Annotated in this window: 41 protein-coding genes and 1 pseudogene; 30 read left to right on the forward strand and 12 right to left on the reverse strand. The window is 67.3% G+C overall.

All coding sequences use genetic code 11. From position 1 onward, the window contains the following. Positions 1-49: 49 nt before the first annotated feature. From MHA02_RS13910 to MHA02_RS13920, 3 genes are all read left to right on the forward strand, one after another. On the forward strand, positions 50-349 hold the full coding sequence (locus MHA02_RS13910) for a hypothetical protein (RefSeq protein ID WP_238180167.1): 300 nt from the start codon (positions 50-52) through the stop codon (positions 347-349). 312 nt (positions 350-661) lie between these two features. Continuing rightward, a complete protein-coding gene (locus MHA02_RS13915) occupies positions 662-916 on the forward strand; it encodes a hypothetical protein (protein ID WP_147079629.1) in 255 nt (84 codons plus the stop codon). Between the two features lie 382 nt (positions 917-1,298). Then, positions 1,299-2,231 (forward strand): ABC transporter substrate-binding protein, encoded by a 933-nt coding sequence (locus tag MHA02_RS13920; protein ID WP_174804675.1) that lies wholly within the window; start codon positions 1,299-1,301, stop codon positions 2,229-2,231. A 19-nt stretch (positions 2,232-2,250) separates the two neighbouring features. Here MHA02_RS13920 and MHA02_RS13925 read toward each other — a convergent pair whose 3' ends face one another. Beyond that, positions 2,251-3,993 carry a cache domain-containing protein gene (locus MHA02_RS13925; RefSeq protein WP_147079633.1) on the reverse strand — a complete coding sequence of 581 codons (1,743 nt, stop codon included), beginning with the start codon at positions 3,991-3,993 and terminating at the stop codon, positions 2,251-2,253. Positions 3,994-4,381: 388 nt separating this feature from the next. On the opposite strand from MHA02_RS13925, the gene MHA02_RS13930 reads away from it, so the two are divergent. After that, positions 4,382-5,068, forward strand: a complete 687-nt coding sequence (locus MHA02_RS13930) for a Crp/Fnr family transcriptional regulator (protein WP_368736855.1) — start codon at positions 4,382-4,384, stop codon at positions 5,066-5,068. A 118-nt stretch (positions 5,069-5,186) separates the two neighbouring features. Here the strand turns inward: MHA02_RS13930 and MHA02_RS13935 are convergent, their stop codons facing one another. Continuing rightward, the gene (locus MHA02_RS13935) at positions 5,187-5,501 is read right to left on the reverse strand and encodes a hypothetical protein (RefSeq protein WP_147079637.1); all 315 of its coding nucleotides are present in this window, start codon (positions 5,499-5,501) and stop codon (positions 5,187-5,189) included. Positions 5,502-5,851: 350 nt separating this feature from the next. Between MHA02_RS13935 and MHA02_RS13940 the strand changes: the two genes are divergently transcribed. From MHA02_RS13940 to mddA, 5 genes are all read left to right on the forward strand, one after another. Then, positions 5,852-6,805: a metallophosphoesterase family protein gene (locus MHA02_RS13940; protein WP_147079639.1), complete on the forward strand. Its 954-nt coding sequence runs from the start codon at positions 5,852-5,854 to the stop codon at positions 6,803-6,805. Positions 6,806-6,838: 33 nt separating this feature from the next. Next, positions 6,839-7,207, forward strand: coding sequence for a cupredoxin domain-containing protein (locus MHA02_RS13945; protein WP_147079640.1), 369 nt, complete (start codon positions 6,839-6,841; stop codon positions 7,205-7,207). A gap of 47 nt (positions 7,208-7,254) precedes the next feature. Continuing rightward, on the forward strand, positions 7,255-8,010 hold the full coding sequence (locus tag MHA02_RS13950; RefSeq protein WP_244612422.1) for a sigma-70 family RNA polymerase sigma factor: 756 nt from the start codon (positions 7,255-7,257) through the stop codon (positions 8,008-8,010). After that, a complete protein-coding gene (locus MHA02_RS13955; RefSeq protein WP_147079642.1) occupies positions 8,007-8,807 on the forward strand; it encodes an anti-sigma factor family protein in 801 nt (266 codons plus the stop codon). Before MHA02_RS13950 ends, MHA02_RS13955 begins: the two co-directional genes overlap by 4 nt. Before the next feature lie 536 nt (positions 8,808-9,343). Further along, the gene (gene mddA / locus MHA02_RS13960) at positions 9,344-10,105 is read left to right on the forward strand and encodes a methanethiol S-methyltransferase (protein ID WP_147079644.1); all 762 of its coding nucleotides are present in this window, start codon (positions 9,344-9,346) and stop codon (positions 10,103-10,105) included. Positions 10,106-10,175: 70 nt separating this feature from the next. Here mddA and MHA02_RS13965 read toward each other — a convergent pair. Continuing rightward, a pseudogene (locus MHA02_RS13965) lies at positions 10,176-10,519 on the reverse strand (tyrosine-type recombinase/integrase); the annotation flags it as partial. A gap of 140 nt (positions 10,520-10,659) precedes the next feature. On the opposite strand from MHA02_RS13965, the gene MHA02_RS13970 reads away from it, so the two are divergent. From MHA02_RS13970 to MHA02_RS14020, 11 genes are all read left to right on the forward strand, one after another. Then, a complete protein-coding gene (locus tag MHA02_RS13970; protein WP_373318333.1) occupies positions 10,660-11,607 on the forward strand; it encodes a GlxA family transcriptional regulator in 948 nt (315 codons plus the stop codon). 103 nt (positions 11,608-11,710) lie between these two features. Then, positions 11,711-12,157, forward strand: a complete 447-nt coding sequence (locus tag MHA02_RS13975; protein WP_147079646.1) for a (2Fe-2S)-binding protein — start codon at positions 11,711-11,713, stop codon at positions 12,155-12,157. Between the two features lie 14 nt (positions 12,158-12,171). Then, on the forward strand, positions 12,172-14,421 hold the full coding sequence (locus MHA02_RS13980) for a xanthine dehydrogenase family protein molybdopterin-binding subunit (protein ID WP_147079648.1): 2,250 nt from the start codon (positions 12,172-12,174) through the stop codon (positions 14,419-14,421). A gap of 51 nt (positions 14,422-14,472) precedes the next feature. Then, a complete protein-coding gene (locus MHA02_RS13985; RefSeq protein ID WP_147079703.1) occupies positions 14,473-15,477 on the forward strand; it encodes an SLAC1 anion channel family protein in 1,005 nt (334 codons plus the stop codon). A gap of 151 nt (positions 15,478-15,628) precedes the next feature. Then, positions 15,629-17,245 (forward strand): FAD-dependent oxidoreductase, encoded by a 1,617-nt coding sequence (locus tag MHA02_RS13990; RefSeq protein ID WP_147079650.1) that lies wholly within the window; start codon positions 15,629-15,631, stop codon positions 17,243-17,245. Between the two features lie 130 nt (positions 17,246-17,375). Beyond that, positions 17,376-17,735, forward strand: a complete 360-nt coding sequence (locus MHA02_RS13995) for an ArsR/SmtB family transcription factor (RefSeq protein WP_147079705.1) — start codon at positions 17,376-17,378, stop codon at positions 17,733-17,735. Beyond that, positions 17,716-18,168 (forward strand): SRPBCC family protein, encoded by a 453-nt coding sequence (locus tag MHA02_RS14000; protein WP_147079651.1) that lies wholly within the window; start codon positions 17,716-17,718, stop codon positions 18,166-18,168. Before MHA02_RS13995 ends, MHA02_RS14000 begins: the two co-directional genes overlap by 20 nt. 24 nt (positions 18,169-18,192) lie before the next feature. Further along, entirely contained in the window at positions 18,193-18,429 is a 237-nt protein-coding gene (locus MHA02_RS14005) for a hypothetical protein (RefSeq protein ID WP_147079653.1), read from the forward strand. Continuing rightward, on the forward strand, positions 18,426-19,940 hold the full coding sequence (locus MHA02_RS14010; protein ID WP_147079655.1) for a sodium:solute symporter family protein: 1,515 nt from the start codon (positions 18,426-18,428) through the stop codon (positions 19,938-19,940). The genes MHA02_RS14005 and MHA02_RS14010 overlap by 4 nt, the downstream gene beginning before the upstream one ends. A 289-nt stretch (positions 19,941-20,229) precedes the next feature. Next, positions 20,230-21,531 carry an HlyC/CorC family transporter gene (locus MHA02_RS14015; protein ID WP_147079657.1) on the forward strand — a complete coding sequence of 434 codons (1,302 nt, stop codon included), beginning with the start codon at positions 20,230-20,232 and terminating at the stop codon, positions 21,529-21,531. 345 nt (positions 21,532-21,876) lie between these two features. Further along, positions 21,877-22,359, forward strand: a complete 483-nt coding sequence (locus tag MHA02_RS14020; protein ID WP_147079659.1) for a MarR family winged helix-turn-helix transcriptional regulator — start codon at positions 21,877-21,879, stop codon at positions 22,357-22,359. A gap of 126 nt (positions 22,360-22,485) precedes the next feature. Here the strand turns inward: MHA02_RS14020 and MHA02_RS14025 are convergent, their stop codons facing one another. Continuing rightward, entirely contained in the window at positions 22,486-22,845 is a 360-nt protein-coding gene (locus MHA02_RS14025; RefSeq protein WP_147079661.1) for a c-type cytochrome, read from the reverse strand. Between the two features lie 308 nt (positions 22,846-23,153). Here MHA02_RS14025 and MHA02_RS14030 point away from each other — a divergent pair, with 308 nt between their 5' ends. Both MHA02_RS14030 and MHA02_RS14035 read left to right on the forward strand, forming a co-directional pair. Next, a complete protein-coding gene (locus MHA02_RS14030) occupies positions 23,154-24,587 on the forward strand; it encodes an FAD-linked oxidase C-terminal domain-containing protein (protein ID WP_147079663.1) in 1,434 nt (477 codons plus the stop codon). Between the two features lie 12 nt (positions 24,588-24,599). Beyond that, positions 24,600-24,830, forward strand: coding sequence for a hypothetical protein (locus MHA02_RS14035; protein ID WP_147079665.1), 231 nt, complete (start codon positions 24,600-24,602; stop codon positions 24,828-24,830). A gap of 119 nt (positions 24,831-24,949) precedes the next feature. On the opposite strand, the gene MHA02_RS14040 is transcribed toward MHA02_RS14035, so the two are convergent. From MHA02_RS14040 to MHA02_RS14060, 5 genes are all read right to left on the reverse strand, one after another. Next, a complete protein-coding gene (locus tag MHA02_RS14040) occupies positions 24,950-25,753 on the reverse strand; it encodes a 23S rRNA (adenine(2030)-N(6))-methyltransferase RlmJ (protein ID WP_147079667.1) in 804 nt (267 codons plus the stop codon). Positions 25,754-25,826: 73 nt separating this feature from the next. Further along, positions 25,827-26,261, reverse strand: coding sequence for a cupin domain-containing protein (locus tag MHA02_RS14045; RefSeq protein ID WP_147079668.1), 435 nt, complete (start codon positions 26,259-26,261; stop codon positions 25,827-25,829). Between the two features lie 94 nt (positions 26,262-26,355). Beyond that, entirely contained in the window at positions 26,356-27,039 is a 684-nt protein-coding gene (locus tag MHA02_RS14050; protein ID WP_147079671.1) for a ribonuclease T2 family protein, read from the reverse strand. Beyond that, a complete protein-coding gene (locus MHA02_RS14055) occupies positions 27,039-27,521 on the reverse strand; it encodes a hypothetical protein (protein WP_147079673.1) in 483 nt (160 codons plus the stop codon). Before MHA02_RS14055 ends, MHA02_RS14050 begins: the two co-directional genes overlap by 1 nt. A 147-nt stretch (positions 27,522-27,668) precedes the next feature. Then, positions 27,669-28,619, reverse strand: a complete 951-nt coding sequence (locus MHA02_RS14060; protein ID WP_147079675.1) for an extensin-like domain-containing protein — start codon at positions 28,617-28,619, stop codon at positions 27,669-27,671. A 113-nt stretch (positions 28,620-28,732) separates the two neighbouring features. On the opposite strand from MHA02_RS14060, the gene MHA02_RS14065 reads away from it, so the two are divergent. After that, positions 28,733-29,971, forward strand: a complete 1,239-nt coding sequence (locus MHA02_RS14065) for an amidase (RefSeq protein WP_147079677.1) — start codon at positions 28,733-28,735, stop codon at positions 29,969-29,971. Between the two features lie 191 nt (positions 29,972-30,162). Then, complete coding sequence (locus tag MHA02_RS14070) at positions 30,163-30,600, forward strand: DMT family transporter (protein WP_373318332.1); 438 nt, start codon at positions 30,163-30,165, stop codon at positions 30,598-30,600. Positions 30,601-30,606: 6 nt separating this feature from the next. Here MHA02_RS14070 and MHA02_RS14075 read toward each other — a convergent pair whose 3' ends face one another. Next, on the reverse strand, positions 30,607-31,899 hold the full coding sequence (locus MHA02_RS14075) for a lipopolysaccharide biosynthesis protein (RefSeq protein ID WP_238180165.1): 1,293 nt from the start codon (positions 31,897-31,899) through the stop codon (positions 30,607-30,609). A 126-nt stretch (positions 31,900-32,025) separates the two neighbouring features. Between MHA02_RS14075 and MHA02_RS14080 the strand changes: the two genes are divergently transcribed. Then, entirely contained in the window at positions 32,026-33,240 is a 1,215-nt protein-coding gene (locus MHA02_RS14080) for an FAD-dependent monooxygenase (protein WP_170249231.1), read from the forward strand. A 209-nt stretch (positions 33,241-33,449) separates the two neighbouring features. On the opposite strand, the gene MHA02_RS14085 is transcribed toward MHA02_RS14080, so the two are convergent. Then, a complete protein-coding gene (locus tag MHA02_RS14085) occupies positions 33,450-34,709 on the reverse strand; it encodes an SfnB family sulfur acquisition oxidoreductase (RefSeq protein ID WP_147079683.1) in 1,260 nt (419 codons plus the stop codon). 216 nt (positions 34,710-34,925) lie between these two features. After that, entirely contained in the window at positions 34,926-36,032 is a 1,107-nt protein-coding gene (sfnG, locus tag MHA02_RS14090; RefSeq protein WP_147079685.1) for a dimethylsulfone monooxygenase SfnG, read from the reverse strand. A gap of 446 nt (positions 36,033-36,478) precedes the next feature. Here sfnG and MHA02_RS14095 point away from each other — a divergent pair, with 446 nt between their 5' ends. The 5 genes from MHA02_RS14095 to MHA02_RS14115 all read left to right on the forward strand — a co-directional run. Continuing rightward, entirely contained in the window at positions 36,479-37,273 is a 795-nt protein-coding gene (locus MHA02_RS14095) for an EAL domain-containing protein (RefSeq protein ID WP_147079687.1), read from the forward strand. Between the two features lie 24 nt (positions 37,274-37,297). Beyond that, positions 37,298-37,783, forward strand: a complete 486-nt coding sequence (gene ybeY, locus MHA02_RS14100) for an rRNA maturation RNase YbeY (protein ID WP_147079689.1) — start codon at positions 37,298-37,300, stop codon at positions 37,781-37,783. A 45-nt stretch (positions 37,784-37,828) separates the two neighbouring features. Beyond that, entirely contained in the window at positions 37,829-38,959 is a 1,131-nt protein-coding gene (locus tag MHA02_RS14105) for a hemolysin family protein (protein ID WP_147079691.1), read from the forward strand. Between the two features lie 306 nt (positions 38,960-39,265). Then, the gene (lnt, locus tag MHA02_RS14110; protein ID WP_147079693.1) at positions 39,266-40,939 is read left to right on the forward strand and encodes an apolipoprotein N-acyltransferase; all 1,674 of its coding nucleotides are present in this window, start codon (positions 39,266-39,268) and stop codon (positions 40,937-40,939) included. A gap of 8 nt (positions 40,940-40,947) precedes the next feature. Then, the coding region (locus MHA02_RS14115; protein WP_147079695.1) for an MFS transporter at positions 40,948-41,566 on the forward strand (619 nt) is incomplete at its 3' end.

A 41,566-nucleotide genomic window follows, 5' to 3' on the forward strand; every position in this document is an offset into this window, starting at 1 on the left:
AACTTGTTCGCTTGCAACGCAACGGTTGCAGAGATTGGAGGCCGTTCGCATGATCCGCTCGATCGGTCTCGTCGCACTACTCCTGGCGACCTTGGCCTCTCCCGCTGTCTCGCGGCCCTCGACGACCGACATGACCTGCGCCCAGGCGCGGACCATCGTCCTGGGGGCGGGCGGTATCGTGCTCGGCACCGGCGGGCAGACCTACGATCGCTTCGTGCGCGACCGGAGTTATTGCGAGCCGACAGAGGTCGGAAAGCGCGCCTTCGTGCCGGCCCGCGACACGCCGCAATGCTTCGTCGGGTACACCTGCTACGAGCCCGGCCGCGGCGACCGATTTGGCGACTTCTGATTCGTATTCGGGCGTCTCAGCGACAAACGATCGGCGCCCTTGCTCAGGTCGGGACAGCGGTCATCGGGCAGCTTGCTTCGCCGAAGAACCGCTGCGTTCAGCTGGAATGCGCAAGGGCGCATAGACCGATGGGCCTGGCCGATCGGATCACGCGCTGACCTGTTCCAACGTGCCAGAGCCAAATGCCGTCGGCGCGCATGCGAGAAGCACCCACTTCCGCAAGTGTGATCCGGATCATAGAGGCAAACCTCAATGTCTGAGAAATCAGGTTGTCCGCGGCCATCCTGCCGCACAACCTGAAAGGCTCATGTCATGACCAATATTTATTCCGTCTCATTCGTCGCCGCTGCACTGGCGATGAGCGCCGCTCCTTCGCAGGCCCGGCCTACCGAAAAGGCAATTGCCGAAAGTCGTGTCAGACTTGTACCGAAGATCACCGATAGCCAATACATGCGTCTCGACCCGCCGACGATGAATGCATGTTTGGCTGTTGTCGATGGCGGAGAAAACAGGTACGACCGGATGTATAACAGCATCGGCACTTCGAGCTGCTATAGTCGGCGCTGAGACTTCAGTCAAAAAATCGTGAACAATCACAAAGCAAACCAAATTATCTCATATCCTCGCCCGCAGATTGTACGTTATGCGGACGAGGTTCAGTAAAATATGCCTTGAGCGGCACATCCACCCTGGTTTTTGCTTCACCTGTGGATCTTATTGATACGCGACGTCTCGATGCGCGCATGAATGTGGGGCGACCGGTTTTGTAGATTTTTCATCGCAATATCCAAAAACAGTATAATATAGAATTTGAATTCGGCTCTCGGACTCGTCCGCGATGACGACGCAATGGCCGCTCACTCAGCAGCCGACCGAGGTTCTGCGCGTCTCTGTGGATCACGCGAGACGGCGGGACGTGCTTGGCTGGCTCGGAGCCACGGTTGCCGGGATGCCCTCGGCCCTCGCACAACAATCCGCCCCGCCGGTCGTCGGCTATCTCGGCCTCGAGTCGCCTGGGCTTTTCGCCACCCGCCTGGCCGCCTTTCGCAACGGTTTGGCTGAAGCGGGCTACCGTGAAGGCCGGAACGTGGTGCTCGAATTTCGCTGGGCCGAGGGGCACTACGGCAGGCTGCCGGGGCTTGCGAAAGACCTCGTCGAGCGGCGGGTCACGGTGCTCGCAGCACCGGGCGGAGCCCCTGTCGCGCTCGCGGCGAAGTCGGCGACAGCGACGATTCCGATCATCTTCGAAATGGGAGGAGATCCCGTTGCCCTTGGCATCGTGGACAATCTGGCGCGGCCGGACGGCAACGTCACGGGTGTCTCCAGCCTGAGCGTCGACGTCTCGAGAAAGCGACTGGAATTTCTGCGGGAAGTGGTTCCGAATGCGACGGAATTCACTGTGGTCGTCAACCCGACCAGTCCGACCGCGCACTCGCAGCTGCAGTCCCTCGATGAAGCGGCCAGCGCACTCGGTATCCGGCTTCACGTCTCACCCGTCAGCCGCCAGGAGGATTTCGAGCCGATCTTCTCGAGACTTGCCGATGGCCGGAAGAGCGGTCTGGTTTTCACCTCCGATCCTTACTTTGCCAACCGCAGTCGGTACCTCGCCGAGCTGTCTCTCCGTTACGCCCTGCCGGCTGTGACGCAGTCGCGGGACTTCGTTCTCTCCGGCGGTCTCATGAGCTACGGCGGCGACTTCACGCAGTCGCATCTCCAGGCCGGACTCTACGTCGGTGAAATACTGAAAGGCGCGCGCGCCTCCGATCTGCCGGTGCAGCTCGTCACGAAAGTCGAGCTTTTCATCAATGCGAGAACCGCCGGCAGACTGGGCCTGACGGTCCCATCGTCCCTCTTGAGCGGCGCCGACACGGTGATCGAATGAGCGGGGCGGACGTCCGTGATCAGGATCCGCGCGAGAGATGGTCGGAGACGGCGTAGATGGGCACTTCGCCGCTCAGCCCCTTCAAGGGCCGTGATCCGAGCGAGGTCACGGCCGCGCGCCCGCAGACGGCTTCGGCCAGGACGACGTCGATCAGGATCTGCGCGTCGGCTGCGGACGCGCAGAGGCGGGCCGCCAGGTTCACGACAGGACCGATCGCGGTGTAGTCGTAGCGTTCCTCGTATCCGATCCGCCCGACCGTTGCCGTTCCCATGGCGGCGCCGACACCGAAACCGATCCGGTATCCCTTTCGGCGCCATGTCGCGATGAGTGTCTGAACCGCGGTCTGCATGTCGATCGCGAGACACGTCGCGGCAAAGGCGGGATCCGGCGAACGGACGGGGGCATTCAGAATGGCCATGAGGCCGTCGCCGGTGAAGGAGATCAGCGTGGCGCTATGAGCCGTGACCGCTCGGCCGAGCGCCTCGAAGTACGCGTTGAGCACCTCCATGACCGCCTCGGGTGCGGAGGCTGCGGAAAAAGCCGTGAAGCCGCGCAGGTCGCAAAAAATCACGGCGACGTCGACACGCTGGCCGTCGAGGACGTTGTCGTCGCCGGCGCGGTCGACGAGCTCGGCGATCTGGGGCGCGAGGAAGTGCTTCAGACGCGCGATGCGTTCTTGACGCTCCTGCGAGAGAGCCAATTCGCCCGCCATGGCGTTGAAGCGCGCTGCGAGCCGGCCCAGTTCGTCGGCCGAGGTGATCGCGATCCGGTGCTCGAAGTGCCCCGCGCCGATCTGCTCGGTGCCGTATTCGAGGCGTTGAATCGGCCCGGTCATGCGCCGTGCGAGCCAATAGGCGAGGCCGGCTGCGAAAAGCGCGCCGAGGATAAGCAACGCCCCCGTACGGAGGAGCGCTTTCGAGATTGGCCCGAACGCTTCTGCTACCGGCAGCATGACGATCACCGTCCAGTCGACGGCCGCGATGGCGGCCATCGAGGCGATGACGCGTTGCCCCGCGGCATCCCGCCCCGTCGCGGAACCGCTGGACGTGCGGATGACGTCGCGCAGCTTGACCAGGGGACGCGTTGCCGGATCGTCCGCCCCCCGCAACACGAAGTTGATGTCGGGATGCGCGATCAGCCGCCCCGGGCCGTCCAGGACGAAAGCTTGCCCGGTCTCGCCCACCCGGATGCCGGAGACGACTTCCTGGATGAGTTTGAGATTGATCTCTGCGACGGCGACACCGACCGAGGCCCGATTGCCAGCGACCGCGACCAGCACGAACGGCTCGGAGCCGCGATGGTAGGTCACGGGCCCGTACCAAACCCGGTTCGCCCGAGCGCCCGCAACGGCCGGGTCTGCCGAGAGGTCGGAGCGGCTATCCACACGGTTCAGATCGACGCGCGAGACGTGCAGCCGCTCTCTGCCGTCGCCGTCGACGAGCGCAAGGGTCATGATGGCAGGCACTTGTCGCAACAGCCGCGAAGCATCGACCCTGTGGCGGTCCTCGGGTGCCGCCGTCCAGGAGAGCTGAACCATCCAACCGAGCTGTTCGCGGATATTGTCGATGAAGGTCCGGATGCGAAAGGCCGCAGCACGCGCCTCCAAGCCGAGCTGCTCGTGCAGCTGCTCGCGGCGATCCCGGTAGCCGAACCAGGCTTCCAAGCCAGCGTTCGCAAAGAGAGGGAGTGCCAAGGTGGCGAACAGTACGACGAAGTACTTTGCGAACAAGGACCGGTGTAGGGGTGCCCATGTTCGGATCATGGCGTGCACAACCGCTCTGGGTCTCGTACGAACGCCATTCGCCCGTACACGCATCGACGAGGCGGAACGGCATCGGCTTCATGCTTGCCGAAGGCTTGACCGATCGCGGCCGCCATCGGGGCCGAGCCGGTCTTTGCCGCCAAGTCGAGTCGGATCGATGGCATATATCGTCCGCTTATCAGTGGCGAAACAAGCGAATGCTGTATATGCATGACTCGCTGTCGGCGGCCTGCTTATTCCGGTCCCAGATTGCGGAACACTAACAAAACTTTTGGTTCGGGCAGATATTTTCATCAAGCATTCGCCTATGACCGCGAATGCTCGCGTCATGAATGTTGCACATGCCGCCCGTTCTGGTAAATCTATAAGGCCTCGTAGGGCGATGGCCATGCCTGAAACCGTCCAGCTTGTACGGCTCCTATCTGCGAATTCTTTCTTTGTCGGGCTCAGGAACGAATCGCTGCAGAGTGTGGCGCGCCTTTGCGTGAATCGCGAATTGGCGGCCCGCGAGACGCTGTTCCGAAAGGACGACCCGGGCGAGGCCCTCTACGCCGTGCGTCGTGGAGAGGTCAGAATCGCCACGCGAACCGCCGAGGGGCGCGAACTCACGCTCAATCTTCTCGGTCCGGGCGACATCTTCGGCGAGATCGCTCTCCTCGACGGCCGACCCCGCACCGCCGAAGCCGTTGCCACCGAGGCCACCACCCTCTCCGTCATCCATCGTAGCGACTTCCTCGCATTGCTCGCGCGGGACTCCGATATCGCGCTCCGCATCATCGAGCTTCTGTGCGAGCGCGTCCGTTGGATGAGCGATCGCATGGAGGAGACGAACTTCCTAACCCCCGCCGCCCGCATCGGGCGCCGCCTTGCGGCCTTGGCCGACGATTACGGTGACGATGTACGGGTTACCCAGGACGAGTTGGCCGTGTTCGCCAACACAACCCGAGAGACGGTCAACCGGCACCTGCAGGCGTGGAAGCGGCGCGGCTGGGTCAAACTCGGCCGCGGGCGGTGCCGCATCCTCAGTCGCGACGGACTGAAAACCGCCGCGGCAGGGGGAGATGCCTCCTCATAGGTCAGTTCAAGCCGGAAGGTGTTTCGGGCTGATGCGCTCGGTGCTTTTCACGAAACGCCCGCTGCGCCCTGCCGGGTCGCGCGAGAACTCTCGGTGAACGGGAGTTCTGTAAGCGACATTAGTTCGAGCCGCCGCCCGAGGTCATGCCGAGGTTCTGCGCTATCGGGTCGCGCTCCGGAAACTCCGCATTGCCGAGCGTGCTGCTGCGCAAAGAGCGCCCGGGGAGGCCGAAGTCGCCAATCGAACGGTTGCTGCCGGGACGACTTGGATCGGCCAGGTCGAAACTGTCGTAGCGCGTCGGAACGTCGCCGATGCGCGGCGCGTGCCGATGGGCTGCGAAGGCCGGCGATGCCGCGACCGGCAGCAGAAGCAGGATGGCGGCGGCAGTCCGGAAGGGGGCTCGGGCGCTGCGGGTGAGGCGATGGATCGTCATGTCGGTCTCCTTGGGGGGCAGCCAGCCGGGGTCTGTGACGCGGGCGGCCCGAGATCCGGCACGATGCCGAACTCGTCCTCCTGCCATCTGAACACTGTTCGAGATCTTGGCTGTGCTGACTTCGAACGAGGGGCTCTCGGCCTCTCACGGTAACCAGACTACGCACCGGGCTGCTTTATTCCCGGGCTCGAAATAGAAATTCATCGAGAGTCGAGCAACGACCCGGCACGCGCGCATACCATCGAGAATGGCGCACCGGTTTATTTTGCAGTGCCGGGAATAACCCTGGCCATCGGACGGTCTGGATCCGCAAGGGACGCCCACGTCCCCGAACGACACGGAGCCGGACCATGCACGATCCCACGGATTCGAACGACGATCCGGCGCGACCGAGCCGCCGCGGCGCGCTCGAGTGCATGGTCTGGGCCGGCACCGGCCTCGTCTGGACGCTGGGAGGGGGCCTTCCGCGAGCGATGGGGCTGGAGCGGGCGCTGGCGGCCGAGGCGTCGCCGATGCCCTTCAGTTTCCTCCAGATCAGCGACAGCCATGTCGGCTTCAACAAGCCGGCGAACCCGGATGCCCTCGGCACCCTGCGCGAGGCAGTCGAGAAGATCCGCACGCTGCCGCAGAAGCCGTCCTTCATCATCCACACCGGTGACATCAGCCACCTGTCGAAAGATCGGGAGTTCGACGATGCCGACCAGATCCTGCGCGAGACCGGCGTGCCCCTGTTCTTCGTGCCCGGCGAGCACGACCTGCTCGACGACGAGCAGGGCCGCGCCTATCTCAGCCGTTACGGCAAGGGAGCACGCGGCGCCGGCTGGTACAGCTTCGACCAAAGCGGCGTGCATTTCATCGGGCTCGTCAACGTCGTCGACCTGAAGGCCGGTGGCCTCGGGAATCTCGGCGCAGAGCAACTCGACTGGCTGGAGCGGGACGTCGCGGGACTGTCCACGAGCACCCCGGTCGTCGTCTTCGCCCATATCCCGCTCTGGACGGTCTATCCCGAATGGGGCTGGGGCACCCAGGACGGTGCCCGCGCCCTCGCGCTGCTCAAGCGGTTCGGCTCGGTGACCGTGCTGAACGGGCACATCCATCAGATCATTCAGAAGGTCGAGGGCAACGTCGCCTTCCACACCGCGCGCTCGACGGCCTTCCCGCAGCCCGCGCCCGGCAGCGCCCCCTCACCGGGGCCGATGAAGGTGCCGGCCGGCGATTTGAGGCGCCATCTCGGCATCGCCAGCGTCACCCTGGTGCACGGCAACGCGCCGCTCGCCGTCATCGACAGCCCGCTCGCCGGCTGACGCCAATCCCTCCCGCGAGATCAGGAGCCCGCCATGGCCGCATCGTTCGCCCTCATGAATCCGCGCATCCGACTCTGGCTCGGTGCTGCCGTCGCCGCCCAGATGCTCGCCTCGACGCACGCATCGGGGGCGATGGCTGCCGAGGCCGTCACCATCCGTATCGACAACTTCACCTTCGGCCCGGATCTGGTGACCGTCGCGCCGGGCACGGCCGTGACCTGGATCAACGGCGACGACATCCCCCACACGGTGGTCTCGCAAACCAAGCAATTCCGCTCGAAGACGCTCGACACCGACGACCGCTACACCTTCACCTTCGACGCTCCGGGGGAGTATCCTTACTTCTGCTCGTTGCACCCGCACATGACCGGCAAGGTCGTGGTGAAGCCCCCGGCGGGCTGAGGCGGCATGGCCTCGGGGCAGCCGGTGGCGGATGCGGGAGCGATCGCGTGAGAGCGGACGCGCTGATGGAGGCCGGATGGTCCATGCGGGTGGCAAGCACCGCCATGCCGATGTCGGCCTGCCTTGGCGCCGTGTCGCGGCGCATCGCCTCCTGGCTGTCGCACGCCAGCGCGGCCGTCGAGGGCGCGGCTTTTGCGGGCGAGCCCGCGCGGCCCGTGCCCGGTGTCCATCCGACATCCTCGATGGGCGGCGCGGGCTTTCGCGAGACGGTGCTTCCGCATCTCGATGCCGCCTACAACCTCGCTCGCTTCCTGACCCGCGACGCGGATGCCGCCGACGACATCGTGCAGGACGCCTTTCTGCGGGCATTCCGGGGCTTCGACGGGTTCCGCGGCGGCGATGCCAGGGCGTGGCTCCTCACCATCGTGCGCAACTGTGCGCGCAGCTGGGCCACCGAGCGAAGCCGGGTTCGTGCGCTCTGCGAGCCTTTGGTGCCGCTAGCACAGGCCGGGGCCATGCCGGATGCCGATACGACGGACCGGGAGCTGTTCGATCCCGATCAGGACACCCCCGAATCCGCCTTGTTGCGCGAAAGTGAGGCGAGCCTGATCCGCCGGCTGATCGAGGCGCTGCCGGACGCCTTCCGCGAGGTCCTGATTTTGCGCGAGTTCGACGACCTTTCCTACAAGCAGATCGCCGACGTCACGGAGACGCCGATCGGCACGGTGATGTCGCGGCTCGCCCGGGCTCGGCAGATGCTCGGCGAGGCCTGGCGCGGCCGCAGCGGCGAGGACCGGCCATGACGCGCCAGCCCGATCCGCCTTGCGAAGAATCCGCACTGCTGCACCCCCTGGTCGACGGTGAGCTCGATGCCGCCGACATCCTGCGTTGCGAGGCCCATATCGCCCGATGCCCGGCCTGCACGGGGGAGCTCGAGCAATTGCACGCGCTCCGTGCCGCCCTGGCCGGCGGCGGCGTCGCTTGGCGCGCTCCCGACGACCTTCGCGCGAGGATCGTCGCCTCGCTGGCCCAGGAGGAAGCGCGCACGGCTCCGGCGAAGCCTGCGCCGCGCCACGGCTGGCTCTCGCGACTGCGCGAGGCGGTGCAGGGCTGGGCCATGGTGCCGAGCGGGCTGGCACTCGCAGCCAGTCTCGCCCTCGCGGTGGTGATCACGCGGCCGGTCGAGGGCGATGACATCGCGAAACAGCTCGTCGCCGGTCATGTCCGCTCGCTGCTGGCGAGCCACCTCACGGACGTCCAGACCTCGGACCAGCACACGGTGAAGCCGTGGTTCCTGGGTAAGATCGATTTCGCGCCGCCGGTGGTCGACCTTGCCGAACAGAGCTTCCCGCTCGTCGGCGGCCGGCTCGATTATATCGACAATCGTGTCGTGGCCGCGCTGATCTACAAGCGGCACAACCACGTCATCAACCTGTTCCTGTGGCCGTCGGGCAGCCATGTGCCGAAGCCTGGCGCGATCGAGGGCTACAACATCCTCGGCTGGCAGCAGGCCGGGCTTACCTTCTGGGCCGTGTCCGATCTCAACGCGGTCGAGCTGAAGGAATTTCAGGACGATTTCGCCGAACGTTCACCGCGCTGACCCGTCGGCGGACGTCGTCCGATCCGGTTGTCCGGCATGCTCAATTCGGTCTGGTCGAAATCCGCCCTCACATGACGCGCAGCTTACGGCCGATGTCCGCATGGGAGACTGAGCGGATCAGCCAAGAATGTTCGTGCAGGGCGCAGTGCGGCGGCGCCGGAGAACACCCGTTTCTGTGATCGGAGCAGTGTCGAACCGAGGAAGCATCCCGTGTTGGCTCCCGATCCGCTGGCGTCGGCGCACCGGCATGCGTGTTCGAACGCGAGAAGCGAGGCCCGGCGGCACCGCGGATGCCTGCCCACCGCAGCGTACCGAGGATCAGACTGATGGTTTGGAGCGGTTGGGCCGGCAGCGTGGGCGACTGTCCTGGGCACGAATTGACCGATAGCAGACTGTCCGCCTGGCGCCCGGGTCCGTGACGGCGATCACGGACCCGGGCGGGCGATCCGTCCGATGAAGGCGCGAGCCGCGCGACGCTGGGCCGTGACAAGTCCTCGGAACACGGCCGATCACGCTCTCTTCGACGGAGATCTTCCATGTCGCGCGCTGCCGCCATCCTTTACGCCCTCGTCTCCTACGCGATCTTCCTCTTGTCCTTCCTCTTCGCAGTCGGCTTCCTCGGAGGTGGCTTCGGTCCGAAGACTGTCGATGATGGGCTCGTCGGCGAGCCATGGCTCGCCATCGTCGCCGACGTCGCCCTGCTCACCATCTTCGCGCTCCAGCACAGCGTCATGGCACGACCGCGCTTCAAGGCTTGGTGGACGCGCTTCGTACCGAAGACAGTCGAGCGGAGCACCTTCGTTCTTCTGGCGAGTCTCGCACTGCTGTTGTTGTTCTGGCAGTGGCGCCCGCTCCCGGCGACCGTGTGGTCGGTCTCCGAGCCGGTCGCGGCGTCCCTCCTCACCGGGCTTTACTGGGTCGGCTGGCTCGTCGTGCTCCTGAGCACCTTCATGATAAGCCATTTCGACCTCTTCGGGCTGAAGCAGGCATTCCAGGGCTTGAACGCGACTGCGCAGGGTAAGGCCGCGTTCACGACGCCCTTCCTCTACAAGTACGTCCGGCATCCGATCTACCTCGGCTTCGTCATCGCCTTTTGGGCAACGCCAACCATGACGGTCGGCCATCTCCTGTTCGCGGCGATCGCGACCGCCTACATTTTCGTCGGCATTCAGCTGGAGGAGCGCGACCTCGTCGCCTTCTTCGGCGACCGCTACATCCGCTACCGGCGCCAAGCGGGCATGCTTCTGCCGCCCATTCGCACGCACGTGCGCTTCCGAGCTGGCGCCCGAGCCGATTGAATGACCGAGAAGGGCGCAATCCAACCTGACGGCTTGAACGCTCCCCGGCATTGCCGCCGGGGGGCGTCGCTCAAATCTCGGCGCTCTCCGCCAGGACGCGTGCGTCCTCGACGTCTACCCCGAGGTAGCACACGGTGCTCTCGATCTTCGTGTGTCCCAGCAGGATCTGTACTGCCCGCAGATTGCCGGTGCGCTTGGAGATCGGTGACGCCTTCGTCCACCGCAGCGAGTGCGTCCCGTAGTCCTCCGCCCGCAGCCCGACGCCCTTCACCCACTCGTCGACCAGCCGGGCGTACTGAGGTGGGCGGCGTGGTTTACCCGACTGGGGAAAGCGTAGTCGTCGAGCACGCCGCCCCGGCACTCCAGCCACGCCAAGATGCCGGTTCGGGCTGGTTCGAGCAGCTCGAAGCGAAGCCGGCTCCGTTGGGCCCCCAGCACGAATCTGCCAAGACCTTTGTCGCAAAGGTGGTCTCTGTCACGAATTCGATACCGCCTCGCCGAAATCTGTTAGTTTCGCCGAACAATTGCGGGAAATCGGACGCCGGGAGAATTCCGTGCTGAGCATCGGCGTTCTAGCGATCCCCGACCTGAAGCTGATGTCGCTTTCGGCCATGGCGGTATTCCAGGTCGCGAACAATGTTGCGGGCGAACCTACCTACGACCTGCACCTGATCTCTGAGGCGGGCGGTCCCGTTCAGACGAATGCGGGCTTTGCCGTGATGACCGAGCCGCCCGGCGAGGCGGCGTTCGACACCCTGATCGTCGGAGCCTCCACGGGCGCGGGGGCGGGCTCGCCGGTCCTCCTCGCGTTCGTGCGCCGGGCAGCCGGGCAGGCACGGCGTGTTGCATCCTTCTGCCGGGGTAGCTTCGTTCTGGCGGAGGCAGGCCTTCTCGCGGGCCGTCGCGTAACGGCTCATTGGCGCGACAATGCGGAATTGGCGGAGCGCTTTCCCGACCTGCAAGTGGGAACGGACCAGCTCTACGTTCGGGACGGGGCGGTCTGGACCTCGGCCGGCATGACGGCCTCCATCGACATGGCCCTGGCGCTGGTCGAAGACGACCTCGGGGCGGCGGCGGCCCGCGAGGTCGCCCGCCGGATGCTCCTCGATCGACGCCGCCCTGGCGGTCAGCCGCAGGCCTCCAACCTGCTGGACCTGGAGCCGAAATCCGACCGAATTCAGCGGGCCTTGGCGTTCGCGCGCGGCCATCTGGGGGAACCGCTCAGCGTGGCCCGCCTCGCCGATGCGGCCCGCCTCTCGCCCCGGCAGTTCAACCGGGCGGTCCAGGCGGAGTTCGGCCTGTCGCCGGCCAAGATGATCGAGCGCCTGCGTGCCGATGCCGCTCGTGTTCTGCTCGTGCGGAGCCAGCACTCCCTCGACGTCGTCGCCGCGGAATCCGGTTTTGCGGACAGGGAGCGCATGCGCCGTGCCTTCCGGCGGATCTACGGTCAGACCCCGCAGGAGATCCGGCAGGGGCTGCTGCGAAACAGGCACGCCGCATGAAGCCGCCGCATGTCCGAAAACGCTGCGTTTATGACGTTTGCGACGGCGTCGGCCAGACTTATTCATGATGCAGTGTCCGGCGAGTCTTTCGGAGTAAGCGGCCATGGTGAATCTGACGGTTAATGGACGGCCACATGCTGTCGAGGCCGAGCCCGATACGCCGCTCCTTTTCGTCCTCCGCGACACCCTTGGCCTGAGCGGGACCAAGTATGGCTGCGGCATCGGACAGTGCGGCGCCTGTACGATCCTCCTCGACGGACAGGCGACGCGCTCTTGCCAGATCCCGCTGGAGAGCGTCGGATCACAGAGCGTCATCACCATCGAGGCGATCGAGCAGGATCCAGTGGGCGCCAGGGTCGTAGCGGCCTGGGTCGGCATCGAGGTGCCGCAATGCGGCTACTGCCAGTCCGGCCAGGTCATGGCGGCGACCGGCCTCCTGATGGGAACCCCAAAGCCGACCGAGGACGACATCGCCTCGGCGATGACCAATCTCTGCCGCTGCGGCACCTACAACGCCGTTGCCGCCGCCGTGCGGCAGGCCGCGGCCTGAGGGGAGACGGCACCATGAACGACCTCACGCCCTCCTGGCCGACCGCTTGCCGCCGCGAGCCGATCCGCAACCTGTCGCGGCGAAGCTTTCTCGGTGCTGCCACCGGCGCACTCGTGCTCGGCGTCAACCTCGGTCCCGCCCCCGTTGGCGCGGGGGAGCGGCCCGAGGGCGCGGCCGCCATCGCGCCCAAGCCCGGCACGCGGGTCGCAGCCTTCCTGGAGATGCGGCCTGACGGCACGGTGCGCCTGCTGAGCCCGTTCGTTGAAGGCGGCCAGGGCATCAATACCGGCCTTGCTCAGACCATCGGCGAGGAGTTCGACCTCGACCCGGCGCGCTTTGCCGTCGAATGCGCGCCGCCCGGCCCCGACTACGCCGTCGTCAACGGCCTGCGCATGACGGGTGGAAGCTTCTCGACCCGCTCCAGCTACGAAGCCATGCGCCGTCTCGGCGCCACGGCCCGCGAGATGATGCTGCGCGCTGCCGCGGCCAAGCTCGGTCTCCCCCAAGATCAGCTCACCACCGATGACGGCCGGGTGATCCACGGTGCCTCCGGTCGTTCCCTCGGCTATGCCGAACTCGCCCCAGCCGCGGCCGCCCTCCAACCGCGGGACGACGTGCCGCTGAAGGACCCCAAGAGCTTTCGGTGGATCGGCAAGCCGGTCGCGCGGCTCGACATGCGCGACAAATCCACCGGTCGGGCGGTCTACACGATCGACATCCGCCTCGACGGGATGCTCCACGCGGCGATCCAGCACGCACCGCATCTCGGCACGGAGCCCGAGGCCATCGCCAACGAGGTGGACATCCGTGCCATGCCGGGAATCGACTCGGTGCATCGCCTGCCCGGCGCGGTGGCGGTCGTGGCGGATAGCTGGTGGCGGGCGCGCAAGGGCGCCGAGGCGCTGCAAGTGACCTGGACAAGCCCCGCTGCTGACGGGATCGCCACAGTCTCGAAGACGTTCTCGTCGGCCGCGATGCTCGGCGCACTGAAATCCACGACGGAGTCCGGCATCGCCGCGGAGCAGGAGGGCGACGTCGCGGGCGCCTTCGCAAAGGCGGCGAAGGTCATCGAGGCGGAATACGATGCGCCCTACCTCGCGCATGCCCAGCTCGAGCCCCCCTCGGCCATCGCCCGGTTCGAGGCGGATGGCAGCCTCGACCTCTGGGTGCCCAACCAGATGCCGGAACTGTTCCAACAGGTCGCGGCCGGCACGGCGGGACTTCAGCCGGCGCAGGTCCGTATCCACTCGCCAATGCTCGGCGGCTTCTTCGGTCGCCACTTCTACTATGGACCGGCCAACCCGTTCCCACAGGCGATCCTGCTCGCCAAGGCGACCGGACGGCCAGTCCGGGTGCTATGGTCGCGCGAGGAGGAGTTCGGCATGGATGCGGTGCGTCCCCTGAGCTTCGCCCGATTTCGCGCGGCACTCGGGACCGACGGGATGCCTGTCGCCCTGCATACGACGGCGGTGGGCGAAGGCCCTATCGGACGCTGGTTCGGTGCCCTGTTCAAGTCGCCGGTGGATTCGTCTCTCGTGGAAGGGCTCGACAAGAAACCCTACGCTATTCCGAACCGGCGCCTCGATTACGTGAAGGTGCCGCACCCGGTCACGATCGCCTTTTGGCGCTCGGTCGGACACTCGATGAACGACTACTTCTACGAAAGCTTCCTCGATGAAATCGCAGCAGCGGGTAGCAAGGATCCGTTCGCCCTGCGCATGGCTCTGCTGAAGGACAGTCCGCGCCACCGGACGCTGCTTCAGGCCGTCGCCGACCTCGCCGGTGGCTGGAAGGGCGGGACGTTTCAGGCGGAGGACGGCACGCGCCGGGCACGCGGAGTCTCCATGGCCTCGCCCTTCGGCTCGGAGACCGCGACCATCGCCGAGGTCTCGCTGAAGGATGGCGAGGCCAAGGTGCATGACCTTTGGATTGCCATCGATCCGGGCAGCGTAGTCAACCCCGCCATCGTCAAGCGGCAAGTCGAGGGCGCGGCCGCCCTCGGGCTGTCATCGACGCTATTGGAGCAGGTTGTCTACGAGGACGGCCAGCGTCAGGCGCGCAACTTCAATACCTATCCCATCCTCGACCGCCAGCGAATGCCGCGCGTCCACGTCGCTATCGTCGAGAGCGGGGCGCCGATGGGTGGAATCGGTGAACCGGGGCTGCCTGGCGTCCCTCCGGCCGTGGTCAACGCCGTCGCCGTTCTGACGGGGCAGCGCATCCGCAGCTTGCCACTCGCGAAGAGCCGACTGTCCGGTGCCTGATCCCGATCGTTTCCCCTCGGGTGCCTGCACGGAGACGACGCGGCGATGACGATGCCGCATGCCGGGGACGACCTGCGACCTGCCTCGGCAGCGCGCAAACCTCTCTTCGAGTATCTCCCGGTAAGCTTTTTCGGCTCCGTGATGGGACTGACGGGGCTCAGCGTCGGATGGCGGTTGGCAAGCGCCCGCTATGGTCTGCCCGCGCTCATCGGCGATGCGATCGGCTGGGGCGCGCTCGCCGTATTTATCCTCCTGGCGTTGGCCTACGGCGCCAAGGCGGTGACCGCTTGGACGAGTGTCCTGAGCGAGTTCCGGCATCCGGTCGCCGGTAATCTCTTCGGGACGGCGCTCATCAGCCTGCTCCTGATGCCCTTCGTGCTCCAGCCGCTCAGCCCAATTCTCGCGGCGGCAGCCTGGATGCTCGGCACCGGCGGGATGATCCTGTTCGCCTTTGTGATCGTCAGCCGCTGGATGGGCAGCCGGCACCAGCTCGCCCACGCAACGCCGGCCTGGATCGTGCCGGTGGTCGGCCTTCTCGACGTTCCCCTGGCCGGGCCGGCGCTCGGTCTGCAGCAGACTCAGACCCTGATGATGTTCTCCTTGAGCATCGGGCTGTTCTTCGCGGTCCCCCTCTTCACCCTGGTTTTTGCCCGGCTCGTCTTCGAGGAGCCCCTGGCCCCGGCCCAGCGGCCGACCCTGATGATCCTGGTGGCCCCCTTCGCGGTCGGTTTCTCCAGCTATGTCGCGACGTTCGGCCGGGTCGACGCCGTGGCGGAGGGTCTGTTCCTCATCGCCCTGTTCGTCTTCGCCGTGCTCGTCGGCCGCCTGCGCGATCTGCCGCGGTGCTGCCCGTTCCGGATCTCGTGGTGGGCGGTGAGCTTCCCGGTCGCCGCCATGGCTGTCGCAGCGTTGCGTTATGCGGGGCATGTCCAGGCAATCGCTGCAGATGTGCTGGCGCTGCTGTTGCTTGGCCTTGCCACGGTGATCATCGTCGGTCTCGCGATCCGCACGCTCGTCGGCATCGCGCGGGGCGAACTCCGTCAACTCGCGGGTTGATCCACGTCTTCCGCCAGCCGGCGAACGCGGTGGTGAATATTCCAGAGCCGATGGGCAGGCGGACCGGTGTGGTACCCGTCGCAGAATGGCGCGTCTTGCCGGATGAAGACGCGCCATCGATGCTGCTTCTGACTGTGTGATCGGGGAAGGCATGGAAACCATCGGCCGCGACCTTCGCGAAATGCAACGCGAACCCCTGGCCGCCGCGCATGTCGCCGCGCTCCGGGCCCGCGGTGTCGAGCGGCTTTATTCGGCCGGGACGTTCCTTGCCCGCACCGGCGAGCCGGCAGACCGTTTCGTCTACGTCATCGAGGGCGAGATCGAAGTTGTGAACCCCTTCACCGACGAGCGCCATCTTCCCTCGACCCTCGGGCCGACGCAGTTCATGGGCGAAATTTCGATCCTGAACGGTGGCAACTGGTCGATGCCCATGCGGGCGGTCACGGATACACGCGTCATCGAGGTGCCGCGGGCCGACATCCTGCGGCTGATGTCCGAGATTCCGGAAATGTCGGACATCGTCATCACGGTGCTGGCGGCGCGGCGGCGGCGGCAACTCGATTCCCGCGACGGCACGCTGGTCCTCATCGGCGAGGACGACGACCGGGCCGTCCGGCGGATCGCGGAATTCGCGAGCCGCAACCGCTTCCCTTATCGATCCTACGCGCTTGGCACCCCGGAAGCGGAGGCCATTGCGAAAAGCTGTGCGATTTCCTCCGGTCGGCCGGCCGTGATTTTCGGCCGGGACATCGTCGTGACGGACCCGACCCCCGACAAGGTAGCGCAGCTGCTCGGCCTGAACTTCAACCTCGTCGACGACGAGGCTTTCGACGTGCTCATTGTCGGCGGCGGCCCCGCCGGTGTGGCGGCCGGCGTCTATGCGGGGGCGGAGGGGCTCCGCGCGCTGGTGATCGAGGATCTCGCGATCGGCGGCCAGGCCGGCACGTCCAGCCGCATCGAGAACTACATGGGCTTCCCGACCGGCATCTCCGGCGCCGACCTCGTCTGGCGCGGTGAGGTCCAGGCAATGAAGTTCGGGACCCGGTTCGCGATGCCGCGGCGGGTGGTGAAGCTGGAACGGCTCGACGACGACGCCTTCTGCGCAACCTTCGACAACGACCAGCGGGTTCGCGGCCGCGCGGTCATCGCCGCAACCGGCGTGCAGTACCGACGATTGCCGATCGATCGCCTCGAGGCCTTCGAGGGCGCGGGCGTCTATTACGCCGCGACGGAAATCGAGGCGCGCTACTGCAAAAACACCGAGACGATCATCATCGGCGGCGGCAATTCGGCCGGGCAGGCGGCAATGTTTCTCAGCCGCTCGGCCGCCCATGTGCGTCTTCTGGTGCGCGGACGGTCTCTCGCCACCTCGATGTCGAGCTACCTGTCGAGCCGACTCGCGGCGGATCCGGCGATCACGATCGAATACGGGGCCGAGGTAACCGCCCTACAGGGTGAGGATCACCTCGAAGCGGTGACGGTCCGCAATGTCGCCGACGGCACTCAGCGCACGGTTTCCACCTGCGCCCTCTTCGTGATGGTGGGTGCCGCGCCCAATACCGGCTGGCTCTCCGGCCTCGCCAAACTCGATGCCCACGGGTTCGTATTGACCGGAGACGCCATCGGCGAGACATCGCCCTACGCCACGTCGCAGCCCGGAATCTTTGCCGTGGGCGATGTGCGCGCCAACTCCGTCAAGCGCGTCGCATCCTCGGTGGGCGAGGGATCGGTCGTCGTCTCCAGGGTCTGGGATCACCTCAATCGCTGATCGCCTGCGGTCACCCGGCAGTGACCGTGGGATGGTCGATACCTCTGGGCGGCCCTCCGATAGCGTCGAGTGGAAATCGGCCAGCTGCAATGGCTTGACCGACAAGAACGGACCGCTATCATTCAACCTAATGGTTGAGAAATCATCGACCCACCTCGACGGACTGTTCCATGCCCTCGCCGATCCGACCCGGCGCGCCATGATCCATGCCCTGTTTAGCGGTCAGCGTAGTGTGAGTGAACTCGCCCATCCGTTCGCGATGTCGCTCGCGGCCGCCTCCAAACACGTGAAGGTCCTCGAACAGGCCGGTTTGATCCGGCGCAGCATCCAAGGCCGCACGCATGTCTGCGCCTTGGATCCCGCGCCGCTCGCCGAAGGCCGGGCATGGCTTTCTGCCTACGAGCGCTTCTGGTCGGAGCGCCTCGACGCGCTTGATGCCCTGTTCCCCCCTGAGATCGAGATCGATGACGATGCAGACCACAGAGGCTGATCCGGCCGTCGTCCTCACCCGCATCGTCGCGGCCTCCTGCGCGGCCGTCTTCAAAGCCTGGACCGATCCGGTCCTGCTCCAGCGCTGGCTCGCACCGGGCGCGAACGTCGTCGATCACGCCGAAACCGATCTGCGTGTCGGCGGTGTATTTCTCCTCGAAACGCGGAGCCCGGACGGATCGCGCCATCGCATCACCGGCCGCTATCAGGTGATCGAACCGGACCGACGCCTCGTCCAGACCTGGATCTACGAGGGGCCGCTCGACCTGCTCACCGGCGAGGAGACGCTGCTCGAGATCGAGCTTAGCAAGCTTGGTGATCGCTCGACCGAGCTGCGCCTCACCCATCGACGGCTCTGCCGCACCGACATTCGCGAAGGGTATCGCGGCGACTGGCCGAGCTGCTTCGACAAGCTCGACCGCGTGCTGAACTAAAACAATAAACCACGGGGAAACGTCATGCTGTATTCCGGTTCGCCGAGGCCCCTAGGGCCGCGGCTCGTCATGCTGTGGTTCGTGCTCGACGCCGTCCTTGCGCTGGCCCCACCGCTCTACTGGGCCGCCGACGGACAAACTGCTCAGATCCTCGGATTGCCCGGCGCGCTCACCTACTTCCTGGCGGTCGGCACCTGCATCACCGCCAGCCTGATCGCCGCCTATCTCGTCGAGCGTTCCAGCGGGGAGATCGCGGCATGATCGTCACCTTCGGGCTGCTCGCGCTCTTCTTCGCCGGCGTCATCGTGGTGCTGCAGCGCAGCCGCGTGGATGATCGCTCCTTCACCGACTACGCCGTCGGCGGACGCTCGTTCGGCGCGCGCTATCAGGCGATGTCGTTCCTCAATACCTGGTATCCCGGCTCGATGTTCACGGCGTTCGGGGCGCTGTCGGTGACGAGCGGCGTCATGTCGTTCTACGTCCTCTCCTACAGCCTGCTCACCGTTGTGCTGCTCTGGGTGTTGGCGCGTCCGGTCTGGATCTGGGGCAAGGCCTACGACCTGCGGACCCAACCCGACCTGTTCGCGCTGCGCTACGGCTCCCGGCACATCCGCACCATCGCGGCCGTGATCGGCATCGTCTCCGGGCTGCCCTGGCTGGTGCTCGGCATGCAGGCGCTGGGCAACCTCTTCCAGGCGATGTCGTTGGGCACACTCTCGTTCTCGTCGGCCGTGATCCTCGGCGTCCTCGTCATCGCGGTGCGCCAAATCTGGACCGTGCGCATGGGCATGCGCGGCGTCGTCATCTCCGACTACGTCCAGGGGATCGTGGCCTATATCGGCGGCGGCCTGATGCTGGCCGGCCTGATCGTCTGGCTGGTAGTCGCCCGTGGCAGCACGCTCGCCACCCTCGATCCGAAGATGTTCGCGATCCCGAGCTTCGGCTCCAAGGAAGGCCCGCTCTACGTCTTCGCCCTGGTATTCACCGGCACGCTCGGGGGGTGGTGCTGGCCCTACATCTTCGTCCGCCTCTTCACCGCCGACGGGGTCGGCAGCCTCAAGAAGTCCGCCGTCCTCGCGGTGCCGCTGACCTTCCTGTTCGGTGTCGCGCTGCTGATTTTCGGCATGCTCGCATCGAAGGTGCCGGAGGCGGTGGCGAAGCCCGACGACGTCTGGTTCATCGTTTCGCAGCAGGCTGGCGGCCTCGTCCTGTTGGGTCTCGCCGGCGTCGTCCTGCTCGCCGCCTCGATGGGCCACACCGACGGCAACATCCAAGCCTACGGGGCGCAGCTCGCCAACGACCTCGTCGGCAACTACGTCGAGCTCGATCAGCGCCAGATGATCGTCATCGCCAAGGTCGGCATGCTGGCCCTGACCCTGCTGGCCTCCTGGCTCGCCACCCTGACCTTGCCGGCGTTGTTCTCGCTCGCGGTGCTGGCCTACCAGGGCATCATCCAGCTGAGCGTGCCGCAATTTCTCGGCATCTTCTGGAAGCGGGGCAACCGCCAGGGTGCGATCGCCGGGATGATCGTCGGCTTCGTCGTCGCCGTCGGCCTGGAGCTGGCCTTCTCCGGGACGCTCCCCTTCGGCTGGGGGCTGAGTTCAGGCTGCTTCGGCCTCGTCGCCAACCTGATCGTCTACCTCGCCTGCGCTTACCTCATCCCGCAATCCGCAGCCGAGCGGACGCGGGTGGAGGCCTTGTTCGCCGAGGTTTCGGCACGGGGTACGCAAGCCACAAAGGTCGGCGTGCCGTCGCGGCCGGTGCCGGCATAGATCAAGCTGTGGGCGGTGCATTTGCGAAGGAAAAGCGCTGCCATAGCGCTTTCCGACAGCCGGACGAATGACCGCTTCTGGGGACCACTTAGTCGGTTACATACGACACGCTCGGGTCGCAGGCCGAACGTCCGCTTCTGGGCGAAGGGCCAGGATCCGTTTCCCACCACCAACTCCGGACATTTTTACCAAACGCCGAGGCGCAGCCTCCTCGGTTTCAGGCCGCCACTGCCGCTGATAGAGGACATCCCACGGTGCCGCGCGCGCCGGCCGCGGGAACGACGCGTCCATGAACGACCATTCCGACGTCTGGCTGGCTGCGAGCATCGTCGTGATCTCGCTGCTGCTCTCGGCCTTCTTCGCCGGGGCCGAGACCGCCTTCACCGCCGCGTCGCGGGCGCGGATGCATGCGCTGGAGAGTTCCGGCAACCGACAGGCGGCGATCGTCAACCGGATCTTGGCGATCCGCGAGCGCTTCATCGGCGCGATGCTGATCGGCTACAATGTGGTGGCGATCGGCGCCTCTGCCTTCACCACCAGCGTGCTCACCACGCTCTTCGGCAACAGTGGCGTGATCTATGCCACCGTGGCGATGTCCGTGCTCGTCATCGTCTTCGCCGAGGTGTTGCCGAAAACGCTCGCCATCACCAATGCCGACCGCATAGCTCTGCTGATGGCCCGGCCCGTCGCCTTCGCCGTCGTGCTGCTCGGGCCGCTCGCGGTGGCGACGGAGGCGATCGTGCGGGCGATCCTCAAGCCCTTCGGCATCGCGATCGGCGCGCACGGCTCGATCCTCTCGGCCACGGAAGAGATCCGCGGGCAGGTGGCGCTGCTCCACCGCGAGGGCGGTGTCGAGAAATCCGAGCGCGACATGCTCGGCGGCCTCCTCGATCTCACCGAACTCACCGTCTCCGAGGTGATGGTCCACCGCACCAAGATGCGCACCATCAACGCCGACCTGCCCTCGGAGGACATCGTGCGCGAGGTGCTGGCCTCGCCCTACACGCGGATGCCGCTCTGGCGGGAGAAGCACGAGAACATCGTCGGCGTCCTCCACGCCAAGGACCTGCTCCGCGCCCTCGACGCGGCTGGCGGCGACCCGGCGCGGCTCAAGGTCGAGGAACTGGCGCTGGAGACCTGGTTCGTGCCGGACACGACGAGCCTGCGCGACCAGCTCAAAGCGTTCCTGTCGCGAAAAACCCATTTCGCGCTGGCCGTCGATGAATACGGCGAGGTGATGGGCCTCGTGACCCTCGAAGACATTCTGGAGGAGATCGTCGGCGATATCGCCGACGAGCACGACGTGGCCGTCTCCGGCGTGCGACCGCAGCCCGACGGCTCGGTGACCGTCGATGGCGGCGTGCCGATCCGCGACCTCAACCGCGCCATGGACTGGAGCCTGCCCGACGAGGAGGCCACCACCATCGCCGGCCTCGTCATCCACGAGGCGAGGGCGATCCCCGACACGGGTACCGCGTTCAATTTCCACGGGTTCCGCTTCCACGTGGTTCGCAAGGCCAAGAACCGGATCACCTCGCTGCGCATCTCACCGCTGCTCCCCGTGCTGCCGAAGCCCGGGGGCGAGGAATAGTACGGCTTTCGGCTGAAGCACGCGGACCCGCTGCCGTCTTTGAGAGCCGCAAAAATCTGCAGTGTTTTTTCGAAAGTCGCCGCACCGTTGTAGGTGCGGTTGAACTGTCCCTGGCGAACGAATGCTACGGTCTCCCTGAGCGCATGCGCCGTTTGATTGTGTGCAGTGCAAATTTCCTTTAAGAACCGTCTTTTAGCCGACGACCGCGTGCCGAACAGTCCCGTTTCGTTGCAGTTGGGATGCAGTGCGGCAGGACGATTGCATCGCGCTGAACGACATTGGGGCTACGGCTCACGGCGCCGACGCGGCTAGCTTTCGCCGGAGCGGGACTCAAGGATCACGACAATGACCAAGCCGGGCCGGGCCGACGACCCGCAGCGTCTCGACAACCAGCTCTGCTTCGCTGTCTACGCCGCGGCGCACGCTTTCGGGCGCGCCTATCGCACGATGCTGAGCCACCACGACCTCACCTACCCCCAATACCTCGTGCTGCTCGTTCTCTGGGAAGAGGAGGGGCTGACGGTGAAGGACATCGGGACGAAGCTTTTTCTCGATTCCGGCACCCTGACGCCGCTCCTGAAGCGTCTCGAAGCTGCCGGTCAGGTCCGTCGGGTGCGCGACCGCGCCGACGAGCGTCAGGTCAGCATCTTTCTGACCGACAAGGGCCGTAGCCTGCGGGGGAAGATGGAATGCCTGCCTCTCGACGTGGGCGGCATGACCGGCCTCGATATGGAGTCGCGCCGCTCTCTGCTCGAAACGCTGGCCGGGATGCGCGGCGAACTCCATGAGCGCGCGGGCGCCGAGACCGCAGCCCGCCTCACCGACTGATACGCCCCAGGTCCGCCAAAGAAAAAAGCCGCTCCCTGAGAGAGCGGCTTTTCCATGCGATCGAACGTCTCGCCTCGGCTGCGAGCCGTCCGGGCCTCGGCCCGAACGGCTTCGCTTCCGGCCTGATTACTTCTGCGTGCCGAGATAGGCGATGATGTCGCCGACCTTCTTCTCGTCCTTGATGCCGGCATACATCATCTTGTTGCCCGGCACCTTCTTCTTGGGATCCGTGATCCACTCCTTGAGGCTCGCCTCGTCCCAAGTCAGGCCCGAGTTCTTGAGCGCGTCGGAATAGTTGAAGCCCTCGTGCGAACCGGCCTTGCGACCGACGACGCCCTTGAGATCCGGGCCGGCGCCGTTTTTGCCGAAAGCATGGCAGGCCTTGCAGGGCGCGAACGCCTTCTCGCCGGCCGCAGCATCGCCTTCGGCGTGGGCAGCGAAGGGGAGCAGCGCGGCGAACGCGGCGCCGAGGATGAGATGACGCATCAATTTTCCTCCTGGGAGGCGGCAACGGCCGCCCTTGGGCTGGTGGTAAAGCCACCTTGCTTTAGAACAGATAAAGACTGGAAACGCTACCCGGGTTCCCCGATCTTCGCTCCGAAAACGTCGCGGTGGCATGGACTTCGTCTACGAGGTGACAGAGCGGGACGCGTGCACCGGTGCCCAAATTCCGTTAGCCTGGGCAGCCATCGCACGCGTGACGCTACGCCGTCCGACCTGAAGCGAAGCTGAAGTCCGATGGAGCGGTCGCGGCAGGCGCGCGTTCGTTTCGGAAACACGGAGGAGACGCACGAATGTCGATCGCATTCCCCGTTCCGGACGCGGCGATCATCGCCCGCCGCGCCGAAATCATCGAAGGTCTGCGCCCGCTGGTGGCGCCGGAAGCCCTGGTGACGACGGAGGACGAGCGCCGTGTGTTCGAGACCGACGGGCTGACCGCCTATCGCAAGCTTCCGCTTGCCGTGGTGCTGCCCTCGACGACGGCGGAGGTCTCGGCCGTCATGGCCTATTGTCACGCCAACGGCGTGCCCGTGGTGGCGCGCGGCGCCGGCACCTCGCTCGCCGGCGGCGCCATCGCGCAGGAGGACGCCGTGATCATCGGCGTCGGCAAGATGACGCGCATGATCGACGTCGATTTCGCCAACCGCACCGCGCGGGTCGAGGCCGGCATCACCAACCTCGCGATCTCCGGTGCCGTCAGCCACGAGGGCTTCTTCTACGCGCCCGACCCGTCGAGCCAGCTCGCCTGCACCATCGCCGGCAACATCGCCATGAACTCGGGGGGCGCCCACTGCCTGAAATACGGCGTGACCACCAACAACCTGCTCGGCGTCACCCTGGTGACGAACGACGGCACGGTCGTCGAGATCGGCGGCGACCATCTCGACAGCGGCGGCTACGACCTCCTCGGCCTGATCTGCGGCTCGGAGGGCCAGCTCGGCATCGTCACCGAGGCCACGGTCCGCATCCTTCGCGCGGCGGAGGGCGCGCGGCCGGCGCTCGTCGGGTTCTCGTCGGTGGAGGATGCCGGGGCCTGCACCGCTGCGATCATCGCCGCCGGCATCATCCCGGTGGCCATTGAGTACATGGACAAGGAGGCGATCCTCATCACCGACGACTTCGCCAAGGCCGGCTATCCGCGCGACGCCGCCGCGATGCTGATCATCGAGGTCGAAGGCTCGGACGAGGAATGCGAGGACATGCTCGCGCGCATCGAGGCCATCGCCCGACAGTTCAATCCGACGAGCATCCGCGTCTCGAAGTCCGAGGCCGAGAGCGCCGCGATCTGGAAGGGCCGCAAGTCGGCCTTCGGCGCAACGGGCCGAATCTCCGACTACATCTGCATGGACGGCACCATCCCGACGGGCCAGCTCGCCACGGTGCTGGAGCGGATCGGCGCGATCTGCGCGGGCCACTCCCTGCGCGTCGCCAACGTCTTTCATGCCGGCGACGGCAACCTGCACCCCCTGATCCTGTTCGACATCAACACCCCCGGCGAATTGCAGAAGGCCGAGGCCGCGGGCGACGAGATCCTGAAGCTCTGCGTCGAGGTCGGCGGCTGCCTCACCGGCGAGCACGGCGTCGGCATCGAGAAGCGCGAGCTGATGACGTTCCAGTATACCCGTGAGGACCTGGAGCAGCAGATGCGGGTGAGGAACGTGTTCGACCCGGCCTGGCTGATGAATCCGGCCAAGGTGTTTCCGCTGGAGGGGCGGGTGATGGGGTAGCTCGGTCGCGGCATGAGCCTCGTCCATAACGAGCGGCAGAAGCTGCTCGCCGGGAACCTCGATAGGCTCAGCAATGCGTCCGCGATCATCGGTGTCGTGCCACCGGTGATCGCTTGGCGTTACGGATTCCCAACGGCGCCGCCATGGACGGTCTACAGTGTCGACTTCTCGGAGATTTGGTTTCTTACGGCCGTGAGCCTGCATTTTCTCGCAAGGCGCACGCTGCAGAGGCTGCGCGCATGACCTGGATGGATATCTACGTGATCTTCGGCATCCCGGCAGTCGTTCTCACGATTGCCTGTGCCGCCGTGCGGCTCAACGAGTGGGATATCGATCGGCATCGCCCCCCAGCCGAGTGACCTTCACCCCTCAGGCCCGAGCCGCTCGCACCGGAACGCTCCATAAGTCCGCCGCGCCAGCCGCTCGGCCAGATCCGGCAGCACGAGGTCCATCTCCTCCGCGAGCCGCCAGGGCGGGTTGATCACGACGAGGCCGCTACCGGTGAGGCGGGTCTCGTCGGGGCGGTCGATCATCAGGTCGATGCGGAGCGCCGGCCGCTCCAGGGCGGCATCGAGGGCCGCGATCATCCGGTCGACCGCACCGACATCCTTGATCGGATACCAGCCCAGATAGACGCCCGTCGGCCATTTCCGGACGGCCTTGAGCAGATCCCTGCCGAGGCGGTCGATCTCGCCGAGTTCTTCGTAGGGCGGGTCGATCAGGACGAGGCCGCGGCGTTCCGGCGGCGGGATCATCGCACCGAGTGCCGTCCAGCCGTCGAGATGCAGCACTTTGGTGCGGCTGTCGCTGCGGTAGAGGTCGGCCAGGCTCGCCGCATCGTCCGGGTGCAGCTCGACGAAGACGCCCTTGTCGCCGCTGCGCAGGAACTCGCGGACCAAAGCCGGCGAGCCGGGATAGATCGTCGGCCCATGGCGCTCGCGCACCGCGGCGACGGCTGCGCGGTAGGGGGCGAGCACGGCCTCGATCTCGGGCAAGAACGGCGTATCGAGCCGGCCCCAGCCCTCGTGCCATTCGCCCGTGCGGTCGGACTCGTCCGCGGTGAGATCGTAGACGCCGAGCCCGGCATGTGTGTCGATGGCGCGGAACGGCTTGTCCTTGGCGGTCAGGTGGACGAGCACGCGCGTCAGCACGAGGTGCTTGAGCACGTCCGCGAAATTGCCGGCGTGGAAGGCGTGGCGATAGTTCAGGGTCTCGGTCTCCAGGCATGACGCTCGCGCGTCAGCCCTTGTCGAAGGGGTCGCGCCGTACAGCGTCGAGGTCGGGCAGGAGCACGACGCTTTCCTGCTCGTTCGGATCGGTCCGGGCGATCAGGGCGACGCAGGCCTCGTCGGCGCTCGGATTGTAGGGCAGGTGCGGCACGCCGGCTGGAATGTAGAAGAAGTCGCCCGGGCGGACCGTCGCGTGATCCTCGAGGCTGTCGCCGAACCAGCAGCCCGAGACGCCGCTGAGCGCATAGATCGCGGTCTCGTGCGCCTCGTGCTTGTGGGCCTTGGCCTTGGCCAGCGGTGGGATCGTCACGAGCTGGAGATGGATGCCCGTGGCGCCGACGCTTTCCGCCGAGATGCCGACGGCATAGTCGAGCCCCTGCTTGCCGGTGAAGGCGGCGCCGGCCTGGACGAGGCGGCAGCTCGGTCGGCGTGGGATGCCCGTCATGGTGAAGTCCTCGGACCGTCGCGGCGTCCGGAGGCCGAGATCCGCCGCGTGTCGAGGGATATCCGGCTTTGCGCCGGGCCGACAGCCGGGATCGTCAGCGGGCGACGTCGATCTCCACGTCGCCGCCGCGGCAACCCTGGCGCGCGACCGTCGGACAACTCGTGAAACCCTTCAGATCCTTGTCGAAGCAGATCCGCACCTCCTCAAGCTGGCCGCGCTTGCAGGTGACGGTCATCATGTCGGTCCGCAGCCCCCGGTTCGCCTCAGCGAACTGGCGCGCGATTTCGAGTGGGGCGGCCCGCTGGCTGGCGCCGGGCTTGCGATAGGGCTCGGGAATGGTCACGGCCTGCCGCGCGGCCTTCACCGCCTTGAAATAGGCAAGCGGGTCGAGGCCGGAGCAGGTGCCGTGGGTCTTCCATTCGTGGCGGGCGAGGCCGGCACTCGGCATGATCTCGCCGGCGGCCGACATGGCGTCGCCGGTGAGCGCGCGCGGGAAGGCGCCGCAATTCGAGGGGAAGCCGCGGCTGTATTGCGGCCAGAGTCCATGCACCACGAAGCCGAGGCCGCGGCCCGGCGAGCATTGCCCGTCTGCATCGCGGGAGCCGCCCGGACCGCTGCAATAGCTCGGCGACCAGGACAGCGAGAGCACGTAGAAGTCGAAGGCGCCCGGCGTGCCGCCCCGGTCGCCACCGCCGCGCCCGCGGAAACCGCCGTAATCCTGCGCCTGCGCCGACGCGGCGGCGAGAAGGAGGAGCGCGAGAGCGAGGCCGCGCAGCATCAGGGGCGCGCCATCCGGCAGGCGGTGGAATAGTTGTAGGCGAGGTTGCGATCGAGGCCGTGGACGCAATAGTCGACGCCCCAGGTGGCTCCGATGAAGCCGGTGCTCTCACGCACGGAATAGTCGATCCGCCGGCGCACGCCGTCGGAGGTCGTCGCCACCGCCGAGCAGTAGCGGCGCGGGATGAAGTCGACGCCGTAGGGCCGCCAGGCGGTGCGGCTGATCGTGTCGTAGGAGGCGATCGTCAGCGAAGTGTTCCAGTACTTCGCTTCCTTCTCGGCGAACTTGCTGGAGATCTCTTCGAGGACGTAGGTGTCCTGGCAGGCGGGAATCTGCGCGTCGTAGGGAAACACCTGTTCCTCGGCCGGCGAGATTTCCTCGCGGGCCGAGCGGGCGGAAGCCGGCTGGATCGCCTGGACGGCGAGGAAGCCGAGGGCCAGGGCGGAGAAGACGTGGGCGGAGAGGGCGGTGGGCTTGCGCATCACGGCTCGGATCGCTTTCGCGGTGTCGGATCGTTGCTGCCGACGATGGCCTCCCGACGATGCAAGTCAAGCTTGCGCGATCTACGGGCGCCGTTTTTGCGGCAGCCTGGGGAGTCGGGGGCACACCCCTGACGGTCCCGAAGCCGATCAGTAGATCGGCTCGGCCGCGCTGCCCCCGACATCGAAGGAGGACGGCTCCTCGTCCAGGCCATGGCTCTGCGCGGGCGCGGGCGCGGCAGCGTAGGCGGAACGTTGCGAGGGAGCGTGGGCGAAACGAGCGTCCCCGCCGCGCGACGATGTCGGCGTGGCGCCGTAGGGATCGTCCGTTTCCTGGTCGATCGGCGCCTGGGGCGGTGCGGCCTGCCGGATCGGCGGGCGGGGGTTCGCGAAGTGGCGCGGCTGTCCGTCGGCGCCGAGCTGAGCCTCGAACTTGATCAGCGGCTTGCAGATCCGCCGCAGACCGCGCGGGTCGTGCCGGGCGAGGTCGACGTGGATGTGGTCGTAGTGGAACACGTTCGAGCCGGGCGCGAGCACGGTGGTGAAGCGAGCGCAGGCCCCCGTGAAGATCTCGCGCAGAAAGCCCTGCTCGGCCTCGCTGCCGCGCCAGCCGCCCTTGATCGTGATGACGTGGCCGTCGGCCAGCGTCAGCGACATGATGTCGAGGGCGTTGCCGTAGGAATGCTCGGAGAGCTTGGCGCCCGCCTGATTGTTCTGGCCGCGGCAGGCATAGGTGCCGGCGTTGATCTCGGCCACGGGCACGCCGAAATACAGGTTGGCGGCCGGCTGGATCGTATCGGCGAGCCACGCCTCGGCCTCGGCCAGAGCCGGGCAGCCGAGGGTCATGCGCTGCTTGAGCGCGACGCTGCCGTTGCCCATCCGCGTGACCTTGAACGGCTGCTGCAGGCCGCAGGGGCCGGGGCCGTCGATCTCCTTGGCGAGCGAAACGTAGCTGGTCGGTTGAACGAGGCCGCGAGCGAGGCACATGTTCTCGGCTTGGTCGCGCCAGGGGGCGCGGGCCTCGAACCGGTTGACGGCGCAACCGGCCAAGCCGGCGAGAAACACCGCCGGGATCGAGAATGCGAGTACGCTACGCCACATGACGGCGACAATGCGAACGTCCGCGTAAACGAGCCGCTAACGAAAGCCCGTTCCGCCGGCCACGGCGGTGGACAAGTGTTGACAGCGGGTGCCCGGCATCCAGATCGGCTCGCATGCGCTCTCTGATCGATCTCCGCACCCGCATCGAGGCCGGCCGCCTCACGCCCCGGCAGGCCGTGGTGGAGGCGCAGGCCGCCATCGCCGAGCGGGACGGGGCCATCGGCGCGATCGTCTGCAGCGATCCGGATCCGGTCGTGTCGGTGGAGGGGCCGCTCGCCGGCATCGCGGTCGGCATCAAGGACATCATCGACACGGCCCACCTGCCGACGCAGATGGGTTCTTCGTTCTATGCGGGCTGGCGACCGCGGGCCGACGCGGCAATCGTTTCGCGTTTGAAGGCCCTCGGCGCCGTGCCGCTGGCCAAGACCGCGACCACCGCCTTCGCCGGGCTCGATCCGGCCCCGACCGTGAACCCGCACGATCCCGCCCACACGCCGGGCGGCTCCTCATCGGGCACGGCAGCTGCCGTCGCCGCCGGGATGCTGCCGCTGGCGCTCGGCACCCAGACCGGCGGTTCCGTGATCCGCCCGGCCGCCTTCTGCGGGGTCGCGGCGATCAAGCCCTCATTCAGACTTCTGCCGATGGTGGGGGTGAAGACGTTCTCCTGGGCGCTCGACACCCTCGGCCTGTTCGGCGCGTCGATCCCCGACATTGCCCGCGCCCTGGCGCTGATCGCCGACCGCCCCGAGATCGATTCTTCGGGAGAGGCGTCGCGAAAGCCCCGCATCGGCCTCTGCCTGCAGGGTTTCGCCGGCGAGGCCGATGCGGATGCCGCCGCCGCGCTCTCACGTGCCGCCCGTGCTGCGGGAGCTGCCGGCGCCATCGTCACCGACCTGACCCTGCCCGAGCCGTTCGCGCGGGCCTGGCAGCTCCATCCGCTGATCCAGGATTTCGAGGCGCGGCAGGCGCTCGCCTGGGAATACGCGATGCATCGCGAAACGCTGCCTCCGGTGCTCGGCGCGCAGCTCGATCGGGCGCAGGCGCTCACCGCTGCGGAATACGACGACGCCCGCCGTCACGCGCACCGCGCCCGCCGCCAGCTCAAGGACGTGTTTTCGGAGTTCGACGCGATCCTGACCTATTCCACCGTCGGCCGCGCCCCGCGCGGCCTCGCTTCCACCGGCGATCCGCGCTTCAACCGGCTCTGGACCCTGATGGGCGTGCCCTGCGTGAACCTTCCGGTGCCGGGCGAGGGCCTGCCCCTCGGCGTGCAGGTCATCGCGCGCTTCGGCGGCGACGGGCAGGCGCTGGCAGTGGCGGGGATGATCGAGGCGTCGCTCGGGCGAGCGTGATGCCCAAGACGTGAAGCCCGGGATCGGTGACGGATCCGCCGGATGGCGAGTAATGCAGACCGCACAGACCGACGCGATCGACTGGGCGCGGAATGTCTCAGCCAGCGCCCCTTCCCGGAACGCCTTCCGCGTCCCGGCGGGCCTCCGGACAGGAGGGCGCGACCCATCTCGAAAGGCAGACGATGCTCGCCATGACCGTCCCCCTCCTGCTCGCGGTCGCGGCCGGGGTCAGCATCGTCGTCCAGCAGGCCCTGAACGCGAATCTGCGGATCTCGCTGAACTCGGCCGCCTGGTCGGGCTTCGTGAGCTACGCGGTGGGGCTCGCCTGCATGGTGCTGCTGGCGGCGGCGTTGCGCGATCCCGTGCCCTCGGCGAGCGTGGTGGCGCGCACGCCGTGGTGGGCCTGGAGCGGGGGACTGTTCGGCGCGATCTTCATCGGCCTCGCCATCCTGCTGGTGCCGCAACTCGGGGCCGCGACCTTCATCGCGCTGCTCATCGCCGGCCAGATGCTGGCCTCGGTGACCTTCGACCATTTCGGCTGGCTCGGACTGGCCGAGCGCCCGATCGATCCGACGCGTCTCATCGGCGTCGCGCTCCTCATCGGCGGCGTCGTGCTGATCCGGCGCTGAGCCGGGTCAGACCGCGGCCACCCGCGCGGCGCTGCGCCGGACGAGCCTGAGCAGGATCAGCCACGCCGCGGCGATGGTGCAGGCTTCGATCACGTAGAGCGCGGCCAGGGTGCCGTTCGGCGGGAACCACCACGACCACCAGACGATGAGCAGCGCGCCGCCGAGATTGGTCGCGTTGACGATGGCCGCGCGCTCACCCTGGTGGCTGGAGGCGCCGAGCACGTCCATCGCCACGGAGGAGGCGGCGATCAGGATCGGGATCCAGGCGAGGATGCGGACGAACCGCGACAGCGAGGTGTAGTCCTGTCCGAAGATCAGCGGCAGGTAGCCGGACACCAGGAACAGCCCGAGGGAGGTCGCTGCGCCGAGGGCCAGCGCGATCGGCAGGAGCCGCAGGGCGCCCTGCATCGTGGTGTGGATGCCCTCCAGGCTGGTCTTGGCGAAGCGCGGAAACGCCAGACGGTTCAGGGCATCGATGCTGAGGTAGCTGCTGTCGAGGATGCGCCGCGCGACGCCGTAGCTGCCGATCACCTCGACGGACGCGACGAGCCCGAGCATGAACAGATCCGCGTTCTGGCGGATCGACCGGGCCACGAACTGCGAGCAGAAATAGAGGCCGAGGCGGATCTCGTCGCGCACGATGACGAAGCGCGGCCGGCCGAGCCCCCGCAGCCACCAGCCATAGGCGGCGACCACGACGAAGTTGCCGGTAAACTGCCATGCCGCCCATTCCGCGAGGCTGGCCGTCGAGAAGACGAGGCAGGCGGTCACGGCGGTGAGGGTCCGCGCCAGCGCATAGCCGACCACCGCACGGTTCGCAGAGGCGAAGCGCGAGTGGCCGAGGAAGATCAGCTCCGCCAGCAGGATCATGCGCACGAGCACGACGTTCGTGACGAGCAGCAGCGCCGTGGCGCCGAGGTTGATGGCGGGATCGGAGCTGACCACGAGCCAGAAGGGCAGCGTGGCCAGCCCCAGCCCGACGAGGGCCGACCCGGTCAGGGCGATCAGGATGATGTTGTGGCCGAGCATCGCCGGATACATCGCCCGGTTCTGCGAGACCCGGCGCAGCAGGCAATCCGAGGCGCCGATGCCGCAGATGTGGACCGCGACGTTGGTCAGGGCGGTGAACTCGATGAGGCGGCCGAATTCGGCCGGGCCGAGGGCGCGCGCCAGGATCGCGAAGGTGACGAGCTGCGCCGCGCTTGCGGCGACGAGGCTGCCGCTGGAGGCGATGTAGGACAGCCCCAACGGCAGGTGCCGTCGAAGGGCCGTCAGCCGTTCCGTGAGCCGACGGTTCAACGCGTTTTAATCCCGAAAAAAGGCTGCTTACGCAAAGTCCCGCATTGCGGCGGCGTGCACCTTGCGGTCTGACAGAGGGCCAGCCTGTTCCGGCGTATCGTCGGAGGCCGACGGATGCGAGGCAGCATGGCCGCTCAAGACACCCTCATCGCCGATCCGGGTCAATCCGCGCTGCCGACGGATGGAACCCCGACGCTCGACGTGGACGTCGCCGTGCTCGGGGCCGGCATCGCCGGAAGTGCCACGGCCTCGGCGCTCGCGCGCCAGGGCCTGCGCGTCGCCCTGATCGCCCAGCACGACCGCCATCCCCCAGAATTCCGCGCCGAGAAGCTCGGCGAGCCGCAGATGCGGCTTCTCGACCGCATGGGGCTGGGCGCCGTGGCGCGCGAAGCGACGACGCCGTTCGACGGCGTCTGGCTGCATCGCTTCGGGCGGATCGTCGATCGCAACGCCAAGCGCGAATACGGCTGCGACTACGCGAGGCTCATCGACGCGCTGCGCTGCGCGCTGCCGGCCTCGGTCGTGCGCGTCGTCGGGCGGACCGACGCGATCGAGACCGGCCCTGATACGCAAACCGTGACCCTGGTCGACGGCAGCGTGGTGCGGGCGCGGCTGCTGATCGTCGCGACGGGGTTGGGCGAGGGCGTGCGCCGGCAACTCGGCCTGCGCAAGGAGATGATCAGCCCGTCGCACACTCTGGCCGCCGGCTTCACCCTGACGCGCCCGCCGGGCTCGTTCCCGTTCCCCTCGCTCGTCTGGACCGGCGAGCATTTCGGCGACCGGGTCTCCTACCTGACCCTGTTTCCGGTGGGCGACACCGTGCGGGCCAACCTCTACGTCTACCGGGCGCAATCGGATGCCTGGACGCAGGATTTCCGGCTCTCGCCCGAGGCGATGCTGCGCACGATGATGCCGCGGCTCGAAGAGACCTTCGGCGAGATCCGGGTCGACGGGAAGGTCGTCACGCGGCCGATCGACCTGTACCGAGTGCAGGACCACGCCGGGCGCGACGGCTTCGTCGTGGTGGGCGACGCCTTCGCCACGACCTGCCCGATCACGGGCACCGGCATCGACAAGGCGCTCACCGACGTCGACCGGCTCTGCCACGTCCACGTCCCGGCCTGGCTCCGGATGCCGGGCATGGAGGCGGACAAGCTCGCGGGCTTCTACGCCGACCCGGTCAAGCAGGGGCGCGACCGCTCGGCCCTGCGCGTCAGCCTCGACGCCCGCTCGATCAAGATCGAGACCTCCCTGCGCTGGAAGCTGAAGCGGGCGAAGAGCGAGACCGTCGTGCGGATGCTCTACCGCCTGCCGGCCAACCGCTTCATGGAGCGGCGCTGAGGTTTCGTATCTGCGTGAACCCGAGGCGGCTGCGGGCTGGCACCTCCTTCTTGAGGCATTCCAGCGCTGTCATTCCGGGGCGCCGAAGGCGAACCCGGAATCCAGAGCCGCCGACGGAGCCATGCTTGGCGCACCCCGTGGTTCTGGATTCCGGGTTCCGCTGCGCGGCCCCGGAATGACGGGGAGCGCAACGAAATCGCCCAGCCACATCAGCTCCAGGCGTGGAACGGCGGGTTCACGCCGTTGAGGGCGTGGTTGCCGACGATCGCGTATTTCCAGCGCACCGGGTCGTGCAGGGTGTGAGTGCGGGCGTTACGCCAGTGCCGGTCGAGGTTGTCCTCGGCCAGCGTCGAGCGGGTGCCGGCGAGCTCGAACAGCTTGTTCGTCGCCGAGATCGCCGCTTCCGTGGTGAGCACCTTCGATTCCGCGACGGCGAGCTGCGCCGCCGCGACGCTATCGGCAGTGGGGTTCGCCACAGCCGTGTCGATGGCGAGGCCGGCCCGGTCGAGCAGCGCCTCGGCCGCATGCTGGCGGATCGTGAGGTCGCCGATCGCCTGGATCGTGTACGGGTCGTCCGAGGCACGCTCCTGGCCGCTGTCGATCCAGGGGCGCGACTTGGTGCGCACGAAGGCGATGGTGTCGTCGAGCGCCGCCCGGCCGATGCCGGCATCCACCGCCGCCTGGATGATCTGGAAGATGGCCCCGTCCGAGCGCGGCGTCTCGTAGCCCTTCCAGGCCGGCACGAGGTGGCTCTTCTCCACCCGCACGTTCTCGATCAGCACCGTGCCGCTCGCGGTGCCGCGCTGGCCGAAGGCCGACCAGTCGTCGATCACGGTCAGGCCCGGCGCGTTGCGGTCGGCGATGGCGTACCAGGCGCGGCCCTGGTCATCGACGGCGACGATCGGCACGAGATGCGCGAGCAGCGCGCCCGTCGCGTAGAACTTCTGGCCCGTGACGACGACGTGATCGCCCCGATCGGAGAAACGTGTTTCGAAGTCGGCCGCGCGCTTGGTGCCCTTCTCCGAAAAGGCGTTGCCGAAGCGGGTGCCCTTGAGGACCTCGCCGAACAGCAGCGCCTGTTGCTCTTGATCGGACACGGTGCGGATCGCCGCGACGATGCCGAGATGGTTCTGGGCGATCTGCCCGATCGACGGATCGGCCGCCGAGATGATCGCGATCACCTGCGCCAGCGTCCTGTAGGATACCTCCGGCCCGCCGAAGGCCTTTGGGACATTGATCGACCAGAGACCGCTCTGCGAGAAGGCGTCGAGTTCTTTCAGGGGGCGAATGTGGGCGCGGTCGCGCTCCGAGGCGCCCTCGCGGAATTCGGCGGCGAGCGCATGGGCGACCCGGATCGCTTCGGCATCGTCGCGGATGACGTGAGCGGGTTGGCTCGGACGGGCCTGGCCGGGGACGCCTTGCGGGGTGCCGGTCTGCTGGAGCGTGCTGGCGCTGACGGCGATGTTCATGGGGGGCTCCGGCCTTCGCGGCTGTGGTCGATTGTCGTGGGATCGCATCGGCTGAGCGCGCGAAACCCTCTCCCCTCTGCGGGAGAGGGTGGCCCTCGCGTGAGCGAGGGTCGGGAGAGGGGAGCGACGGTGCCGGATAATGCGGAGCCGACCCCTCTCCCGCCTCGCATTCGCGAGGCACCCTCCCCCGCGGAGGGGGGAGGGTTTGGCGTCGGCTCAAGCCGCCTCGGCCCGGCGCTCGCGCTGGGCCTCGATCGCCCGCACCCGCGGGATCACGTGCTCGCCGAAATAGGCGACCTCTTCCTGAAAGTGCAGGAAGGCGAGGAGCGCGAGGTCGACGCCGACGTCCTTCAGGGCGACGATGCGCTCGGCGATCTGGTCCGGCGTGCCGATCAGGTTGGTCTTGAAGCCGTCGTTATACTGGACGAGGTCGTTGAAGCTCGACTTCGCCCAGTTGCCCTCGCCCTCCGGGGATGCCTTGCCGGCGTTCTTCACCTCGTGGCCGAAGGCTTTCACGGCGTCCGGGTCGGCGTTTTCGATGATCTCCTGGAGGACGGCGCGGGCCTCTTCCTCGGTGTCGCGGGCGATCACGAACGCGTTGACACCGACCTTCACCGAATGCCCGTTGGCCGCGGCTTTGGCCTGGAGGTCGTCGACCTGCGCCTTGATGCCCTCGGGCGTGTTGCCGTTGGTGAAATACCAATCGGACACGCGGGCCGCCATGTCGCGGGCGGCGCGGGACGAGCCGCCCTGGAAGATCTCGGGCTGCGGGTCGGCCGGCTTCGGCTTCAGGGTATAGTTCGTGTACCGATAGAAATCGCCGCGATAGCTGAAGTCGTCCTGCGTCCAGATCCCGCGCAAGGCCGTGATGAACTCTTCGGAGCGGCGGTAGCGCTCGTCGTGGTCGAGCCAGGGCTCGCCGATGGCGCGGAACTCGCCGGAGAACCATCCCGAGACCAGGTTGATGGCGATGCGGCCCTCGGTGAGCTGCGAGATCGTGGCGATCTGCTTGGCGGCGAGCGTCGGGTTCCAGGGGCCGGGCAGCAGCGCGGCGATGACCTTGATGCGCGAGGTCGCGGCGAGCAGCGCGTGGCTGAAGGCGACGGATTCGTGCTGGTACTCGGCGCCGTAGCCGGCGGTGAAGCGGATCTGCGTCAGCGCGTAGTCGAAGCCGGCATTCTCCGCGATCTGCGCGAGCTTGCGGTTATATTCGGCATCCCAGCTCGTGCGCTGGGGGATCTTGCTGATCACGAGGCCGCCCGAGACGTTCGGCACCCAATAGGCGAAGCGGATCGGCTCAGAGGCGGTGATGGGCGAGGTCATGGCGGCCTTTCGGGGTGACGTCGCATTGCGATCGATGGCGGCACTATTGATGATAGTTATTTGCGTAGAAGCGGCTTATCGCCGTCGAATGAATGAGATAAAATCGAGCTTGATAAGACTGTCTCAGAGAAGACCCGCGATCAAACGAATTAAATCATCTTTTTTATACGTATGAGATGCGTTCGTTCTCTGGTTCGAGAGCTGCAGCAGCAGGTTGTTCTTTTGCGTTTTGCATTTGCCACTCGCGTCCGGTTCGCCGCCGCGTCGAGATGGCGGCGTTCGATCACCGCGCCTGCAACCTCCCGGACGTAATCAAGATCTCGAGCACCGGTTCGGCTGCAGAAAATCATACAATCGTCTGCCTTCACCCAAGCATTGGATAACCAACGACAGCCATTCGTTAAGTTGCGCGCCCTATACGAAGTCCTTCGAGGGAGAGGTGGCGCATGACCAAGGTAGGATGCCAGGGCTGCAAAGATGGGACGCCTCTGACGTTCGACTTCACGATGGCCTTCCATCCGATCGTCGACGTCCGCCGCGACGCTGTCTGGGGCTACGAGGCCCTCGTCCGCGGCGTCCAGGGCGAGGGGGCCGCGCAGATCCTCGGCTTGGTCGACGCGACCAACCGCTACAAGTTCGATCAGGCTTGCCGCGTGAAGGCGATCGAACTCGCGAGCGCGCTGTTTCCCGACGACGAGACCCGGCTCTCGATCAACTTCATGCCGAATGCCGTCTACGAGCCGGCCGCCTGCATCCGTGCGACGCTCGAAGCGGCGCAGCGCGTCGGCTTCCAGCATCGGCAGATCATGTTCGAGTTCACCGAGAACGAGAAGATGGTCGACGTGGATCACGTCCGGCGCATCATCATCGAGTATCGCCGACACGGCTTCTCGACGGCCATCGACGATTTCGGGGCCGGCTATGCCGGGCTCGGTCTGCTGGCGAGCTTTCAGCCGGACTTCGTCAAGCTCGACATGGACCTGCTTCGCGGTATCGACGCCTCGCCGGCCCGCCGGGTCATCGTCGCGGGCGTGACCCAGATGGCCCAGGCCCTCGGCGTCTCGGTCATCGCGGAAGGCGTCGAGACGGAAGCCGAGTTCGAGACTCTGCGCGGCATCGGTATCGCGCTGTTCCAGGGCTATCTCTTCGCCAAGCCGGCCGTGGCGAGCCTGCCCGCGGTACGGATGTTCGGATACGAGCCGGAACGCGTGCTAGAGGGCTGCGCGTCACAAGCCGCCTGACCGGCCCGAGATCCCGCCTGCCCGATGATCCAGAACAGCATCGACATCGCCGTCGAGGACGCACGCTGGGCGGAGGCCGTCCCCGAACTGGACGCCCTCGTCGAGCGGGCCGTGACGGCTGCCCTCGCGATCATGCCCGATTCGCAGGCAGGCCCGTTCGAGATCAGCATCCTGCTGTCCGACGACGCCACCGTGCAGGCGCTCAACAAGACCTGGCGCGGCAAGGACAAGCCCACCAACGTGCTCTCGTTTCCGGCAGCGGAGCAGCCGCTGCCGCCGGGCGCGGCGGCCCCGCTCGGCGATGTGGTTCTTGCTTATGACACGCTGCTGCGCGAGAGTGCCGGGCAGTCGAAGCCGCTCAGTCATCACCTCGCGCATCTCCTCGTCCATGGCACTCTTCACCTGCTCGGCCAGGATCACGAGACCGGCGAGGCGCAAGCCGACGCGATGGAAGCCCTCGAGGTCGCAGCGCTCGCGACCCTCGGCATTCCCGACCCGTACGCCGACTGAACCGCTCCGATCCCGGCACCTCCGCCTCAGACATTCCAGAGAGACATGACGAACGACCGAAGTCGCGGCGCGGCCCTGGCCGCGCCCAATGCAGACGCCGAGCACCAGCCGCGCGAGCCCTGGTACGACCGCCTGCTCAACGTCTTCAACCTGCGCTCGCGCGACAGCCTGCGCACCGGCATCGAAGACGCCCTCGCCGAGCCCGACACGGGCGAGGACGCATTCTCCCCGCTGGAGCGGGCGATGCTCAAGAACGTGCTCGGCCTTCACAAGGTGCGCGTGGACGACGTGATGGTGCCCCGCGCCGACATCGTCGCCGTACCCGTGGACACCAGCCTCGGCGACCTGCTCAAGCTCTTCCGCACGGCCGGCCATTCGCGCCTGCCGGTCTACGGCGAGACGCTCGACGACCCACGCGGCATGGTCCACATCCGCGACTTCGTGGAATACTTTGCCAGCAAGGCCGAGGCCGCGCCGCGTCGTGCGCCGGCAAACGTCGGCGCTGCGGCAGCCGCCAACGAGGACAAGCCCGCCCCTGCCCGCGTGCGCCGGCTGCCCGCCAGGGCGATCCGCGAACTCGACCTCGGCAAGGTCGACCTGTCGGTGACGCTCGCCTCCACGCGCATCCAGCGTCCGGTGCTGTTCGTGCCGCCCTCGATGCCGGCGATCGACCTGCTCGTGCGGATGCAGGCGACCCGCACCCACATGGCGCTCGTCATCGACGAGTACGGCGGCACCGATGGGCTGATCTCCATCGAGGACCTGATCGAGGTCGTGCTCGGCGACATCGAGGACGAGCACGACGTGGCCGAGGGCCAGCTCGTCAACCGTGTCGAGGGCGAGACCGACACCTACGTCGCCGATGCCCGCGCCGGCCTCGCCGAGGTCTCGGAAGCCACCGGCGTCGACCTCGTCGCCTCGGCCGGCGAGATGGCGGAAGAGATCGACACGATCGGCGGCCTCATCGTGACGCTCGCCGGCCGCGTGCCCTCGCGCGGCGAGATCATCGCAGGCCCGAGCGAACTCGAATTCGAGGTGCTCGACGCCGATCCGCGCCGGGTCAAGCGCCTGCGGTTGCAGCGTGGACCGAGTCGGATCGGGCAGGTGGTGCCCCTGGCGCTGCCCGCGCCGCCCACGGCCCTGCCTCCGCCGGCTCAGGCGGCGGGTGGGGGCTGAATACGACTGTACTGCCGATCATGCCCATCCTCATGCTGAGGCGCCGCGAAGCGGCGTCGAAGCACGGCTGACGCTTGTGCGACTCAACCTCGTCCGTTGCCGAGATCGACCGAAGCGGCCTCCGGCTGGATGAGCCGTTGCCGTGCTTCGAGGCCGGCCAAGGCGGGCGCCTCAGCATGAGGATCGTGGTGGTTGCCGGAAGCGCCCTATCGGCATGACCACCCGCAAAAAACAGCCAAAGCCCGGGAATCGTGTAAAGCCCGCACAATTCCGAAAAAAGCCCGGCTGCCCGATGACCCTCACCGCATGATTCTCGCGCGCAAGAGCGACACGCGTTCCGTGGCGGCGGGCGGCTGGCTCGATGCGGTCGCGCACCGGATCATCCTCAGCCACGGCTGGTCGCGTCTCGGGATTGCTGTCGTGGCGGGTGCGATCGGGGCGATGGCGATGCCGCCCTATGGCATCTTCCCGGCGCTCGTCGTGTCGCTCACCGTGGCGGTCTGGCTGGTCGACGGGGCGAGCGCCGGCCCGCGGGGCTGGCGGACGCTGCGGGATTGCGCCCTGATCGGCTGGGCCTGGGGCTTCGGCTATTTCATCGCCGGGCTGTGGTGGCTCGGCGCGGCCTTTCTGGTGGAGGCGGATCAGTTCGCCTGGGCGATGCCGCTCGGCGTCGTCGGGCTCCCGGCGGTGCTCGGGCTGTTCTATGCCCTCGGATTCGCGGCGGCGCGGCTCGCTTGGTCGCGCGGGCCGGGGCGGCTGTTCGCGCTGGCCTTCGGCCTCGCGGCGAGCGAGTGGCTGCGCGGGCACCTGTTCACCGGTTTCCCGTGGAACGGGCTCGGCATGGCGCTCGGCGGCAATCTCTGGCTGATGCAGGGGGCCTCCGTGGTCGGCCTCTACGGGTTGAGCCTGATCGTCGTGCCGATCGCCGCCGCCCCCGCGACGCTCGCCACCGGGGCCGGCATCCGCGCTAGGATCGGGCCGATGGCCGTCGCGGTGTCGGCGCTCGCGGCGCTGGCGCTGTTCGGCGCCTGGCGCGTCCCCGAAAAACCCGATGCCACCATCGCCGGGGTAAGGCTGCGGCTGATCCAGCCGAACATCCCGCAGGACGCAAAATTCCAGCCGGACAACCGCTACGCCGTCGTCGACAAGTATCTCGAACTGAGCGACCGGGCGACCTCGCCCGAACGCAGCGGCACCGCCGATGTCACCCACATCGTCTGGCCGGAATCCGCGTTTCCCTTCCTGGTCCAGCGTGACCCGCAAGCGCTCGGGCGCATCGGCGCAGTGCTGCCGGAGGGCAGGCATCTCCTCGCCGGGGCGGCGCGGGCGCAGGAACCGTTCAATCGCCAGCACGCGGTCTTCTACAATTCGATCCTGACGATCGCGCATGGAGGCACGCTCGGCGACAGCTACGACAAGGTCCACCTCGTACCGTTCGGCGAGTACTTGCCGGCGCCGCTCGATGCGATCCTGAAGGCGGTCGGCCTCCGGCAGTTCGTTTCGGTGCCCGGCGGCTTCACGGCGGGCAGCAGGGAAGGCCAGCGCATCCTCACCGTGCCGGGCTTGCCACCGGTGGCGGCGACGATCTGCTACGAGTCGATCTTTCCGGGCGCCATCGTTCCAGCCGAGGCTTCGGTGGTGCCCGGCCTGATCCTGAACCTCACCAACGATGCCTGGTTCGGCGATACGCCCGGACCGCACCAGCACTTCGCCCAGGCGCGGTTGCGTGCCGTCGAGGAGGGCCTGCCCCTGGTGCGCGACGCCAACAGTGGAATCTCCGCCGTGGTCGACGCCCACGGGCGGATCACGGGCTCCCTGCCGCTCGGCACGGAGGGCGTGCTCGATGCGGACCTCCCGGCGCGCATCTCGGGCCGCACGCTCTACGCGAGGCTCGGCGACGCGCCCTTCGCCGCGATGCTGCTCGGCTGCTTGCTCGTGGCGGTGGCCGGCCGGCGGCGCGAGGCGAGCGGCATCGCATGACCGGACCCATGACGGACACGAAGCCGCACAATCCGATCCTGATCGGCCTCGGGGTGATGCTGGTCGCATTCAACCTGCGGCCCGCGATCACCAGCGTCGGGCCGCTGCTGACGGGGATCGTCGCGGAGACGGGGCTCGGCGCCACGGGTGCGGCTGCGCTGACCACGCTCCCGGTGCTCTGCCTCGGTCTCGGCGGGGCGCTCGGACCGGCGGCGATCCGGCGGCTCGGCGTCGATGCCGGCATCTTCGTTGGTGTCGTGGCCGTCCTCGTCGGATTGCTGCTGCGCGGGCTGGGTGGGCTCCCGGCGCTGTTTGCCGGCGCAGGCGTGTCGGGCCTCGGCATCGGACTCGCCGGCGTCCTGCTGCCGGCGCTGGTGAAACGCGACTTCGCCCGACAGGCCGGCAGGGCGACAGGGCTCTACACCATGGCGCTCTGCATCGGCGCCGGTGCCGGCACCGGCCTCACGGTGCCGTTCGAGCAGGCCCTCGGCCAGGGCTGGGCCGCCGCGCTCGCCGTGTGGTCGCTGCCGGCCCTCGTTGCGGTGTTCGCCTGGGCACCGTTCGTCGGGCGCCGGCCCTCGGCAGGAGCCTCACCGCCGACACGGCCGGCGCCGAGCCTGTGGCGGG

Origin of the sequence: Methylobacterium haplocladii (genome assembly GCF_007992175.1) — a bacterium.
Taxonomy (GTDB): domain Bacteria; phylum Pseudomonadota; class Alphaproteobacteria; order Rhizobiales; family Beijerinckiaceae; genus Methylobacterium; species Methylobacterium haplocladii.

Bases quoted from the DNA above. Each gene is read 5' to 3' on its own strand.
- sfnG (WP_147079685.1), bottom strand. From the start codon at position 36,032: ATGACCTCGCCCATCACCGCCTCTGAGCCGATCCGCTTCGCCTATTGG.
- MHA02_RS14000 (WP_147079651.1), top strand. From the start codon at position 17,716: ATGCAGACCACAGAGGCTGATCCGGCCGTCGTCCTCACCCGCATCGTC.
- mddA (WP_147079644.1), top strand. From the start codon at position 9,344: ATGTCGCGCGCTGCCGCCATCCTTTACGCCCTCGTCTCCTACGCGATC.
- MHA02_RS14045 (WP_147079668.1), bottom strand. From the start codon at position 26,261: ATGACGGGCATCCCACGCCGACCGAGCTGCCGCCTCGTCCAGGCCGGC.
- MHA02_RS13980 (WP_147079648.1), top strand. From the start codon at position 12,172: ATGAACGACCTCACGCCCTCCTGGCCGACCGCTTGCCGCCGCGAGCCG.
- MHA02_RS14105 (WP_147079691.1), top strand. From the start codon at position 37,829: ATGACGAACGACCGAAGTCGCGGCGCGGCCCTGGCCGCGCCCAATGCA.
- lnt (WP_147079693.1), top strand. From the start codon at position 39,266: ATGATTCTCGCGCGCAAGAGCGACACGCGTTCCGTGGCGGCGGGCGGC.
- MHA02_RS14025 (WP_147079661.1), bottom strand. From the start codon at position 22,845: ATGCGTCATCTCATCCTCGGCGCCGCGTTCGCCGCGCTGCTCCCCTTC.
- MHA02_RS14070 (WP_373318332.1), top strand. From the start codon at position 30,163: ATGACCGTCCCCCTCCTGCTCGCGGTCGCGGCCGGGGTCAGCATCGTC.
- MHA02_RS14065 (WP_147079677.1), top strand. From the start codon at position 28,733: ATGCGCTCTCTGATCGATCTCCGCACCCGCATCGAGGCCGGCCGCCTC.
- MHA02_RS14020 (WP_147079659.1), top strand. From the start codon at position 21,877: ATGACCAAGCCGGGCCGGGCCGACGACCCGCAGCGTCTCGACAACCAG.
- MHA02_RS13930 (WP_368736855.1), top strand. From the start codon at position 4,382: ATGCCTGAAACCGTCCAGCTTGTACGGCTCCTATCTGCGAATTCTTTC.
- MHA02_RS13990 (WP_147079650.1), top strand. From the start codon at position 15,629: ATGGAAACCATCGGCCGCGACCTTCGCGAAATGCAACGCGAACCCCTG.
- MHA02_RS13935 (WP_147079637.1), bottom strand. From the start codon at position 5,501: ATGACGATCCATCGCCTCACCCGCAGCGCCCGAGCCCCCTTCCGGACT.
- MHA02_RS14005 (WP_147079653.1), top strand. From the start codon at position 18,193: ATGCTGTATTCCGGTTCGCCGAGGCCCCTAGGGCCGCGGCTCGTCATG.
- MHA02_RS13945 (WP_147079640.1), top strand. From the start codon at position 6,839: ATGGCCGCATCGTTCGCCCTCATGAATCCGCGCATCCGACTCTGGCTC.
- MHA02_RS14015 (WP_147079657.1), top strand. From the start codon at position 20,230: ATGAACGACCATTCCGACGTCTGGCTGGCTGCGAGCATCGTCGTGATC.
- MHA02_RS13955 (WP_147079642.1), top strand. From the start codon at position 8,007: ATGACGCGCCAGCCCGATCCGCCTTGCGAAGAATCCGCACTGCTGCAC.
- MHA02_RS14050 (WP_147079671.1), bottom strand. From the start codon at position 27,039: ATGCTGCGCGGCCTCGCTCTCGCGCTCCTCCTTCTCGCCGCCGCGTCG.
- MHA02_RS14055 (WP_147079673.1), bottom strand. From the start codon at position 27,521: ATGCGCAAGCCCACCGCCCTCTCCGCCCACGTCTTCTCCGCCCTGGCC.
- ybeY (WP_147079689.1), top strand. From the start codon at position 37,298: ATGATCCAGAACAGCATCGACATCGCCGTCGAGGACGCACGCTGGGCG.
- MHA02_RS14080 (WP_170249231.1), top strand. From the start codon at position 32,026: ATGGCCGCTCAAGACACCCTCATCGCCGATCCGGGTCAATCCGCGCTG.
- MHA02_RS13915 (WP_147079629.1), top strand. From the start codon at position 662: ATGACCAATATTTATTCCGTCTCATTCGTCGCCGCTGCACTGGCGATG.
- MHA02_RS13985 (WP_147079703.1), top strand. From the start codon at position 14,473: ATGCCGCATGCCGGGGACGACCTGCGACCTGCCTCGGCAGCGCGCAAA.
- MHA02_RS13975 (WP_147079646.1), top strand. From the start codon at position 11,711: ATGGTGAATCTGACGGTTAATGGACGGCCACATGCTGTCGAGGCCGAG.
- MHA02_RS14085 (WP_147079683.1), bottom strand. From the start codon at position 34,709: ATGAACATCGCCGTCAGCGCCAGCACGCTCCAGCAGACCGGCACCCCG.
- MHA02_RS14060 (WP_147079675.1), bottom strand. From the start codon at position 28,619: ATGTGGCGTAGCGTACTCGCATTCTCGATCCCGGCGGTGTTTCTCGCC.
- MHA02_RS14035 (WP_147079665.1), top strand. From the start codon at position 24,600: ATGAGCCTCGTCCATAACGAGCGGCAGAAGCTGCTCGCCGGGAACCTC.
- MHA02_RS13940 (WP_147079639.1), top strand. From the start codon at position 5,852: ATGCACGATCCCACGGATTCGAACGACGATCCGGCGCGACCGAGCCGC.
- MHA02_RS14010 (WP_147079655.1), top strand. From the start codon at position 18,426: ATGATCGTCACCTTCGGGCTGCTCGCGCTCTTCTTCGCCGGCGTCATC.
- MHA02_RS13995 (WP_147079705.1), top strand. From the start codon at position 17,376: ATGGTTGAGAAATCATCGACCCACCTCGACGGACTGTTCCATGCCCTC.
- MHA02_RS13920 (WP_174804675.1), top strand. From the start codon at position 1,299: ATGCCCTCGGCCCTCGCACAACAATCCGCCCCGCCGGTCGTCGGCTAT.
- MHA02_RS13925 (WP_147079633.1), bottom strand. From the start codon at position 3,993: ATGATCCGAACATGGGCACCCCTACACCGGTCCTTGTTCGCAAAGTAC.
- MHA02_RS13910 (WP_238180167.1), top strand. From the start codon at position 50: ATGATCCGCTCGATCGGTCTCGTCGCACTACTCCTGGCGACCTTGGCC.
- MHA02_RS14030 (WP_147079663.1), top strand. From the start codon at position 23,154: ATGTCGATCGCATTCCCCGTTCCGGACGCGGCGATCATCGCCCGCCGC.
- MHA02_RS14095 (WP_147079687.1), top strand. From the start codon at position 36,479: ATGACCAAGGTAGGATGCCAGGGCTGCAAAGATGGGACGCCTCTGACG.